Source organism: Eisenbergiella sp. OF01-20 (genome assembly GCF_003478085.1).
Taxonomy (GTDB): Bacteria; Bacillota; Clostridia; order Lachnospirales; family Lachnospiraceae; genus Eisenbergiella.
This window is the reverse complement of sequence record NZ_QUES01000014.1, coordinates 1-57,671: the sequence shown is the minus strand read 5'-3', so window position 1 is coordinate 57,671 and position 57,671 is coordinate 1. Positions and strand designations below refer to the sequence as shown.

At 50.4% G+C, this 57,671-nt stretch carries 48 protein-coding genes (1 of these 48 running past the window's edge); 36 read left to right on the top strand and 12 right to left on the bottom strand.

Features of this window, described 5'->3' with window-relative positions; genetic code table 11:
* The 8 genes from DXA36_RS16805 to DXA36_RS16775 form a co-directional block, all read left to right on the top strand.
* A protein-coding gene (locus DXA36_RS16805) for an iron-containing alcohol dehydrogenase family protein (protein WP_118680646.1) crosses the window boundary here: on the top strand, positions 1-1,054 show its 3' portion. It extends 104 nt beyond the left edge of the window; the window shows 1,054 of its 1,158 coding nt (coding positions 105-1,158); its start codon lies beyond the left edge, outside the window; its stop codon occupies positions 1,052-1,054.
* Positions 1,055-1,209: 155 nt separating this feature from the next.
* Positions 1,210-2,883: an alkaline phosphatase gene (locus DXA36_RS16800; protein ID WP_243114677.1), complete on the top strand. Its 1,674-nt coding sequence runs from the start codon at positions 1,210-1,212 to the stop codon at positions 2,881-2,883.
* A complete protein-coding gene (locus DXA36_RS16795) occupies positions 2,883-4,046 on the top strand; it encodes a YibE/F family protein (RefSeq protein ID WP_118680645.1) in 1,164 nt (387 codons plus the stop codon). Before DXA36_RS16800 ends, DXA36_RS16795 begins: the two co-directional genes overlap by 1 nt.
* 73 nt (positions 4,047-4,119) lie before the next feature.
* Entirely contained in the window at positions 4,120-5,046 is a 927-nt protein-coding gene (pyrF, locus tag DXA36_RS16790) for an orotidine-5'-phosphate decarboxylase (RefSeq protein WP_118680644.1), read from the top strand.
* A gap of 136 nt (positions 5,047-5,182) precedes the next feature.
* Positions 5,183-5,857 carry an orotate phosphoribosyltransferase gene (pyrE, locus tag DXA36_RS16785; RefSeq protein WP_118680643.1) on the top strand — a complete coding sequence of 225 codons (675 nt, stop codon included), beginning with the start codon at positions 5,183-5,185 and terminating at the stop codon, positions 5,855-5,857.
* A 10-nt stretch (positions 5,858-5,867) separates the two neighbouring features.
* On the top strand, positions 5,868-6,020 hold the full coding sequence (locus DXA36_RS32980) for a hypothetical protein (RefSeq protein WP_182479119.1): 153 nt from the start codon (positions 5,868-5,870) through the stop codon (positions 6,018-6,020).
* Positions 6,021-6,077: 57 nt separating this feature from the next.
* Positions 6,078-6,395, top strand: coding sequence for a DUF6142 family protein (locus tag DXA36_RS16780; protein ID WP_118680642.1), 318 nt, complete (start codon positions 6,078-6,080; stop codon positions 6,393-6,395).
* Positions 6,392-8,473 (top strand): aminopeptidase, encoded by a 2,082-nt coding sequence (locus DXA36_RS16775; protein WP_118680641.1) that lies wholly within the window; start codon positions 6,392-6,394, stop codon positions 8,471-8,473. Before DXA36_RS16780 ends, DXA36_RS16775 begins: the two co-directional genes overlap by 4 nt.
* Before the next feature lie 108 nt (positions 8,474-8,581).
* Here the strand turns inward: DXA36_RS16775 and DXA36_RS16770 are convergent, their stop codons facing one another.
* Together DXA36_RS16770 and DXA36_RS16765 are read right to left on the bottom strand one after the other, a co-directional pair.
* On the bottom strand, positions 8,582-10,957 hold the full coding sequence (locus DXA36_RS16770; protein WP_118680640.1) for a M56 family metallopeptidase: 2,376 nt from the start codon (positions 10,955-10,957) through the stop codon (positions 8,582-8,584).
* Positions 10,950-11,327: a BlaI/MecI/CopY family transcriptional regulator gene (locus DXA36_RS16765; RefSeq protein ID WP_118680639.1), complete on the bottom strand. Its 378-nt coding sequence runs from the start codon at positions 11,325-11,327 to the stop codon at positions 10,950-10,952. The genes DXA36_RS16770 and DXA36_RS16765 overlap by 8 nt, the downstream gene beginning before the upstream one ends.
* Positions 11,328-11,502: 175 nt before the next feature.
* Between DXA36_RS16765 and DXA36_RS16760 the strand changes: the two genes are divergently transcribed.
* Both DXA36_RS16760 and DXA36_RS16755 read left to right on the top strand, forming a co-directional pair.
* On the top strand, positions 11,503-12,354 hold the full coding sequence (locus DXA36_RS16760) for an AraC family transcriptional regulator (RefSeq protein WP_118680734.1): 852 nt from the start codon (positions 11,503-11,505) through the stop codon (positions 12,352-12,354).
* Between the two features lie 144 nt (positions 12,355-12,498).
* A complete protein-coding gene (locus DXA36_RS16755; protein WP_118680638.1) occupies positions 12,499-13,710 on the top strand; it encodes a Gfo/Idh/MocA family protein in 1,212 nt (403 codons plus the stop codon).
* Positions 13,711-13,730: 20 nt separating this feature from the next.
* Here the strand turns inward: DXA36_RS16755 and DXA36_RS16750 are convergent, their stop codons facing one another.
* A complete protein-coding gene (locus DXA36_RS16750) occupies positions 13,731-14,810 on the bottom strand; it encodes a M24 family metallopeptidase (RefSeq protein WP_118680637.1) in 1,080 nt (359 codons plus the stop codon).
* 223 nt (positions 14,811-15,033) lie between these two features.
* Between DXA36_RS16750 and DXA36_RS16745 the strand changes: the two genes are divergently transcribed.
* Positions 15,034-16,296: an HAD-IIIA family hydrolase gene (locus DXA36_RS16745; RefSeq protein ID WP_182479118.1), complete on the top strand. Its 1,263-nt coding sequence runs from the start codon at positions 15,034-15,036 to the stop codon at positions 16,294-16,296.
* Complete coding sequence (locus tag DXA36_RS16740) at positions 16,283-16,672, top strand: hypothetical protein (RefSeq protein ID WP_118680635.1); 390 nt, start codon at positions 16,283-16,285, stop codon at positions 16,670-16,672. The genes DXA36_RS16745 and DXA36_RS16740 overlap by 14 nt, the downstream gene beginning before the upstream one ends.
* 168 nt (positions 16,673-16,840) lie before the next feature.
* Here the strand turns inward: DXA36_RS16740 and DXA36_RS16735 are convergent, their stop codons facing one another.
* The 4 genes from DXA36_RS16735 to DXA36_RS16720 form a co-directional block, all read right to left on the bottom strand.
* Positions 16,841-18,667, bottom strand: coding sequence for an ABC transporter ATP-binding protein (locus DXA36_RS16735; protein WP_118680634.1), 1,827 nt, complete (start codon positions 18,665-18,667; stop codon positions 16,841-16,843).
* Between the two features lies 1 nt (position 18,668).
* The gene (locus tag DXA36_RS16730; RefSeq protein ID WP_118680633.1) at positions 18,669-20,405 is read right to left on the bottom strand and encodes an ABC transporter ATP-binding protein; all 1,737 of its coding nucleotides are present in this window, start codon (positions 20,403-20,405) and stop codon (positions 18,669-18,671) included.
* Between the two features lie 361 nt (positions 20,406-20,766).
* A complete protein-coding gene (locus DXA36_RS16725; RefSeq protein WP_330425048.1) occupies positions 20,767-21,657 on the bottom strand; it encodes a hypothetical protein in 891 nt (296 codons plus the stop codon).
* A 394-nt stretch (positions 21,658-22,051) separates the two neighbouring features.
* Positions 22,052-22,903: an AraC family transcriptional regulator gene (locus DXA36_RS16720; protein ID WP_118680631.1), complete on the bottom strand. Its 852-nt coding sequence runs from the start codon at positions 22,901-22,903 to the stop codon at positions 22,052-22,054.
* A 481-nt stretch (positions 22,904-23,384) separates the two neighbouring features.
* On the opposite strand from DXA36_RS16720, the gene purE reads away from it, so the two are divergent.
* From purE to mgrA, 15 genes are all read left to right on the top strand, one after another.
* On the top strand, positions 23,385-23,891 hold the full coding sequence (gene purE / locus DXA36_RS16710) for a 5-(carboxyamino)imidazole ribonucleotide mutase (RefSeq protein ID WP_118680629.1): 507 nt from the start codon (positions 23,385-23,387) through the stop codon (positions 23,889-23,891).
* 157 nt (positions 23,892-24,048) lie between these two features.
* On the top strand, positions 24,049-25,074 hold the full coding sequence (gene purM, locus DXA36_RS16705) for a phosphoribosylformylglycinamidine cyclo-ligase (protein WP_118680628.1): 1,026 nt from the start codon (positions 24,049-24,051) through the stop codon (positions 25,072-25,074).
* Positions 25,068-25,691, top strand: coding sequence for a phosphoribosylglycinamide formyltransferase (gene purN, locus DXA36_RS16700; RefSeq protein ID WP_118680627.1), 624 nt, complete (start codon positions 25,068-25,070; stop codon positions 25,689-25,691). Before purM ends, purN begins: the two co-directional genes overlap by 7 nt.
* Entirely contained in the window at positions 25,688-26,962 is a 1,275-nt protein-coding gene (gene purD, locus DXA36_RS16695; protein WP_118680626.1) for a phosphoribosylamine--glycine ligase, read from the top strand. The genes purN and purD overlap by 4 nt, the downstream gene beginning before the upstream one ends.
* 26 nt (positions 26,963-26,988) lie before the next feature.
* Positions 26,989-28,197 carry an SH3 domain-containing protein gene (locus DXA36_RS16690; protein ID WP_118680625.1) on the top strand — a complete coding sequence of 403 codons (1,209 nt, stop codon included), beginning with the start codon at positions 26,989-26,991 and terminating at the stop codon, positions 28,195-28,197.
* Between the two features lie 239 nt (positions 28,198-28,436).
* A complete protein-coding gene (locus DXA36_RS16685; protein ID WP_118680733.1) occupies positions 28,437-28,814 on the top strand; it encodes a GntR family transcriptional regulator in 378 nt (125 codons plus the stop codon).
* Positions 28,814-31,255, top strand: coding sequence for an ATP-dependent Clp protease ATP-binding subunit (locus tag DXA36_RS16680; protein ID WP_118680624.1), 2,442 nt, complete (start codon positions 28,814-28,816; stop codon positions 31,253-31,255). Before DXA36_RS16685 ends, DXA36_RS16680 begins: the two co-directional genes overlap by 1 nt.
* A 76-nt stretch (positions 31,256-31,331) precedes the next feature.
* Positions 31,332-31,742, top strand: a complete 411-nt coding sequence (locus tag DXA36_RS16675) for an endosialidase (protein WP_118680623.1) — start codon at positions 31,332-31,334, stop codon at positions 31,740-31,742.
* Positions 31,743-31,811: 69 nt separating this feature from the next.
* Positions 31,812-33,191 carry a DNA repair protein RadA gene (radA, locus tag DXA36_RS16670; protein WP_118680622.1) on the top strand — a complete coding sequence of 460 codons (1,380 nt, stop codon included), beginning with the start codon at positions 31,812-31,814 and terminating at the stop codon, positions 33,189-33,191.
* Between the two features lie 201 nt (positions 33,192-33,392).
* Positions 33,393-34,604: a BMP family lipoprotein gene (locus DXA36_RS16665; protein ID WP_118680621.1), complete on the top strand. Its 1,212-nt coding sequence runs from the start codon at positions 33,393-33,395 to the stop codon at positions 34,602-34,604.
* 233 nt (positions 34,605-34,837) lie between these two features.
* The gene (locus tag DXA36_RS16660) at positions 34,838-36,373 is read left to right on the top strand and encodes an ABC transporter ATP-binding protein (RefSeq protein WP_118680732.1); all 1,536 of its coding nucleotides are present in this window, start codon (positions 34,838-34,840) and stop codon (positions 36,371-36,373) included.
* Positions 36,366-37,502, top strand: a complete 1,137-nt coding sequence (locus tag DXA36_RS16655; protein WP_118680620.1) for an ABC transporter permease — start codon at positions 36,366-36,368, stop codon at positions 37,500-37,502. The genes DXA36_RS16660 and DXA36_RS16655 overlap by 8 nt, the downstream gene beginning before the upstream one ends.
* Positions 37,499-38,458 (top strand): ABC transporter permease, encoded by a 960-nt coding sequence (locus tag DXA36_RS16650; RefSeq protein WP_118680619.1) that lies wholly within the window; start codon positions 37,499-37,501, stop codon positions 38,456-38,458. The genes DXA36_RS16655 and DXA36_RS16650 overlap by 4 nt, the downstream gene beginning before the upstream one ends.
* A gap of 156 nt (positions 38,459-38,614) precedes the next feature.
* A complete protein-coding gene (locus tag DXA36_RS16645; RefSeq protein WP_182479117.1) occupies positions 38,615-40,063 on the top strand; it encodes a Sapep family Mn(2+)-dependent dipeptidase in 1,449 nt (482 codons plus the stop codon).
* Between the two features lie 12 nt (positions 40,064-40,075).
* On the top strand, positions 40,076-41,068 hold the full coding sequence (gene mgrA / locus DXA36_RS16640) for an L-glyceraldehyde 3-phosphate reductase (RefSeq protein WP_118680617.1): 993 nt from the start codon (positions 40,076-40,078) through the stop codon (positions 41,066-41,068).
* 159 nt (positions 41,069-41,227) lie between these two features.
* On the opposite strand, the gene DXA36_RS16635 is transcribed toward mgrA, so the two are convergent.
* Entirely contained in the window at positions 41,228-41,608 is a 381-nt protein-coding gene (locus DXA36_RS16635; RefSeq protein WP_118680616.1) for a hypothetical protein, read from the bottom strand.
* Between the two features lie 316 nt (positions 41,609-41,924).
* Between DXA36_RS16635 and DXA36_RS16625 the strand changes: the two genes are divergently transcribed.
* Positions 41,925-42,998: a LacI family DNA-binding transcriptional regulator gene (locus DXA36_RS16625; RefSeq protein ID WP_118680614.1), complete on the top strand. Its 1,074-nt coding sequence runs from the start codon at positions 41,925-41,927 to the stop codon at positions 42,996-42,998.
* A 666-nt stretch (positions 42,999-43,664) separates the two neighbouring features.
* Here the strand turns inward: DXA36_RS16625 and DXA36_RS16615 are convergent.
* The 3 genes from DXA36_RS16615 to DXA36_RS16605 all read right to left on the bottom strand — a co-directional run bounded on the left by DXA36_RS16615 (position 43,665) and on the right by DXA36_RS16605 (position 45,522).
* Complete coding sequence (locus DXA36_RS16615) at positions 43,665-44,495, bottom strand: Mrp/NBP35 family ATP-binding protein (protein WP_118680612.1); 831 nt, start codon at positions 44,493-44,495, stop codon at positions 43,665-43,667.
* A 148-nt stretch (positions 44,496-44,643) separates the two neighbouring features.
* Complete coding sequence (locus DXA36_RS16610) at positions 44,644-45,024, bottom strand: desulfoferrodoxin family protein (RefSeq protein WP_118680611.1); 381 nt, start codon at positions 45,022-45,024, stop codon at positions 44,644-44,646.
* 114 nt (positions 45,025-45,138) lie between these two features.
* Positions 45,139-45,522, bottom strand: a complete 384-nt coding sequence (locus DXA36_RS16605) for a DUF134 domain-containing protein (protein WP_118680610.1) — start codon at positions 45,520-45,522, stop codon at positions 45,139-45,141.
* Positions 45,523-45,872: 350 nt separating this feature from the next.
* On the opposite strand from DXA36_RS16605, the gene DXA36_RS16600 reads away from it, so the two are divergent.
* The 3 genes from DXA36_RS16600 to DXA36_RS16590 all read left to right on the top strand — a co-directional run bounded on the left by DXA36_RS16600 (position 45,873) and on the right by DXA36_RS16590 (position 49,287).
* Positions 45,873-46,658 carry a nucleotidyltransferase domain-containing protein gene (locus tag DXA36_RS16600; protein ID WP_118680609.1) on the top strand — a complete coding sequence of 262 codons (786 nt, stop codon included), beginning with the start codon at positions 45,873-45,875 and terminating at the stop codon, positions 46,656-46,658.
* 322 nt (positions 46,659-46,980) lie between these two features.
* A complete protein-coding gene (locus DXA36_RS16595; protein WP_118680731.1) occupies positions 46,981-48,267 on the top strand; it encodes a glycoside hydrolase family 125 protein in 1,287 nt (428 codons plus the stop codon).
* A gap of 27 nt (positions 48,268-48,294) precedes the next feature.
* Positions 48,295-49,287: a PHP domain-containing protein gene (locus tag DXA36_RS16590; RefSeq protein WP_118680608.1), complete on the top strand. Its 993-nt coding sequence runs from the start codon at positions 48,295-48,297 to the stop codon at positions 49,285-49,287.
* A gap of 174 nt (positions 49,288-49,461) precedes the next feature.
* Here the strand turns inward: DXA36_RS16590 and DXA36_RS16585 are convergent, their stop codons facing one another.
* Positions 49,462-50,925 (bottom strand): sulfatase-like hydrolase/transferase, encoded by a 1,464-nt coding sequence (locus DXA36_RS16585; protein ID WP_118680607.1) that lies wholly within the window; start codon positions 50,923-50,925, stop codon positions 49,462-49,464.
* Between the two features lie 476 nt (positions 50,926-51,401).
* Between DXA36_RS16585 and DXA36_RS16575 the strand changes: the two genes are divergently transcribed.
* The 5 genes from DXA36_RS16575 to DXA36_RS16555 all read left to right on the top strand — a co-directional run bounded on the left by DXA36_RS16575 (position 51,402) and on the right by DXA36_RS16555 (position 57,612).
* A complete protein-coding gene (locus tag DXA36_RS16575; RefSeq protein ID WP_118680605.1) occupies positions 51,402-52,346 on the top strand; it encodes an ABC transporter permease in 945 nt (314 codons plus the stop codon).
* Between the two features lie 11 nt (positions 52,347-52,357).
* The gene (locus DXA36_RS16570) at positions 52,358-53,302 is read left to right on the top strand and encodes a carbohydrate ABC transporter permease (RefSeq protein WP_118680604.1); all 945 of its coding nucleotides are present in this window, start codon (positions 52,358-52,360) and stop codon (positions 53,300-53,302) included.
* 74 nt (positions 53,303-53,376) lie between these two features.
* Positions 53,377-54,912: an ABC transporter substrate-binding protein gene (locus DXA36_RS16565; RefSeq protein WP_118680603.1), complete on the top strand. Its 1,536-nt coding sequence runs from the start codon at positions 53,377-53,379 to the stop codon at positions 54,910-54,912.
* Between the two features lie 134 nt (positions 54,913-55,046).
* Positions 55,047-56,879: a histidine kinase gene (locus DXA36_RS16560; RefSeq protein ID WP_182479116.1), complete on the top strand. Its 1,833-nt coding sequence runs from the start codon at positions 55,047-55,049 to the stop codon at positions 56,877-56,879.
* Positions 56,854-57,612: a response regulator transcription factor gene (locus DXA36_RS16555; RefSeq protein WP_118680601.1), complete on the top strand. Its 759-nt coding sequence runs from the start codon at positions 56,854-56,856 to the stop codon at positions 57,610-57,612. The genes DXA36_RS16560 and DXA36_RS16555 overlap by 26 nt, the downstream gene beginning before the upstream one ends.
* The last annotated feature ends 59 nt before the right edge of the window (positions 57,613-57,671 follow it).

Genomic DNA, 57,671 nt, shown 5'->3' with positions numbered 1-57,671 from the left:
AAAGCATTCCTCCCGGATAAACGGTTCTCTGGAGGATGTTACGAAAGCGCTGGAAAGGGAAAATATCCCTTATATGGTGTATGATGAGATTGAAGAAAACCCATCGGTGGAAACGGTGATGAAAGCCGCTTCTTTGGGAATAACAGAGGGTACGGATTTCGTAATCGGTGTGGGTGGCGGTTCTCCTATGGATGCCTCCAAAGCGATTGCGCTGATGATAGCCAACCCGGAGCATGATGAAAGGCTGTTATATACAAGGACGCAGGTTTCCCCCGACGGTCCCGTATATCCTGCATTACCGGTGGCGGAAATACCCACTACCGCCGGAACCGGTTCAGAGGTGACCCCGTATGCGATCCTGACTAGAAATGTTCTTCCGGATATTGTTCTTACCACGATTCCGGAGGCGGACGCACAGGCCGCCTTTTCCCATCTGGAAAAGAAAACCAAACAGAGTATCAGCCATTCTGTTTTTCCGGCCCTGGCCCTTGTAGATGTTTCCTATCTGCAGACAGCGTCCCGCAGCGGCTGTATCAATACCGCCGTGGATACCCTGGCGCATCTGATAGAGAGCCATCTGAACGCCAACAGTACGGAATACAGCCGGATTTACAGCGAAATGGGGCTGCGTACCTGGGCAAGGATCAAAGATAAGCTTCTTCGCTATGAAATCGGGGAAGAGGAGCGCCAGGCCCTCATGCGTGCCTGTACGCTGGGAGGCATGGCGATTGCCCATACGGGGACCAGCCTGCCCCACGGCCTGAGCTATCCTGTTACCTGTGAAATGGGCCTTCCTCATGGAAAAGCGGTGGGGATATTCCTTCCCGGCTTTATCCGCAATTACGGCAATCAGGAAGAGGCCATGAAGGTGCTCTCCCTTCTTGACTTCGGTGGGGAACAGACCTTTTCCGAGTATATCAGGCAGCTTCTGGGTGAGGTGTCCATTGCGGAGGATTTGTGGGAGCGGACAATGGATGAGCTTCTTGCGAATCCCGCCAAGCTGAAGAATTATCCGTTTATGATAGACAAGGAAAAGCTGCAGCGGTTCCGTTAGAGCGGCGGCTTTCATTTTACATTATTTTTGCGCGACTCTGTCAATGAATTTAAGTTTTCTCCTTTATAATAAGCTTGTCAGGCATGATTCAGCCGGATGCGTTCCGGGGAAGGAAATGCCTGCATACTACATAGTAAGAAGGAGATTATGAAAAGGTGAGAAAGAAAATTGTATCCGTATTCTTAGCAGGAATGATGCTTGCGGCGGCCCTTGCCGGCTGCGCAGACACAGGGACCAGGCCGGAGACTTCCGCGCAGGCGGCAGAAAGCCAGGCAGAGGAAAGCCGGACCGAACAGGAGGTGTCGGAAGAAAGCCGGACGTCCGCAGAAGGCCGGGGCGGGGAAACAGCCGGGACCGACGTGCCGAAATATGTATTTTTATTTATCGGAGACGGAATGAGCTATCCCCAGGTACAGCTGACCAATTATTATCTCAGCGCCTCCCAGGGAGAAACGGCGGGGACCGTGACAGTGGACGGCGAAGAAAAAGCGGTCCTGAGCAGCAAAAACAACCTGACGATGATGAACTTCCCGGTGGCCGGATCCGCACAGACCTATGACAGCACCTCTTTTGCCCCGGATTCCGCATCTACGGCCACCTCTATTGCCACCGGACGGAAAACCTGGAGCGGCAGCATTAATGTGAGCGAGGATTTCACACAGACTTATGAAACCATTGCTGAAAAGCTGAAGGCCCAGAAGGATATGAAAATAGGTATCCTTTCCACCGTTAACTTAAATCATGCCACACCGGCCGCTTTCTATGCCCATCAGGCCTCCAGAAGCAGCTATTATGATATCGGCCTGGAGCTGATCGACAGCGGCTTTGATTATTTTGCAGGCGGCGGCCTGCTTCAGACGACAGGAAAAGAAGAGGATAAGAAAGACCTTTATGCCCTGGCGGAGGAAGCCGGTATCAAAGTGGTGAAAACCCAGGCAGAAGCACAGGCGCTTACGGCAGCGGACGGCAGGGCCATTGTGATTGACGAGCATCTTGCGGACAGCAGCGCCATGGCGTATGAACTGGACAGGGCAGCGGATGAATGGGCGCTGGCAGATTATGTGGAAAAAGGAATTGAGGTGCTGGATAACGAAAAAGGCTTCTTCATGATGGTGGAAGGCGGAAAAATCGACTGGGCGTGTCATGCCAATGATGCGGCATCTACCATAACCGATACCATTGCCCTTGACAACGCGGTGGAAAAAGCGGTGGAATTCTATAACGAGCATCCGGAAGAAACCCTGATTATCGTAACAGGAGACCATGAAACAGGAGGTCTGACCATCGGTTTTGCAGGTACGGATTATGATACCTTCCTGAAAAATTTTGAAAACCAGAAAATTTCCTATGCAAAATATGATTCCGATTATGTATCCGCTTACAAGGAAAAGAAAACGGATTTTGACACGGTAATGGAGGACGTGACGGAACTGTTCGGCCTTCAGGCGCCTGCTGGAGCGGAAAGGGAAGCCACACAGCAGAAAGACAGCGCGGATCAGCATCCGGAATCCGACAATAACGGCGCCCTTGTTATGACAGAGTATGAATACAGCCAGCTCAAGTCCGCTTATGAGACTACCATGTCCCGAACCGGGGAAGAGGAGGAGTTTGCCCAGGATGAATATATCCGTTATGGAAGCTACGAGCCTCTTACGGTAACAATCACCCATATCCTGAACAACAAGAGCGGCATTAACTTTGGCTCCTATGCCCATACCGGCCTTCCTGTGGAAGTGCTTGTGCAGGGCGCCGGTGCGGAACGCTTTGAAGGTTATTATGACAATACAGAAATTTACAACAGACTGGCCGCCCTGTTAGGAGTGCAATAATGAAAATCATGTCTTTTCTAAAAAGGCAGAATTCCGTATTCCTTACTACTGCAATCGGTCTGGTTCTCATCGGTATCCTCATATGCCTGCCCACAGGCTATGAGGATGCCCTTATTTATCAGGGAACGCAGCGGGCTGTCGGCAGGGTGGTGGAAACCAATAATTCTGCGATCATTACCTCCGGGCTGATTCAGTCCGGGGAACAAATCTGTGTACTGGAAATTGAAAACGGGTTGTTTCAGGGAAAAACGCTGGAAGGGGTGAATTTCCTCAGCGGTTCCCTGGAAAAGGATAAGATTTTTAAGGAGGGGGATCGGGCGCTGCTCACCATAAGCCATGAGGGAGATACGGTACGCTCGGTAGTTATTTCGGATCATTACCGCCTGGACAAGGAAGTGCTGCTGCTGGCGGTTTTTGCCGTATTCCTTGTTATTTTTGCCGGAAAAATAGGCTTTCAGGCTATTCTTTCCTTCCTTATAACGATATTGATGATCTGGAAAATCCTCGTTCCCTGCTATCTGAAAGGCTATTCGCCGGTATGGGTGGGGATCGGAATTACCGCGGTGCTCACCGCAGTCATTATCTTTTTCGTATACGGCCTGGATAAACGGACGCTGACCGCGGTGCTGGGTGCACTTTTAGGCGTAGCTACAACCTGTATCCTTGGAATCGTTTTTACCGATTTATTTAAAATCCACGGGGCCGTGATGGCAAGCTCCGAATCCCTTTTATACAGCGGCTACCAGGATTTGGATCTCACATCGATTTTTATGGCGAGCATTTTTATCGGGGCATCCGGAGCTATGATGGATCTGGCGGTGGATATTACCTCCGCTGTCTGGGAGGTGATTGGAAAAAAGCCGGATATCAGCCCAAAGGAAGCGGTAATTTCCGGACTGCATGTGGGCCGGGCAGCAATGGGCACCATGACAACCACTTTGCTTCTCGCCTATTCCGGCGGCTATATCTCCCTGCTGATGGTTTTCATGGCCCAGGGGACACCGGTTGACCACATCCTGAACTACAAATATGTGGCGGCAGAGGTTCTGGATACGGTAGTCGGCAGCTTCGGACTGGTTACCGTCGCCCCCTTTACCGCCCTTATGGCGGGGATGCTGCTCACCGGAAAAAAGGGGAAAAAGCGTACGCCGGATCAATCCTAATCTTGTGCCATCCCCATAAATATGTTACAATTTTCCTGCTGAACAGTAACACAAGAAGAAAGGAACGGATATCATGATTAACAAGCTGGTGGAAAAGATAAAGAAAACCAACGCCCCTATTGTGGTGGGACTGGATCCGATGATGAAATATATACCGGAGCATATCCAGAAACAGGCATTTGACGCTTACGGAGAAACCCTGAAGGGTGCCGGAGAGGCGCTTTGGCAGTACAACAAAGGGATTGTGGACGCGGTATATGACCTGATTCCTGCGGTGAAGCCTCAGATCGCCATGTATGAGCAGTTCGGAATCGAAGGCATGATCGCTTACCAGAAAACGGTGGATTACTGCAAAGAAAAGGGGCTGGTGGTAATCGGTGATATCAAGCGCGGGGATATCGGTTCCACATCCGAAGCCTATGCGGTGGGACATCTGGGCAAAGCAAAGGTGGGAAGCCACAGCTTTGAGGGCTTTGGCGAGGATTTTGCGACCGTGAACCCCTACCTTGGTTCCGATGGGGTAAAGCCTTTTATTCATGTGTGTAAGGAAGAGAAGAAAGGTATTTTTGTGCTGGTTAAGACCTCCAATCCCAGCAGCGGGGAGTTCCAGGACAGACTGATTGACGGAAGGCCGCTGTATGAGCTGGTTGGGGAAAAGGTAGCCCAGTGGGGTGAGGAAGCCATGGGAGAGGATTACAGCTATGTAGGAGCCGTTGTAGGGGCTACCTATCCTGAAATGGGGGCCGTTCTCCGGAAAATCATGCCCAAGGCTTATATTCTTGTACCGGGTTATGGAGCGCAGGGCGGAAAGGGTGCGGATCTGCTTCCTTTCTTTAATAAAGACGGGCTGGGTGCTATTGTGAATTCTTCAAGAGGAATCATTGCGGCTTACCAGCAGGAGAAATACGCGCATTTTACAGGGGCAAACTATGCGGATGCTTCCAGGCAGGCGGTGCTTGATATGATTGAGGATATCGGAACGGCACTGGGAACCATCTGATCGGTTACGGCACCCACTTGCGGCTGCTGATTGATAATGGGGAGGGAATGTGATAGAATGGTAACAGTTCAGACTTGCCTGAACTGTTACATGGAATAGAAAAATAAGCCCCAAAACAGTGAGGAGAATGTGGATTATGGAAAGCTACAAATCAGAATTTATCGATTTTATGATTGAAAGCGATGTCCTGAAATTCGGTGATTTTACTCTGAAGAGCGGAAGAAAATCGCCTTTTTTCATGAATGCCGGAGCCTATGTTACCGGTACGCAGCTGCGCAGGCTGGGAGAGTACTATGCGAAGGCCATCCACGATAAATATGGCCTTGATTTTGATATTCTTTTCGGGCCTGCCTATAAAGGCATTCCCTTGTCTGTGGCGGCAACCATAGCTTTCAGCGAGCTGTACGGGAAGGAAATCAGATATTGCTCGAACCGCAAGGAAGTAAAGGATCACGGCGATGCGGGGATCCTCCTGGGAAGCAGACTGAAGGACGGCGACAGGGTGGTAATTATAGAGGATGTGACGACCTCCGGCAAATCCATAGAAGAGACCTTTCCTATTATCAGGGCACAGGCGGATGTGACGATAAAAGGGCTGATGGTATCCCTGAACCGCTGTGAGAGGGGAAAAGGCGAGAAAAGCGCCCTTCAGGAGATTCAGGAGCTGTATGGTTTCCCCGCCAATGCTATCGTAAGCATGGAAGAAGTGGTGGAATACCTGTATAATAAACCTCATAACGGCAAGATTATTATTGACGATGCCATGAAAGCGTCAATAGATGCATATTATGCGCAGTATGGAGTGAAATAGGAGGAAGTCTATGGACGAGAAAATTTACAGGACCATGAAAGGGACCGGCGTAACAAACATTGTGCTGGGAATTGTCACCATGGTAACCGGAATTACCGGCGGGATTCTGTTAATCATCAGCGGTGCGAGGCTGCTGGCCGGAAAGTCCAGGATTATGTTCTGACGTTTAAAGGTGCCTTTTTTGAGGCACTTTTTGCTTTAAGGAAAAGGAGGGAATGGAATGGGACGTAAATATATATTTACGAATAAAAAGGAATCCAAAAAAGGGATTATGTCCGCAATTCTGGGGACTGTTTCCCTGCTTTCCCTGTTCCTGGCAGTGTATGGGACCTTTCAAAACCAGGGGGAAGCGCTGGTTAAGTACGGTATGGGCGCCTTGTTTGCCCTTCTTTTTGCATTGGCGGGTATAGTCCTGGGTATTCTGTCTAAAATGGAAGAGGATAAATTTTATGTATTCTCTTATCTGGGGATTCTGTTAAATATACTGGCGATTGCCGGAGTTGGTTTTATTTTATATGCAGGAGTATATGGATTATGATGGAAAACAAAGAAGAAAATATTCTGATGGAACGGTTTTCCCTGTGCCGGGAACGGATTTCCCAGGTGGGGGAGGAACTGCTTCCGGAAGCCGCATTCCGGGATTATTTTTACCGTACGGCAAAGCAGACGGAGCTGTTTATACAGGAATATCTGTATGTGGCGGAAGGTAAAACGGAAGAGGCGGGGATGAAAGAGCTGCAGGAGCGCAACCGCAGGCTTTATGCGGATATTTTTCCTGAAAATTACGGGAAAAGCTATGCCAACCCCGCTTTTGCGGCGGCGGCCCTTGGAAAGGAATTCGGGCAGGTTCTTTCGTTTCTGGCGGCGGAATTAAGAAGCCTGATCGCTTTTGCTTATGAGCAGGACGTGGAATCCATGGTAATACGGATGGAGCTGTTCCTGGAAGTATACCACGCCTTTGTGTTTGCGGCGGAGGAAAGAAAGGCTTTGCCGGAGTACGGGGAAATCAGGGACATGATCTACTGGTTTGCCAGTGATTATTCCGAAACCATGCTGGAAAAGAATATGCGGTCCACCTTTGACTGGAAGGAAGATTTTGCCCTTGCCATTATCATGGACAGTAATCTGAACGATTTACGCTATCTGTACCGGTTCGGTGAATATATCACGGAAAACGAGCTTCGTATGGCCGGTTATCTGAATACACTTTCCGAGGAAAAAATCGCATGGATGGCGGATACCTATACCGAAGGTTACCGCATTGGATTTGAGGTAACCGGGAAGGATATCCATAAGAAAAAATCCGTGAATATCCGTTATTTCCTCGGCTTTGAACGCGTGGTAAGGAAAGCGGTGGAGAATTTCCGTAACATGGGCCTGGAATCCGTTATCTACCGTGCGCCTTCCAGTTTTCTGGAAGGCCGGAAGCTGAGTAAAAACGGTTTCTATGGAGCGTTTGCCAACAAACAGTTTGATTATGACCATGAATACGATCAGGCCTTGTTTTATGATAAGAAATATGTGCATCACCGCCTGGAAAATTACCGGAATGCGCTGGAAAGCGTAAAGGAGCTGGCAGCCGTGCACGGAGGGCCTGCGGTCATTGAGGAATTCGGGGGCATTCCCTTTGAACCGGAAAACAAGGAGGAAAACCTGCGCCTGAATGAGGAGCAGCAGAAGCTGGCTGTGGAATTCCAGTCCTCTGCCGGCGCCCTGATGAATGAATATGTGAAAGGGGAAGAGCGGAGCTTTACGATCATTGCCTTCCCGGTACCTGAAATAGGGGATAATTTTGAGACTATTTTTGACGGCGTGCTTCGTATCAATACGCTGGATTATAAGCTTTACCAGGGAATCCAGCAGAAGATTATCGATACGCTGGATAAGGCGGAATACGTGCATATCAAAGGCTGCGGCGCCAACCGGACGGATCTGCGGATAGCGCTCCATAAGCTGGAAAACCCGGCGGAGGAAACCAATTTTGAGAATTGTGTGGCCGATGTGAATATCCCGGTGGGAGAAGTATTCACTTCACCTGTGCTGGCAGGAACAAACGGGGTGCTGCATGTATCCAGGGTATACCTGAACGGATTGAAGTATCTGAACCTGGAGATGGCATTTAAAGACGGTATGATTTCGGATTACAGCTGTACCAACTTTGATACGCCTGAGGAAAATAAGAAATTTATCAGGGAAAACGTGCTTCATCACCACGACACCCTGCCTATGGGCGAGTTTGCCATAGGGACCAATACCACGGCCTATGTTTTCTCACGTAAATATGATATCGGAGATAAGCTTCCCATTCTCATCGCGGAGAAAATGGGGCCGCATTTCGCGGTGGGGGATACCTGTTATTCCCATGAAGAGGATCTGGTAACCCGTAATCCCGATGGAAAGAGGCTGATAGCCAAAGAAAATGAAGTGTCCGCCCTGCGCGGGGAGGATATGTCCAAAGCCTATCTGAACTGCCATACGGATATCACCATCCCTTACGATGAACTGGGGGAGCTGACCGCAGTGGACGGCAGCGGAAAGGAATACCCGGTTATCCGCAGCGGAAGGTTTGTCCTGGAAGGCTGTGAGGAGCTGAACCGGGCATTTGACGAGGAATAAGGAATAAGGAAAGAAAAAGCGCTGGGGCGGGAGAAACCGGTAGGGACAGCAACCGGTTATCCCGTCTCAGCGCTTTTTTGTAACCGTACCGTTCAGCCTGAACGGCGGTTATTTTTTATCAATGGTTATGGAACCGCTTGCTGCGCTTACCGTTACCGAATGGAAGGGGGCGGTGCCATAGCGGGAGGAAACGGGACCATCTGCTTTTTTATAGTCGGGTACCGGGAAAAAGGTATGGATACTGCCGCTTCCCACGGAGGCGATAGTAACGTCCATTGCTGTATTTTCCGGGACGGATATCTGGATACTGCCGCTTCTGGTATCCATGGTAAGAGAGCCTGTGAGCACCAGGGTATCGGACCGGATATGGCCGCTGCCGCAGCTGAGGCTGCCGTTTCCTGTCAGTGACTGGATTTCCATGGATCCGCTGCCCGTGGATACCGTATAATCCTTTGCGGTAAGCTGTCCGGCCGAAACCGGGCCGGAAACGGTGGAAAGCTGCAGAGAACCGGATATGTTCAGGTTGTTCAGGGACAGATTGCCGCTCTGGTTTTCGGCGCTGGCAAGAGGGGCTGTGACATCCCCGGCAGTTACTTTTCCGGAGGAGTTGGCAATAGCACTGCCTTTTTGGGAGATGATGGTGTTGACGGTAAGCTTGCCGCTGGCGTTATCCAGGATACATTGTCCGCCGGAAAGAGAACCGGCCTGCGTGGATCCGGAATGGTTGATCAGGGAAAGGCGGTCTTTTGCGCTGACATCCATAAGCGTCATTTTACCGGAGGCGGTTTCAAAGGAGGCAGAAGCAGCCTGCAGGTTTGTAGTGCTTTTCAGGCTGCCGCTGCCGATTTCCACCTGCAGGGTTCCCGCAACCGCGGCGGGCACGTAAAGGTATATTTTAGGCTGCCATTTATTTGAAAAAAGTTTGCTCCAAGCCGGATTGTATTTGCCGGATTCCAGGGTGACCGTTCCTGCATCCTGCCGGAGGACTGCTATTTCATCCGCAGCATAAGTGAACGAATTATTGCCGTAGAACAGCATGGTCAGCGTATTGTCCGCTGATGGATATAGGGTTACCTCCTCATAAGAGAGCAGAAGCTTCAGATCCCGGATAGAAGAAAGGGAAACGGTCTCGGTTTTCAGAAGCGTAAATCCGTCCGGGGCGTCGGTGTCAGCATAGCTCCCCGCCGTTTTTCCGGAGGAGGGCGTCTGGGAGGAAAGGGGGATGGCGGCAGTGGTATGGGCGCCGGCGGCCGTATTCTGTTTGGGGGAAGGGACGGGCGTGGTATCGCCGGGCAGGGAAGCATCACCCGGCGCCGCATAGGCACCCAGATAAAAGGCACCGAAGCACAGCCCTGCAGTGAGAAGAGGAGTGATAATTTTTATAATTCCGCTTTTTTTCTTAGTCATTTTAATCGTAACCAGCCTTTCTTTTATAAATACCGCATTTTCACACAGGGACGCGGAGGCGGCGGAGGAAGGGGAGAGGGCACCCGGTTCCAGAGCGTCCAGCAGAGTAAGCCCGTAGGCCTTGCGTTCCTGCAGGGTCATGTCCCTGACTACCGCTTCGTCGCAGGAAAGCTCGCAGCAGCGTTCTACCTGACGGAGAAGGAGGTAAGAGAAGGGATTAAAAAAGTGGATGCATTTCACCAGTTGGAACAGCCATTTGTACCAGATATCTTTCCTTTTATAATGAGTCAGTTCGTGCAGAAATATATAGGAAAGATCGCCGGAGCGCTGCAGGGTATCCGCAGGAAGGACAATGGCCGGCCGCAGAAGGCCGGTGAGCATAGGGGATCCGGCATCCGGGCTGACGAGCAGCCTAGGAGGACGCCGGACGGCAAGCCGGGCGCAGGCGCTTTCATAACAGGAATTGATGACCGGTGAATCAACCGGAAATGCACGGCAGCAGACCTTTCTGAGAAATGTGCGGGAGGCAGCCGCCGTACGCAGGAAAAGAAAAACCGCCGTAACGAGCCAAAGTGTAGCTAAAACTGCCGGCAGAGAATCCGCGGTTCCGGCAGGAAAAGAGGATACAAAAGAAGGATCTCCGGTATCTGTCCGTACCTTGGAAACCCCTTCCTGGTCCGAATGATAGCGGCTGTTTTGTGCGGCGGCCGTATCCTGCGGGAAGGCATCCGGGAAAGCGGCGGCAGGCGCTTCCTCACGAACCGGAGAAGATGGGACTGCCGCCTGCCCATCAGCCTGTGGACTCGTATTACCGGCCTGTTCACCGGTCTGTAAATCTGTACTGCCGGACAGGGACTGTTCCTGCCCGGGCTGCCCGGAGCTGCGGATGACATGGTTTAGCAAACCCTGCTCCGGAGTGATAGGCAGAAGCATCCGAAGGGCAACTATGGCCCAGATATAATACATCCATGTGCCGGAAAACGCTTTGCCCAGCACCGGACGAGACACGGACAGCAGGATAACCAGAAAACTGCCGGACAGCGACAGGGAAAGAAGCAGGATAAGAAAATCAGTCATTCGTTTCCTCCTCCCAGAACTGCCGGAGCGTACGGATATCCTCGCGGCTGATTTTGTTATTTTCTACAAGCATGGAAACCAGCTGGCGGGAATCCCCGGAAAAAAATTTGTCGATCAGATGTTCGGTCTGCTCCAGGGTATATTCCTGTTCCGAAAGAGCGGCGGAATAATAGGAAACGGTTTGTTTATCCCGCAGCAGGGCGCCCTTTTTTACCAGCTTGCTCAGCATGGTATAGATGGTGGTGTCCTCCCAGCCGCACCGCTGCTTCAGGGTACGGACAATTTCCGTACTTGCGGCAGGCGCCTGCTTTTCCCATACTATTTTCATGATTTCCAGTTCGGCTTCACTGATTTTATTTTTCTTAATCATTATTCCTCCTGAATACTCTATGCTTATAGAGTATGAGGCTACTCTATCATTATAGAGTGAGTAAGTCAAGAGGGAAACGGAAAAAGCCGTGATTGCGGTCCGCGGTTTAAAATGCTAAGATGGCTGTAGCTGTAAATTGCTGTAAATAAGGAATTAGCAGGGATTGGAAACGGGCATGAAAAATAGTGTGACTTTAAAGGGCTGTGTAGTAGAAAAATGCATCCGGATTTCTTCATTGTTCAGTGCTTTCCGGCAGGTTTTCGGAAAAGATTATTATTTCAGCGGGGAAACCCATGATTTCTGGGAACTGGTCTGTGTGGTGGAGGGAGCTATCGGGGTTACGGCGGGTGAGGATGTTTTTCTTCTGGAAACCGGGCAGGCGGTTTTGCACCGGCCTATGGAATTCCACAGCTTTTGGTCGGAAAAGGATACCTGCCCGGATATTATCGTGGTGACGTTTGCGGGAGATATTATGCCGGCGATGAAGGAATGGCGTTTCCGGCCCGGAAAGAAAGACGTGGAAGAGCTTTGTGCTCTGTTATCCTGCCTGTCAAGGATTTTTCAGATCGAACAGAGAATCCTGGTAGAAAAGGTTCTACCGGGAAAAGAGGCGGAAGCCCATCTGTTTGTCAGCCGGCTTGAAAATATTCTTTTGGCGGCATGTACCAGAGAGGAAGAGGATTTTACCAGGATACGGTCGGCAGGAGCGGAGAATTACCGTACCGTGGTCCGGGTGCTGGAGGAGCATGTGGCGCAGCGGCTGACGGTTTCCGAGGTGGCCCGCATGTGCAGCATGAGTGAATCGGCCATAAAGAAAACCTTTACCCGGTATGCCGGCATCGGGATGATGGCATATTTTAACCAGATGAAAATACGCCGTGCCGTGAAGCTGATGGGGGAGGGGATGAGCGTGGGTCAGGCCGCGGCGGCAGTCGGTTTTACGGATCAGAATTATTTCAGCACGGTTTTCAAACGGACCACGGGGATGTCTCCCCGTGCCTATCTTTCCGGCAGGGAGTATACCTGAATTCAAAGATTTTGTCCCCCAAATCCTATAGAAATGTATTTTTGGATATGGTAAAAATAAGGTAACCAGGAAGGGACTGAACCGTTACAAAAAAGTAACGCGGCAGATACTTTGTATACATAGAATAGAGGGAGGACAAACCAGATGGAACAAGTAAAGGTAGGAATGATAGGGCTGGGAAACCGGGGATACGGGCTGCTGAAGGATGCCATCCTTAAAATGCCTTCGGTGAAGGTGACGGCGGTATGCGATGTTTATGCGGACCGCTTCGAAAATGCGGTGCGGCTGACACAGGAGGAGTGCGGGCATACACCCTTTGGTACGACGGATTACAGGGAACTTCTGGCGAGAGAGGATGTGGAGGCGGTAGTCATTTCCTGTGCGTGGGAAGGCCATATCCCTGTGGCGGTGGATGCTATGCGGGCAGGAAAAGCGGTTGGCATGGAAGTGGGCGGTGCATACAGCGTCAAGCAGTGCTGGGATCTGGTGGATGCCTATGAAGAGACGGGTACCCCGTTCATGTTCCTGGAGAACTGCTGTTACGGCAGAAGGGAGCTGATGGCCCTGAATATGGTAAAGCAGGGGCTGTTCGGTGAGATAATCCACTGCAGGGGCGGCTATATGCATGATCTGCGTGAGGAAGTGGGAACCGGACTGGAAAAACGCCATTACCGCCTGCGCAATTATAAATACAGGAACGCGGAAAATTACCCCACCCACGAACTGGGGCCTATAGCCAAGATCCTGCATATCAATCATGGGAACCGGATGCTGACCCTGACCTCCATGGCCTCCAGGGCGGAAGGCATGCATGCCTTTGCGAAGGAACGGTATCCGGAAAATGAAAATCTGGTCCGGGCTAAATTTGCCCAGGCTGATGTGGTAAATACCATTATTAAATGTGCGGGAGGCGAAACAATCCTTCTGACCCTGAATACCACGCTTCCCCGTTTTTACAGCAGGGATTTCACCGTCTGCGGGACGAAGGGCATGTACGAAGAAGAAAACGATACGGTTTTTCTGGACGGGAAATATACGGAAGAAGAGGAGTTTTCTTTCCGGAAATATTGGGGAAATGCGGAAGAATACGAGAAAGAATATGATCATCCAATCTGGAAGGATTTCCTGAATGACGGCGTACTCGGAGGACATGGAGGTATGGACTGGCTTGTGCTGCGCGCTTTCTTTGACAGTGTCCGGGAGAAAAAGCCATGTCCTGTAGATGTTTATGATGCGGCTTCCTGGATGTGCATCACGGCACTGTCGGAGGAGTCTATTGCCCTGGGCGGCCAGCCGGTGGCTGTCCCTGATTTTACCAATGGCATGTGGATGGACAGGGAGGAACCGGAGCTGTAAAAGCCCCGGCCCTTCCTTGTTTATCCGATGATTTTCCAGTGCTTATCCGCCTTATTAAGAACCTCGCAGCCATCCGCGGTTACGAGGACCAGATCCTCCACGCGCACGCCGAATTTCCCAGGAAGATAGACACCGGGTTCGATGGAAAAGGTCATACCTTCCTCCACTGCGGCAGTATTTGCCAGACTCACATCTCCTGGCTCATGATCCTGAAGGCCGATGGAATGGCCCAGCCGGTGAGTGAAATAGTCCCCATAACCCGCTTCTGTAAGGAGCTCCCGGGCCACCCTGTCCAGATCACAGAAGCGTACCCCGGGACGGATCAGGTTTTCCGCCTTTTCATTGGCCCTTCTCACCAGATCATGAATCGGGGCATAGTCCGGATCTTCCTTCTTACAGAAGAAGGTGCGGGTCATGTCGGAGCAATAGCTGTCCTTCCGGCAGCCCATGTCAATGACAATACAGTCCCCCTCCTTCAGTACGGTATCATCCGGTTCATGATGGGGATCCGCCGCGTTGGCACCAAAAGAAATGATGGTGTTAAAGCCTTCTTCACAGCCTTCCTCTTTATAGAGGGAACGGATATAATCCGCACATTCCTTTTCCGTCATACCTTCCTTCAGCCAGGCCGCCGCTTTTTCCATGCAGGCGTCATTGATGCGGGAGGACTCTCTCATCTTTTCTTTTTCATAATCATCTTTGATAGAACGTACACCATCCACACATGCGGATGCATTGACATAACGCACCCCGGGATTACGTTCCATCAAATCCAGCAGGAAACGGGCCGGCCAGCTTTTGTCTACGCCCATGTCCGAACCGGCGTCCACATGGGCTGCCACAATGCCGATACAGTCATCCGTATCCGACATCCATACTTTCCCGATATCGGTTTCCGGGATAACGAAAAGATTGTTCAGGAAAAAGACATGCTTTCCGTCCGTACGGATGTACAGGGCAAAAAGCCGCTCATAGGGTTCGATCCGCACACCGGTCAGATACCAGATGCTCAAAGGATCGCTTACTATCATCTGCGTCAGCCCCTTGTTCTCAAGCTGCCCGCATACCCGGCCAAGCCGGTCTGCATAAAGCTGGTTCATGCTTCTACCTCTCATTCCGCCATTCATTCGGCTGTAAAATCAAATTAGGGAATCCATAAAATCTATCTCTATTATAGGCAGGACGGAGGAAAAAGAAAATAGGCAGCTGTATTTATTTGACAGATATGCACGGAGCTACTAGAATAAAAGGGATATGGAGAACCGCGTTCCGGCAGCTGCCTGTGCTGGCAGTGAAAATCGGATCAAAACAGGAGGACAGCTTATGTTTCATGTTCCGGAGATGATTCTTTTTGATTATGGACAGACCCTGGCGGATGAGGGGGATTATGATCCGATAAGGGGTAACCGTGCTGTTCTGGAGATGGCAGTGAGCAACCCCCGCAAGATTACGCCGGAACAGCTTCAGGATGCTGCGGACGGACTGACAAAGGATATAGGGGAACTGTTCGGGGAGGAAAAGAGAAGCAATCCGGAAGGAGAATTTTCCTGCAGGGCATTTAACCGGTATTTGTATGAATATCTGGGAATCGAACTGCCCATGCCCTGGGAAGAGGTGGAACGGGTATTCTGGAAGGCGGCTGTGAAAGTAAGGAAGGCGGACGGAATAGAAAAGCTGCTGGCGTACCTTCATGATAGGGGGATCCGTACCGCTGTTCTCAGCAATATGATGAAGGATACCGGGACTCTTACCGAAAGGATTCATGAGCTTCTTCCGGATAACCACTTTTCTTTTATTATGGCGTCCAGTGATTATCTCTTCCGGAAGCCCCATCCCCGTATTTTTGAAATGGCCCGGGCCAAAGCGGGCCTTTCGGCTGATACGATCTGGTATTGCGGCGACAATCTTGTCTGCGATGTGAAAGGGGCCGCCGGAGTGGGGATGAAACCGGTATGGTATACCCCCTATGCGAAAAAGGGGCAGGAGGCACCCGAAGGAATCTCCTATATGACGATAAACCATTGGGAGGAATTCATTCAGCTTCTGGAGCTTTTCCGCGGGGACAAGGGCATATGCCTTACCGTGGACAAGGCGGATTATAATCCCGTGTGGAAGAAACGTAAGCGCGTCGCCGTGCGTGGTTTTATCCGGAAGGAAGGCCGCTATGCCATGATTCACAGCGGGAAATACGGAGAGTATAAATTCCCGGGAGGCGGAGCCAAACCCGGAGAGCAGCTGGAGGATACCCTTTTAAGAGAGGTACAGGAGGAGACCGGCCTGCGTGTGAAAAGAGAATCTATACGGTATGCCGGCAGAGTGAGGGAAACCAGACGGGGAATGGGAGAGGAAATCCTGGAAATGATTTCGTATTATTTTGCCTGTGAAACGGAAAAGGATACGGCAGACCGCTGCCTGGATGCCTATGAAAAGGAATATGAATATGAGCCGGCTTTTGTTACGCTGGAAGAAGCCATCCGCAATAACGAGAGGATAACGGACACCGGGAATATCCCGTGGATTGTCAGGGATACGCTTGTGATGAAAGCTCTCCTGCAAAAAGAAAGGGAAGGAAATGGGAAGGAATAAGAAAGGCATTCTTGCTTTGGCAGCAGTACTGCTGTGCGTGCTGGCCGCGGTTGCGTTCCTGGCAAGCAACGAAAAAAGTTCCCCTGTGGAAAAGCTGGAGGAAAGCATTGCCTGTTCGGACGGAACGCTGTCTTTTACCATCCCGGAAGCATATGACAGTTCCTGGTATTTGCAAATCAGCGGCCGGTTGGAAACGGGAAACGGCGGTATGAGTGTGCACTATCTGGAGGAACTAAGCCGGGAGGGCAGTTGGGAGAAAAATGTGACCTATTCGTTTCAAACGGAAGAGGGAAACTACAGTGAACTGCTTCTGTATGTGTCCACAGGAAAAGAAGAGGCGGATATTGATTTGCTTTCCTATCTTCCGAAAAAGTAGGGAGGCAGGCGGGTAAAACGGAAATTTTATTCGGATAAAAAACGCCGGCCGTGCGGAAAGTAAAGGGGACTTTCCGCACGGCCGGTTTTCATAACCGCAGGGCCGGACACCGGCGTATGGTATGACCGTCCGTTTCCGGATTACGGGAAATGACGAAAGGTAAGGACCTCAGGAAAAAGACGCTTCCGGGAAGTTATCCTGTGTCTGTGCTTTGTCATTCATAAAGCTGTATTGGGACATAAACAGGTTATGATATGGCCCTTTATTTACCAGAAGCTCTTCGTGGCTGCCGCTTTCCTGTATTTTGCCTTTATCCACATACAGGATACGGGTACAATTTTGTATGGTGGAAAGGCGGTGGGCGATAATAAAGGAAGTACGCCCTTTCAGCAGCTCGTTCAGCCCTTTTTGCAGGATGATTTCCGTTTCCGTATCAATGCTGGAGGTGGCTTCATCCAGTATCAGAATTTTAGGATCGGCCAGCAGGGCGCGGGCGAAGGAAATCAGCTGTCGCTGTCCGGCGGACAGACGGCTTCCTCTTTCGTTTACCTGCGTATGGTAGCCCTCCTCCATCTGCATGATGAAATCATGGGCACAAACGGTTTTGGCGGCTCTGACGACCTCTTCATCCGTGGCGGTACGGTTCCCGTAGCGGATATTATCCATGATGGTACCGGAAAAAATGAAGCTGTCCTGCATCATAACCCCCATCTGGGTCCGCAGAGAATGAAGCGTGACTTTGGAAATATCCGTGTCGTCGATACGTATGGTGCCGCCGCCGATGTTATAAAAACGGCTGAGCAGGTTGACGATAGTGGTTTTCCCTGCGCCGGTAGGGCCGACGATAGCAAAGGACTCACCCGGCATGGCGGTAAAACTCACATCATCCAGGGTTTTTATGCCTTCTTCATAGGAGAAGGATACATGGTCAAAAGTCACCTTGCCGGTAATCGGAGGCATTTCCACCGCATCGGGTGCATCCTTAACCGCAACAGGCTCATCGATGGTTTCAAAAATACGCTCCAGATAGGAAATAGCTGTCAGCAGGGAGTTATAAAAGTTAGCCAGGGTGGTGATAGGGGACCAGAACCGGCTGATATAACCGGTAAAGGCTACCAGCACACCAACGGAAGCGGTTCCTCCGTTCATAGCCATATCCACGATAGCCACATACAGAAAGGCAGTGGTTACGGCCGAAATTACGTCCACGGTAGGTCCCATCATGAAGTTAAAACGCACCGCACGCATCCAGGACTGACGGTATCCGTCGCTGAGATGGTTAAAAATACCGCTGTTTTCTTTTTCCCTTACAAAGGACTGGGTTACCCGGATACCGTTAATGCTCTCCGCAATATAGGCGTTCAGGTTGGACTGCTTATTACTCTGGATCTGCCATGCCCGGTGCTGCTTCTTCTTAATCAGGCTGGCAAAGATAGCCAGGACGGGAAGACCGCACATACACATCAGAGTCAGCTTCCCATTAATGGAAAGCATGAAAAAGATGATGAATATCAGGCTGCACAGGTCGGTTATGGTATTGAGGAGACCGTTGGATAGCAGGTCGCTTAAGTTATTGACATAGTTAACCACCCTTACCTGGATTTTGCCATGGGGCCTGTCGTCATAGTAGGAGAACGGAAGCTCCTGCAAATGGCAGAAGATATCAGTCCGCAGCTGGTGGATGACGGACTGGCCGACCCGGTTGGTGATTTTAATTTTGGCTTTCAGGGAAATGACCGAATACAGGATAATCAGCAGCGTATAAAGGCTGATGCGGATCAATCCCCGGATATCCCCTGCGGGAATGATATCATTCATGACGGTCATAAAAAAGCGGGGGATCAGCATGGTAAGCGCACTGGCGGAAAGCATGAGGAAGGCTGCCAGGAACATATCCTTCTTAAAAGGAAGGACATAATGGCCGAGACGTTTCAGCTGCCCCAGGTCAAAGTGGTCTTCCATGATCTCGTCGATATCGTATTTATTACGTGCCATATTAACGTCCCTCCTTTGCCGGTGTATGGTACTGATGCTCAAAGACCCTTGCGTAGTAGCCGTTGTTTTCAAGCAGCTCTTTATGGGTTCCCCGTTCCGCGATCCGTCCGTGATCCAGAACCAGAATCTGATCGGCATCCTTCAGGGAGGAAATACGGTAGGCGATGATGAAAATGGTGTGGTTGCCTTCCAGGTTTTTCAGCTGTTTCTGTATGTAGGTTTCCGTTTCCATATCCACAGCGGACGTGGTGTCATCCAGTATGAGGATAGACGGATCCTTCAGCAGGGCACGGGCCAGGGAGATACGCTGCTTCTGGCCGCCGGAAAGGCCGACGCCCCGTTCCCCCACGATGGTATCATAGCCTTCGGGCATAGCCTGGATGAAATGGTTGGCATCTGCCGCGATGGCGGCTTTTTTTACTTTGTCAAACGGACAGTCGGGCCGGGCATAGGCGATATTTCCTTCAATGGTATCGGAAAAGAGGAAAACGTCCTGCATAGCCATTCCGATGTTGTCACGCAGCTCATACAAATCCAGATCCTTAACGTTGACACCGTCCACAAGGACATCACCCTCCGTTGTATCGTAGAAACGGCACAGCAGATTCATGATGGTGGATTTGCCGGCTCCCGTGGGGCCGAGAATCCCTATTGTCTGGCCGGGCTTCACGGAAAAGCTCACATCCTGTATAATATCCTCGCCCTCCGCCTGGTAGGAAACATTCCTGAATTCGATGCTTCCTTTATAATGCTTTTTGGTAATGGCATTAACCGGCTTGCTGATATGAGGCTCCTCGGAAAAGGTGGTATGGATTTTTTCCACGGAGGTAACAAAACGCTGTACGTCATTTACAAACCAGCCAGCCATACGCAGGGGCATATTCAGCATCCAGAGGTAACCGTTAACGGTAACAAGGCTTCCCAGGGATAGTTCCCCCCGGATAGCCATGATGCCTCCGTAAAGCATGAGGACAACGGTAAGGATATTGGAGAAGAATTCAAAAATAGGAACATATTTGGACCAGATAGCGGCGCAGTCCAGCTCGGCAGTCTTATAGGCATCGTTTTCCGCTTCGAATTTTTCCGTTTCATAGTCTTCCTTGGCAAAAGCCTTAACCACCCGGTTGCCGCTGATATTTTCCTGGACAAAAGCGTTCAGGCTGGAAAAACGGGTACGGATGTTATGAAAGGCAGGTTTTACTTTTTTAAACTGGCAGACGGTCAGCACCACCGTAAAAGGCAGGATACACAGCATGCACAGCGCCAGCTTGGTATTGATTGTAAAAATCATTATCAGGGCAAAGCAAAAATACAGGATATTTTCAAAGATGGAAGATATGACATTAGCCACAAAGTGACGGATGGCATCCATATCACCCGTCTGGCGGCTCATAAGGTCACCGGTGCGGTTACGGTTATAGAAGGCAAAATCCTCCATTAAAAGCTTGCGGTACACCGCATCTCTCATTTTATAAAGTACACCCTGGGAACAGATTTCGAAATTGTAAGGAACCATGAAGCGGAGAACACTTCGTATTGCAGTTACCAGAAGCAGTATGAGTACCAGTACGGGAAGCTTGTCGTACTGTCCGCCGCTGATAACATCGTCTACGACCTTTCCGCTGACGATAGGATTAATGATGGCAAGCCCTGCCAGAAATGTTACGAGAAACAATCCCAGAAAGAGCCGCTTTCGGTAAGGCTTGATAAAGGAATAGAACCATTTCATTGGTGTCATTTGGATATCCCCTCCCGGATGATATAAAAATTTGGTAATTATTAAGTTCCTTTCTATATTAGGGGATTGGGAGGAAAATAAAATGTATAATCTTGTTTTGTTTTTGTATTATTTTGGTGCTGGGGGATATTGGGGTATGTGACAGACCACATACCCATGAACCTTGGTTCGTTGCAATCACGACGTTTCTAACCGGGTGATCCGCTGGCGGCGGCGGGGGGCTGATTTAGTACTTTCCGCTGACAAAGCCGTGAGGATTTGAGGATGGAAATGCTTCCCGGGTGTGTAAAATAAATCGGTAACAGGAAGTCTGCACCTGACGTACACCGCTTTGCCTGAAGCAGAATACATCCTATATTTGTCAAAGCCAATATTTCCGTACAATTTCCATGGCTTCATTCTCACTGATGCAAAACCGTTGTTTTATCTTTTCTGCAGTCTCTTCAAAGCTGACGCCCAGTTCCCGGCAGGTCTCGACGATTCCTTTTTCGATTCCTTTTTCGATTCCGTCCGCTACCAGCATTTCTCCTAATTTTGTCATTGCTATCATCTCCTTTATTCTGTTTAATTCCGTTTTGTTTAAAAATTTGTCTGCCAGGGTATACAAAACCGCCTGCATTTTTTCTAATTCCATTTCGGTTATTGTTTCCCTGGAATTTTGAAGGATAATCAGGCTTTTTCGTATGCGTTCTTCGATCCGCAGACGGCCTGACATCAGCGGCGTGAGCAGCAGTGAAACGAGATCTGCTTTTGCGGGTTTCAGCCCCTGCTCTGCGTTTTCTTTCAGACGCTTAAAAAGTTGATCCGCGTTTTTCCCCCTCAGCCGTACCGCCTTAACCTGGTAAACATTAATTCCTTCTTTCAGTATTGTTTTCGGGCGCTTTACCTTTGCGGAACAGATTACATAGGTGATCACTTCTGTGTGATGGATCCGGCTGGTAGCTGCCTCATACTCCCGGAATCGTTTCAGATCTTCGTTGGTAATGGAATCGCTTTCAAATTCCAGATGAATCCAGACGCCGTCCGTCCTTACGTAGTTAAAATCCTGATACATTTGCCGTGCTTCCAGCTTTACTGTCTCCGTAGGGGCAATATAACTGGCAATACCCTGGATGCCCAGCAGCGGCATCAATTCTTCGCCAAAATATTGGGCCGCTGTTTTCAGTGCCAAATCTTCATGGTGAATGGGGCTTTTGACGGCCGGGTTGTTTACTGTTTGTTCTTTACTTCCCTTTTTCGTGCGTTTTTTCACACAGCCTCCTGTTCTGTAAGCCATGTGTAAAATCCTGCCTTTCATATAATTATAACTGATAAAACGACACCGGACAACCGCATCTTACCTTTTTAATCTGTTATATTTTATAGTTCTTTTGTGTTTGGTCTATAGAATTTGTTTTCTGTAAACAGGGATTGAATCATTGTCCGATACGGACTGAGAATTTGAAATGGCAATTAAAAGAAAATGCTGATTGGTATGGCTTTTTGTGGCGGGCAGGAACTTACACATAGTTCCGGCAGCCGGTGTTTCTTTATTATAGCAGTTGCCGGGGGGACTGTAAATGTAGTATGGGAATTATTTCCGATTATTCTATGCCAGTACTCCATCCGGCCAGGATTTTTTGAAATCCTGGCCCTTCGGTCTGTTTCTAATTCTGTTTCTTCCTATATTTAGAGGGGGACTCCCCAAAGTGTTTTTTAAATAGTTTGCTGAAGTGGTAGGCATCGTCGTATCCCACGCACAGGGCAATGTCCTGGATGCTGGCATCCTTTTGTTTGTCAAGAAGAAGTCTGGCTTTTTCCATTCTCACCTTTATGAGGTGGTTGATGGGGGTGTCGCCGGTCTCGCTTTTAAATATTTTGGATATGTAAAAGGGGCTGAGGTACATGTTGCGGGCTATCTGGTCAAGGGATATTTTTTCGTTGTAATGGCAGTCCAGATAGTCGATGATTTGTTCGACTACGTATTTTTTGTTGGTGGATTCAAATTCATAGCCTTCTTCAATGCTTATGGGGGCAACAACCTGCTCGCGGTAGAGGAGGAGGATCATCTGGGTGACGTAGGCTTTTAGCATGAAGTAGCGTCCCGGCTGGCAGCTTGTGCTCTCTGTTTTGATGAGGGAGCAGAGGCGGGAGAGGGTGACAAATGTCTTTTCCCCGGGGCGGATGAGGCATTCGTGGCCGGGGAAGAGGATTTGGTTGGCCTCCATGTCGCGGATGTGGATGTCGGTAAAGGCTACGTAGAATTCTTCAAGGGGGGCATCGGGAGCGGCATAGGTGCAGTGGTGCTGGATGCCGGGGTTGATGAGGAGGACGTCGCCTTTTTTGACGGGATACCATTTTCCGTCCAGCATAAAATGACCCTCACCGGACAGGATCAGGGCGATTTCTATGAAGTCGTGGCTGTGGGGGCGTTCGGGTTCCTTTCGGGACAGCTGGCAGGTGAAGAGGAATGTTGGATTCAGGTCGTCGTAGGTGATGTCATATTGTATTTGGCACATGGTGGTGAATCAGCTCCTTGTGTTAGGGGTGGTGGAAGGGATGTCGGGGCATAAGGGAGGGGCGTAAAAAACGGAAGGACGTTGAACCCTGAAGGCCGCAGAACCCTGAAGGCCGCAGAACCCTGAAGCCCGCAGGGCTTCAGGGCTTGGGGCAGTCGCCCCAAGCCTCCCTAAAAGGAAAAGCAGCCTGGGAAGCAGGCGGCGGTGGGGCTGCCGTCTGTTTCCCATTCTGTTTTTCCTTTTAGGGAGGTTGCTGCTCGTTGGTAACAACATTATAATCCATTCTCTCTCAAAAAAGTATCCCTCTTGGGTGAAAAAATTGAAAAGTTGAATTTTTTATTAATTCGGGGTGGTTGATGTTGCATATCGGGAAAAAGTTTAGTACACTGTAGATTGAAATATTACCGGCTTGATTTTGTTGGGCTTTTGCTTGTTTGGCGGGGCTCAGGGTCAGGTCCATGAGGATAAAGGAGGAGAACCAATGGCACAGGTTGGTATTGTAATGGGAAGTGATTCCGATATGCCTGTTATGGCAAAGGCGGCGGATATTCTGGAGGAGCTGGGGATTTCTTATGAGATGAAGATTATTTCGGCCCACAGGGAACCGGATTTGTTCTTTGAATATGCGAAGAGCGCGGAAGCAAAGGGGTTCAAGGTAATCATAGCGGGTGCAGGTATGGCTGCGCATCTTCCGGGTATGTGTGCTGCAATTTTCCCTATGCCGGTTATTGGTATTCCTATGCATACGACTTCTCTTGGCGGAAGGGATTCCCTATATTCCATCGTTCAGATGCCCAGCGGGATTCCGGTAGCTACGGTGGCGATTAACGGAGGCGCGAATGCGGGGCTTCTTGCTGCAAAGATCCTTGCCACATCGGATGCCGTGCTTTTGGAGAAATTGAAGAATTATTCCCAGGGTCTTAAGGAGAGCGTGCAGAAGAAAGATGCGCATCTTCAGGAAGTTGGTTATAAGAATTACAGTAAGTAAACTTCCATGCCCGGTTTACCGGGTAACACCATGCATGGAAGCAGCCGTGCCGAATGGCATCAAAGCTGTGGAAGCGGAGCTTTTCCTATAAAGATAAAACGATGGAACCCGGAAGGTGCAGGATACCTGACGGGCTTCCTATATAACGGAGGATACGATGGATTATAAGAACGCTGGTGTAGATATTGAAGCAGGGTATAAATCGGTAGAACTTATGAAAAAATATGTGAAGGAGACCATGCGCCCCGAAGTGCTGGGCGGCCTTGGCGGATTTTCAGGGGCTTTTTCCCTGGAAAGCTTTCAGGGGATGGAAAAGCCTACTCTGGTTTCCGGAACGGACGGCGTGGGAACGAAGCTGAAGCTTGCGTTTCTGCTTGATAAGCATGATACGGTGGGAATCGACTGCGTGGCTATGTGTGTGAACGATATTGCCTGCGCGGGGGGTGAACCGCTGTTTTTCCTGGACTACATTGCATGCGGAAAGAACTATCCTGAGAAAATCGCCACGATTGTAAAAGGGGTGGCGGATGGCTGTAAGCAGGCGGGTGCTGCCCTGATTGGCGGCGAGACTGCGGAAATGCCCGGCTTTTATCCGGAAGAGGAATACGATCTGGCCGGTTTCGCCGTGGGCATTGTTGATGAAAAGAAGCTGATTACCGGAGAGAACCTGAAGCCGGGAGATGTACTTGTCGGTATGGCAAGCTCCGGGGTTCACAGCAACGGTTTTTCGTTGGTAAGAAAGGTTTTTGAAATGACAAAGGAATCCCTGGATACTTATTATGAGGAGCTGGGGACAACACTGGGCGAAGCGTTGATCGCCCCTACCAAGATTTATGTGAAGGCGCTGAAGGCTGTAAAAGCTGCAGGCGTTACCATTAAAGCCTGCAGCCATATTACGGGCGGCGGATTTTATGAGAATATTCCCCGTATGCTTCCGGAAGGTATGTGCGCGGTGGTTAAGAAGGACAGTTATGAGGTTCCTGCCATTTTCAGGCTTCTTGCCCAAAAAGGAAATATTGATGAGCAGATGATGTATAATACATATAATATGGGTATCGGCATGATCCTGGCTGTGGACTCTGCCCAGGCGGATGCCGCGGCGGCAGCGATCCGGGAAGCGGGAGAAACACCGGTAATCCTGGGGGAAGTGAAGGCCGGGGAAAAAGGAGTCGAGTTATGCTGAGAATTCTGGTATGTGTATCCGGCGGAGGCACCAATCTTCAGGCGGTTATCGATGCCATTGGGGATGGCCGCATAACCAACACGGAAATCGCAGGAGTTATCAGCAACAATAAAAATGCGTATGCGCTTACCAGAGCCAGACAGAGCGGAATAGAAGCCATCTGCCTGTCTCCCAAAGATTTCCCGGACAGGGCGGCGTTTAACCGGGCGTTTCTCGATAAAGTGGATTCCTGTCTGCCGGATTTGATTGTGCTCGCCGGTTTTCTGGTGACGATACCGGCGGCTATGATAGAGAAGTACCGGAACCGTATCATCAATATCCACCCGTCTTTAATCCCTTCCTTCTGCGGCGTCGGGTTTTATGGGCTGAAGGTTCATGAAGCGGTGCTTGCCAGAGGCGTGAAGGTGACGGGAGCCACCGTGCATTTTGTGGACGAAGGGACGGATACCGGGCCGATTCTCCTTCAGAAAAGCGTGGAGGTAAACGAGGATGATACCCCGGAGAGCCTGCAGCGGCGTGTTATGGAGGAAGCGGAATGGCAGCTCCTTCCCCGGGCGATCGATTTGATTGCCAACGGGAAAGTCAGCGTAACAGACGGAAAGGTGAGATACAAATGAAAATTCTGATTGTAGGCGGCGGCGGCCGGGAGCATGCCATTGCTGCGGCCGTGGCGAAAAGCCCGAAAGCAGATACCATATATTGTGCACCGGGAAATGCCGGGATTGCCCAGGTGGCAGAATGTGTACCCATAGGCGTGGATGAATTTGATAAAATAGCATCTTTTGCTAAAGAAAAAGAGGTGGATCTGGTCATCGTAGGGCCGGATGATCCTCTGGCGGCCGGGATAGTGGATGTCCTGGAGGCGGCGGGGCTGCGTGTGTTCGGCCCCAGGAAAAATGCGGCTATTCTGGAAGGAAGCAAAGCTTTTTCCAAGGATTTGATGAAAAAATATAACATCCCCACTGCGGCGTATGAAACCTTTGATGATGCCGAACAGGCGGCGGCCTATCTGGAACAGACGGAATATCCTGTTGTGCTCAAGGCGGACGGCCTTGCTTTAGGCAAAGGCGTCCTCATCTGCAATTCGAAGGACGAAGCGCTGGAAGGCATGAAAAGCATTATGCTGGATAAGCAGTTTGGTTCTGCGGGAAACCGTATGGTAGTGGAAGAATTTATGACCGGAAGGGAAGTGTCCGTACTTTCCTTTGTGGATGGTAAAACCATCCGCATTATGACATCCGCCCAGGACCATAAACGGGCCTGCGACGGAGATAAGGGTTTGAATACCGGCGGAATGGGAACTTTTTCCCCGTCCCCTTTTTATACGAAAGAAGTGGACGATTTCTGTAAACAATATATATACCAGCCCACTGTGGATGCCATGGCAAACGAAGGAAGAGCGTTCAAGGGAATTATTTTCTTCGGTTTGATGCTGACGGATAAAGGCCCCAGAGTACTGGAATATAATGCCAGATTCGGGGATCCGGAAGCGCAGGTGGTGCTTCCGCGGATGAAAAACGATATTGTGGATGTGATAGAAGCATGCATAGACGGTACCCTGGATAAAACGGAGCTTCAGTTTGAAGACAATGCGGCGGTATGCGTGGTGCTCGCTTCCCAGGGATATCCTGTGAAATATGACAAGGGGCTGGTCATCAGCGGTCTGGAGAAATTCCGGGATGCCGGCGGCTATTATTGCTTCCATGCCGGAACCAAATTTGACAGCCAGGGAAACATTGTGACAAACGGCGGCAGGGTCCTGGGGATTACAGCTACGGGAGACGATCTGAAAACAGCCAGGGCCAATGCATATGAAGCGGCCGGCTGGGTAGACTTTGCCAATAAGTATATGCGTACGGATATCGGTAAAGCTATAGATGAGGCGTAACCACAAAAGGTAAAGGGGTCAGGAACATGAACAGGATAAAAAAGATAAGTACAGGATTTTTGCTTCGGATGACGGCAGTTTTGGCAGCGATACTGTTTTGTGCTGCAGTTCCGGGGCAGACAGCTCTGACAGGCTATGCGGCAAATACGCTGGGAAGTCAGGGGAGCCAGGGAAACAGCAGTGAGGGGAATGAAGATGCAGGGGGAGCGGAAGACGCAGGAGGAGAATTGGATGATGAAGTGAATAATATCATCAATGAAAACGCTGCGGAAGGTATAAACGGATCCACGGCATCCAAAATCAAGATTATTGCTGCCAGTGCCCGTGTTCGTTCCGAAGCCTCAACCAGCTCCAGTGTAGTGGGAAGCCTCGCTTCCGGCGATGTTATGGATGTTACCGGGGAAACTACGGGAAGCGACGGAAAAGTCTGGTATCAGATAACAGGAGAAAAGGATGGGAAAGCGATTAACGGTTATGTCCGTGAGGATACGCTGGAGGTAACCGAAACCGCGCAGCCGGAGGCACCGGCCGAAGTTCCGGAGGAAACGCCTGCGGAAGAACCCTCGGATACGGCGCCGTCAACCAACGATTACGATGTGAGCTATGCGGATGACGGTATGGGAAATAATGACTGGTATTTAAATGATAATGTGAAAGGTACCAGATATAAAATTTCCGATCTGCTAGGTGCGGCCCAGACCAATGAAACCAATATTGACACCATGGAAAAGCAGACGGGCAGCCTCCGTCTTATCATCATCATTCTGGCAGTGATTATCGGGCTTCTGGTTATTGTGGTAACTGTCATGATCTTTAAGCTGAAAGCGGCGTACGAAGACGGCTATGACGAGTACGGCGATGAGGATGACGAAGACGAAGACGACGAAGATATGGATGACGACGACGAAGACGATGAGGACATGGACGACGAGGATGACGAAGACGACTATGTTCCCAGACGCAGCAGAAGAGGCGGCAGGGGAGGCCGGAACAATAAGAAGAAGCCGGCCCGGAGAAGCAGCAGATATTATGAAGAGGATGACGACGACGAAGACGACGAGGAAGAAGAGGATGAGGACGACAGGTACTCCCGTGAAGAAGAGTATGACGAACCTCCCAGAAGAAGTTCCCGTTCTACCGGAAAAGGCAGAAAATCCCAGAATTATAAGCCGCGAAATTTCCTTGATATAGACGATGACGACGATTTGGACTTTGAATTCCTTGATTTAAAATAAAAACCGGCTGTCGGTAGACAGCCTCAGAAAAACAAGAAAGCCGCTGGGGATGGACTGCAGCGGCTTTTTCCCATAATCTTTATTCAGCTACCAACCCTCTGCGTCCCATGACATCCGCCCGGTATCCTACAGGACGCAGAGGGTTGGCTGAATGGGAAAAGCGGTTGACAGGATGTGCTCACTGTTATACTATAAATATAACAAAAGAAACACAGAAAGAAGAGCGATGCGTATTGGATATGTTTATAGAGATTGATTTCAGCAGTGATGAGGCATTATATATTCAGCTGAGGAACCAGATTATTCTGGGGATCGCTACCAACCGTTTTCATGAGGGAGATGTGCTTCCCAGTGTGAGACAGCTTGCTGACACCATCGGCATTAATATGCATACGGTGAATAAGGCGTACACCGTGCTGAAGCAGGAAGGCTATGTAAAGGTAGACAGAAGAAAAGGCGCGGTAATCGCTGTTGACGAGGGAACCAAGCAGGCTTTGCTGGATGTCCGGGAGGAACTACGGGTTTTGCTGGCAAAGGCAAGCTGTAAGAATATTTCCCGGGAAGAAGTGCATGCTTTAATTGATGAAATCTATGAAGAATATGGAGGACTGGAATAATGCAGTCACAGTATACGGATAAGGCCAGAACGGCCCTTATACTGGCTGAGAAGGCCGCCAGGAAGCTGAAACAGAATTATGTGGGGACAGAGCATATTCTTTTGGGGCTTCTGGAGGAAGGTACCGGCGTTGCTGCCAGAGTGCTGATAGAGAACGGGGCCAATGAATTGGAAATCCGTGAAATGATTGAAGATTTGATTGCGCCTGTATCGGAGACGCCGGTAAAGGAACGGGACGGATATTCCCCCCGGGCCATGTCTATTCTGGAAGAGAGCCACAGACAGGCCGCCAGGTTCCGCTCCCCTCTCACCGGGACGGAGCATATTCTGCTTTCCCTCTTAAAAGAAGGGGAGAATGTGGCCGTAAGATTACTGAATACCTGCGGGCTTCAGCCGCAGAAGCTGTATATGGATACACTGGCGGCTATGGGACAGGAGCCCGGGCTGTACAAAGAGGATCTGATGAAAAAACAGAAAAAGAAGGGCGGAGCCCCTACCCTTGACCAGTACAGCCGGGATATGACCGCCCTGGCCAGAGACGGCAAGCTGGATCCGGTTATCGGCAGGGAAGAGGAAATCAGCCGCGTGATCCAAATCCTCAGCCGGAGGACGAAGAACAACCCCTGTCTGGTAGGAGAACCCGGCGTAGGCAAAACCGCTATTGTGGAAGGGCTTGCCGCCAGAATCGTAGCCGGCGAGGTACCCGATACCGTGAAGAATAAACGGGTGCTTATGCTGGATTTGTCAGGTATGATAGCAGGCAGTAAGTACCGCGGTGAATTTGAAGAGCGGATTAAGAAGGTTATCCGGGAAGTGACCGATGACGGCAATATCCTGCTGTTTCTGGACGAACTGCATACCCTTATCGGAGCGGGCGGGGCGGAAGGGGCGATAGATGCCTCCAATATTCTGAAGCCATCCCTGGCGAGAGGGGAGATTCAGCTGATCGGCGCCACTACGATTACCGAATACCGCAAATATATTGAAAAAGATGCCGCACTGGAGCGCCGGTTCCAGCCGGTGAATGTGGAAGAACCTACGGAAGAAGAGGCTGTCCGCATTCTGGAAGGGGTTACCCCCAGATATGAGGATCACCATAAAGTAAAAATCCTGCCGGAGGCCATAGAAGCCGCGGTGCGACTGTCAAGCCGTTATATAAACGACCGCAGGCTTCCGGATAAGGCGATAGATTTGATTGACGAAGCGGCATCCGCCGTGCGTCTGCAGCATATGGAACCCCCGGAAGAGCTGCGCAGGCTCAATGAAGAAGTGAAGGAGCTGGACCTGAAGATCGAAGGGGCCATCCGGATAGAAGCCTTTGCCCAGGCGGGAGAATGGAAGCGGGAGCAGGATGCCCTGCTGAAGAAGCTCAGCCAGAAAAAGGCACGGCTGGAAAAGAAAAATGCGGCCAGAAGGGAAGCGGTTACGGAAAATGACATCGCCGGTGTCGTGGCTATGTGGACTAAAATCCCCGTTAGCAAGCTGGAGGAGAAGGAAAGCGAGCGTCTGCTGAAGCTGGAAGGAATCCTGCACAAACGGGTTATCGGCCAGGAAGAGGCGGTAAGCGCTGTGGCACGGGCCATGCGCAGGGGGCGGGTCGGTCTCCAGGATCCCAGGCGCCCGATTGGATCCTTCCTCTTTCTGGGCCCTACCGGTGTGGGAAAGACAGAGCTGAGTAAGGCTCTTGCGGAAGCGATGTTCGGATCGGAAAACGCCCTGATCCGCATCGATATGTCGGAATATATGGAAGGGCATTCCGTTTCCAAGCTGATCGGATCCCCTCCGGGCTATGTGGGCTTTGACGACGGCGGCCAGCTTTCCGAAAAGGTGCGCAGGAACCCTTATTCCGTGGTGCTGTTTGACGAAGTGGAGAAGGCCCATCCGGATGTGTTCAACATCCTGCTCCAGGTTTTGGACGACGGCCATATCACGGATTCCAAAGGAAGAAAGGTGAGCTTTAAGAACACGGTGCTCATCATGACCTCCAATGCCGGCGCACAGCGTATCATCGATCCGAAAAACCTGGGTTTTTCAGCCCATACGGATGAAAAGAAGGACTATGAGAAAATGAAAGCCGGTGTGATGGAAGAGGTTAAGCGCCTGTTCAAGCCGGAATTCATAAACCGTATTGATGAGATCATGGTGTTCCATCCTTTGACAAAAGAAAATATGAAACAGATCATCACCCTTCTTTCCAGGGATTTGACGGATCGGTGCAGCAAACAACTGAATATCCATCTGACTATTACACCGGCTGCAAAAAGCTTTATTGTGGAGAAGCACTCGGATCTGAAAATGGGAGCACGTCCTTTGAAGAGAGCCATCCAGAATATGATAGAGGATGCGTTGGCGGAAGAAATCCTTGCACGGAGAATCCAGCCGGGAGATAATGTAACCGTAGGATGCAAGGAAGGGAAAATTACCTTTCAGGTAAAAAAATAATACGTATTATGAGAAATACCGTCGGAGACGGATGATAAACCAAAAGGACGAACCATATTTAAGGAGGACAAAAGAAATGGCAGTAGTAGAAGAGTTAATCCGTGCAGAGGCAGACGGCAGCATCAGTTTTGGAAACCATACCCTTGCGGAGAAAGCGAAGCTGGAGGATTTTTCCCATGAAGGCGATCTGTATAAGGTGAAAACCTACCAGACCATGACCAAGCTGGAGAAAAACGGTATGTTTGTCTATGAGTCCGTGCCGGGTACCAGCGTGCTGTCTTTTCTGGAGGGTGAGGACGGCGTAAGCTTTGTGGTGGAAGGGCAGGAGGATGCCCAGCTGACCATCGGCCTTCAGGACGATACGGAATATGACGTGCGGATTAACGGAGAGGATGCCGGCAGAATGTGCACGAACCTGGGAGGAAAGCTCAGTCTTTCCGTAGAACTGGCGGGAGCAGGAGAAGTGAAGGTAGACATCCATAAATAAGCACTGCTAATCGGAAGAAAGTTACAGGAGGACAGGGGTGCGGTATCAGCCGCACCCTTTTTTTGAAAAATGGCAAAAGCAAAATCAGGGACCGTATTCTATTGCCAGGAATGCGGTTTTGAATCGGCTAAGTGGATGGGACAGTGCCCCGGCTGCCATACATGGAACAGCTTTGTGGAAGAACCGGTGAGAAAAGCTTCATCCAAAGGAGGGGCGGGCGAACGCACCCAGGGACTTTCCTCCCAGGGAAAGAAGCCGTCCAGCCTGTCGGAAATCTCCATGGATAAGGAAGAGCGGATCCTGACGGGGATCGGGGAGCTGGACAGGGTTCTGGGAGGCGGTGTCGTACCCGGTTCCCTCGTTCTTGTGGGAGGAGATCCGGGCATAGGCAAGTCTACCCTTCTGCTGCAGATGTGCAGGCTTCTTGCGGAAGCAGGGAAGAAGGTTCTCTATATTTCCGGGGAAGAATCCCTGCGGCAGATCAAAATGAGGGCACAGCGTATCGGTGAATTCCGGGATACCCTGCAGCTGTTATGTGAAACAAATCTGGGGGATATCGAAGGGGCAATCGCCCGGGAACAGCCGGAAATTGTGATAATTGATTCCATACAGACCATGTACCAGGAGGAGGTTTCCGCAGCGCCGGGCAGTGTTTCCCAGGTCAGGGAATCCACAGGTATCCTCCTCAGGCTGGCGAAGGGGTACGGGATATCCATATTTATAGTGGGTCATGTTACCAAAGAGGGAACCGTGGCAGGCCCCAGGGTGCTGGAGCATATGGTGGATACGGTCCTGTATTTTGAAGGGGACAGACATGCCTCCTACCGTATCCTGCGGGGAGTGAAGAACCGTTTCGGTTCCACCAATGAAATCGGTGTGTTTGAAATGCGTCAGGAAGGCCTTTGTGAGGTGAAAAATCCGTCGGAATTCATGTTGAACGGAAAGCCCGAGGGCGCAAGCGGCTCCGTGGTGTCCTGCTCGATGGAGGGGACAAGGCCTATTCTGGTGGAAATACAGGCGCTGGTCTGTCAGAGCAATTTCGGCTTTCCCAGAAGACAGGCGGCGGGTACGGATTTCAACAGAGTGAACCTTTTAATGGCGGTTCTGGAGAAGCGGCTGGGGCTGCAGATTTCCGGCTGTGATGCCTATGTGAATATCGCAGGGGGGATGAAGGTACTCGAGCCGGCCGTTGATCTGGGTATTGTCATGGCGGTGATTTCCAGCTTTAAAAACCGCCCCATTGAAGAGCATATGATCGCGTTCGGGGAGGTGGGCTTAAGCGGAGAGGTCAGGGCGGTGAGCCAGGCGGCCATCCGTGTGGCGGAGGCAAAGAAGCTGGGATTTCAGTCCTGTGTCCTGCCTAAGGTATGCCTGGACAAGCTGCCCAAAACAGAAGGGATCCGCCTGATTGGCGTGCAGTCCGTAAAAGATGTTATGGATATTATTTAGACCCGATTGTACGAGTAACAACAAACAATTTGGCATTGTCAACCGGACGTGAAAATGCTATGATTAGTTTGTAATTATTTGCAATGTGGTTTTTACGACAGGTTTTTTGCCGGTAAACCGCATGCAGACAGGATGGAAGCGAAGCTTCTGTGGGATTTATGATGAAGGCCGTCTCGGACGGCGAAAAAGGAGGATTTTATTATGAAAAAAAGCATGTTAACGCTTGCTGTCGTGCTTGCCATGACGCTGACAGCCTGCGGCAGTACAGGCGGTGCCGCCACGGAAAGCAGTGCGGTTCCGGAGAGCAGTGCGGCGGAATCCGCAGCGGAAACTACGGAAGCATCATCTGAAGCGGCTGCGCAGACAACGGAAGCCGGAAACGATGAGTTGAAGATTGCCATTGTATCCAGCCCCTCCGGTGTGGATGACGGTTCTTTTAACGAGGATAATTATAACGGTATCCTTTCTTTTATCGGGAAACATCCTTCCTCTACGGTTACTCCGGTAAAGGAGCCCACAGGAGATACGGCTGCGGCGGTACAGGCGGTAGCGGATATCGTAGCCGATTATGATGTTATCGTATGCTGCGGTTTCCAGTTTGCAGGCATCACTCAGGTTGCACAGGACAACCCTGATGTTTCCTTCATTCTGGTGGATGCGTTCCCTGCCGACGCGGAAGGACAGGATACGGAAGTGGAAAATATCTATGCCATGCAGTTTAAAGAGCAGGAAAGCGGATTCTTTGCCGGTATGGCAGCTGCCCTGGAAACAAAGAGCAACAAGGTAGCCGTTGTTAACGGTATCGCTTATCCCTCTAACGTAAACTATCAGTACGGCTTTGAATGCGGTGTGAAATATGTCAATGAAACTGACGGAAAAGCAGTGGAAATCGTTGAGCTTCCTTCCTATGCGGGGACAGATGTAACCGGTGTTAATGTAGGCGGCAATTATATTGGTTCCTTCGCTGATGCGGCAACCGGTAAGGTGGTTGGGAATGCCCTTATCGACGAAGGCGTGGATATCATGTTCGTCGCTGCAGGCGATTCCGGAAACGGTGTGTTTACCGCAGCCAAGGAAGCAGAAGGTGTTTATGTCATCGGCTGTGACGTGGATCAGTATGATGACGGTGCAAACGGAGATGCCAACGTGATTCTCACCAGCGGCCTTAAGGTAATGAGCACCAACGTGGACAAGGCTCTGGAAACGATTGTGGATGGTTCCTTCGCCGGAGGTAATGTGACTCTGGGTGCGGATACCGATTCCACAGGTTATGTAAGCGCGGACGGCAGATGCCAGCTTTCTGCGGATACCATTACGAAAGTGGATGCGGCTTATGAAAAAGTAAAAGCAGGAGAAATCGTACCTGCTGCCAACTTCAACGGCATTACTCCTGATGACTTTAAGGCGGAGTAAGGAGCTGCAGCCGCAGTTTCTGTGAAAATAACGGATGACTCGCGCTCTGCGGGCCATCCTTATGTCCAACGGAAGGCGGGCCGGGGTTCCGGCCTGCCTTTTTGGTATATTTAGGGGATGCCAGCAAGAACCGGAGGCTGATGACATCCCCTAAATATATCATGGACGCAAACGCTTATCATGCATGGGAAAAACCAAACAGCCGTGGAAAGCGGCGGAATGAGAGGGAATGTATGTCGGATTATATTGTGGAAATGCGCCATATTACCAAGAGGTTCCCGGGCATTGTCGCCAATGACGATGTTACGATTCAGGTAAAGAAGGGAGAAATTTATGCCCTTCTCGGGGAAAACGGTGCCGGTAAATCTACGCTTATGAGCATGCTTTTCGGCATGTATGAGCCGGATGAAGGGGAGATTTATATCCGGGGGGAAAAGGTGAAGATCGCTTCCCCGAACCATGCCACCAGACTCAATATCGGTATGGTGCACCAGCATTTTAAGCTGGTGAGCAACTACACTGTCGCAGAGAATATTGTGATGGGCATGGAGCCGGTAAAAAAGGTGTTCGGGTTTCTTCCCGCCGTGGACAGAAAGAAAGCAAATGAGGACATCAGAGCGCTTTCCCTGAAGTACGGCCTGGAAGTGGAACCCACCGACGTGATTGAGAATATCAATGTTTCCACCCAGCAGAGGGTGGAAATCCTGAAGATGCTTTACCGGGAAGCGGAAATCCTCATCTTTGACGAACCCACCGCGGTGCTTACCCCCCAGGAAATAGAGTTCCTGCTGGAAATAATCAAAGGGCTGCGGGATAACGGCAAGACGATTATTCTCATTACCCATAAGCTGGAGGAGATTAAAAAGGTGGCGGACCGCTGTGCGATCCTCAACCGGGGCCGTCTTATCGATGTGCTGGATGTGAAGGAAACAAGCACAAAGAAAATGGCCAGCCTGATGGTAGGCCGGGAGGTCAGCTTCGAAACCCCGAAAAAAGCGCCTTCCTTCGGCAGGGAAATCCTCCGGGTGGAACATATGACCGTAGTAAACCAGGATCAGTTTGAGGTGGTGAAGGATGTGTCCTTTTCCGTAAGAGGCGGGGAAATATTTGCCATAGCTGGTGTGGCAGGGAACGGCCAGGTTGAACTGGCGGATGCAATTGCGGGCCTGCTGCCCATTCACAGGGGAAAGGTATGGCTGAACGGAAAGGATATTACGGAGATGTCTATCCGGCAGCGGAGCCTGGAGGGAATTTCCTATATTCCGGAGGACAGGCAGAACTACGGAGTGGTAATGGATTTCACCCTGTCGGAAAATCTGGGGCTGCGGAAGTTTTTCAGGGAGCCTTTTTCCAGAAAAGGTATTCTGAATAAAAAAGCCTTTGACAGCTACGCGGAAACCCTGATTGATAAATATGACATCCGAAGCGGACAGGGGAGCCGCACGGTAATCCGCTCCATGAGCGGCGGCAACCAGCAGAAGGCGATTATTGCCAGGGAAATCGAACAGGAATCGGATCTGATGATTTTTGTCCAGCCTACAAGAGGACTGGACATCGGGGCGATTGAGAATATCCGGAGACAGATGATCGGAGAGCGGGATAAGGGCAAGGCCATCCTTCTGATTTCCCTGGAACTGGATGAAATCATGGACTGTGCGGATACTATCGGCGTTATATATAACGGGCAGATGCAGAAACAGGCGGCTGCCAGTACGCTGACCACCAATGAGGTGGGAGAATTCATGATGGGGGTGAAGCGTCATGCATAAGAAACCATCCGTGTTTAAGAGAATAATAAGCCGGACTCTTGGCAATAAGAAAACCCAGAGCATAACCATTCCGCTTTTATGTGTGCTCATCGGCCTTATTGCGGGGGCGGCGGTCATCGCCTTGCTCGGCAAGAATCCGTTTTCCGCGTACTATAATCTCCTTCAGGGCTGCGGTCTGGCGCCGAAAGCATCCTATGCGGGCTATAAGAGCATCCTTACCGATTTTTTAAGTTTTCTCAATTACCTGACGCCGATGATTTTTGCGGCCCTTGCCGTGGCGGTTGCCATGCGGACCGGACTCTTTAACATCGGGGTATCGGGGCAGATGCTGGCGGCAGGGTTTCTTGCCTCCATTCTGGTGGGCTACAGCGGACTGCATGCCTTTGTGGCAAAACCGCTGGTGCTTCTGATCGGAATCACAGCCGGTGCTGTGGTGGGAGGGCTGATCGGTCTCCTGAAATATAAGTTCAACATCAATGAAGTGGTTTCGTCCATCATGCTGAATTATATTATCCAGTATGTGTGCAGCTTCTGCATAAACACGTTTTATGTGGATCCGGTTTCCCGGCAGTCCAGGGAAGTAGGCCAGGCGGCCAGGCTTACCCTGGCGAACAGGGTGGTGGGGAACCTGAAAATGGATATTCCCCTGGGATTTATCCTGGCGCTGGCGGCGGCAGCGGCAGTGAAGTTTCTGCTGGACAGGACGAAAATGGGATATGAAATGAAAGCGGTGGGTTTCTCCCGCAGCGCATCCCGTTATGCGGGGATCAATGTGGGGAAAAACATCGTGGTGACCATGCTCTTGTCCGGTGCACTGGCGGGGCTGGCAGGGGTTACTTATTACCTGGGATATTTCGCATCCATCCAGCCCAGAGTCTTAAGCAGCACCGGCTTTGACGCCATCGCGGTTTCCCTGCTGGGAAATAATAATCCGTTTGGGATCATTTTCTCCTCTTTCCTGATAACCATTGTGGATAAGGGAAGCACCTACATGAGCTCTGCGGCAGGAATCCAGGCGGAAATTGCCGATGTTATCACGGGAATTATCCTTCTGTTCTGTGCATGCTCCGCATTTATCAGATATCTGCTGACACGCAGGAAAGACGAGGAAGGGAGGAAGGATAAATGAATACGGTAATCATAGACGGACTGTCTTTCGCCCTGCCTTTGTTTATCATGGCCATAGGCGGTATTTACAGTGAAAAAAGCGGAATAACCAATCTGGCCATTGAAGGCCTGCAGGGTTTCGGTGCTTTTACAGGTGCATTGGCCGCCATACTTGTGGCGGACTGGTTTGCAGGGAATTCAGCCATGCCTTTCTATATTGCCATGTTGTTTGCCGTCATCGGAGGCACGCTGTTTTCCCTCATCCACGCGCTGCTGTGTATCCGGTTTAAGGCCAATATGGTAATCAGCGGCGTGGTAATCAATATTCTCGCCATGGCGCTGACCTCCTTTTTAACTAAACAGATTAATGCTACGGTTTTCGGAGCGGCTTCGGATAAGTTTGTGTTGGGCGTATCCAACCGGATCACGGTTCCCGGAATCTCCCGGATTCCTGTACTGGGAGCGGTATTTACCAACATGTATCCCTTTGAGATCGTGATAGTTGCCGTGTCCCTTGGCGCGTGGTTTGTTATGTATAAGACCCGTTTCGGCATGCACCTGCGTGCCTGCGGAGACAACCCCCATGCAGTGGATGCCGCGGGAATCAAGGTGGGTAAGGTACGTCTGGCGGCCGTTATGGTGTCCGGCGCTCTTTCCGGCCTGGGGGGCATCTGCTTCGCCTATTCCATTTCCGCCAATTTTTCCGGAAATATTTATGTGGGATACGGCTATCTGGCAATCGCCGCCATGATTTTCGGAAACTGGAAGATTCTCCCCACGCTGGGGGCCTGCCTTCTGTTCGGGTTTGCCCGTTCCGGCGGTTACCGCATTGTGCAGATTATGGAAATGCCCAGCAGCTATCAGGATCTGGTTATGATTCTTCCTTATTTGCTGACGCTTCTTCTTCTTGTGTTCTTTTCCAAGCATAATCGTGCGCCCCGCGCCCTGGGAGAGATTTATGACAAGGGCAGCCGGTAGGACACACGGCTGTCAGAAAGTTATTTTCAAACACATGCAAATCCATCCCGGTATATAAGATGATTGAATCTGCATAGTATTTGCCATAATCAGTTATAGAAAGTGCCTGAGAAAAAAACTATAATAGCATCAGAAAGGGTTATGGAGGAATGGAACATGGAAAAAGGATATGACGGCCATACCTGTGAAAGGGTGGGGCGGTGGTTTGAAGAACACAGGGAAGAGATGATTCGGGATATCATAAGGCTGGTACGGATCCCCAGCATTTCCGATCCATTGTCGGAGACAGGGCCTTTCGGAAAGGCCTGCCGCCTCGTTTTGGATGAAATGCTCGCTATAGGAAGGGAGTATGGATTTTATACGGAAAATAAGGAGTACTATGTGGGGACTATCGGCAGGCAGGTAAAGGACTGGAAGAATACCATAGGCCTGTGGAACCATCTGGATGTGGTGCCGTTGGGCGAAGGATGGGAATACGAGCCTTTTCAGCCGGTGGTAAAGGACGGCTATCTCATTGGCAGAGGGGCGCAGGATAACAAAGGGCCTGCTGTAGCCATGCTGTATGTGATGCGGTGCATACGGGATTTGGAGCTTGTGATGAAGCACGACATCTGCCTCTTTGTAGGCTGTGATGAAGAACGGGGAATGGCGGATCTGGAGTATTACGGGAGCCGCTATCCGTTCCCGGCCCTGTCCATGATCGCGGACTGCGGTTTCCCCGTGTGCTATGGGGAGAAAGGGATACTGGAAGGCTGGGCTGCTGCTGCGCATCCCTTCAGCGCGGATGTGGTTGATTTATACGGGGGAAGCGCCGGAAATATCATACCGGACCGGGCGGTTCTCGTACTCCGGGACCGGCCGGAACTGGAAGAGCAGATCGGACGGCTGCCGGAAAATCTCCGGGCGGAAAGAGAAGAGGGACTGATACGGATAACCGCCAGGGGAACAAGCCGTCACAGTGCGTTTCCGGAAGGAAGCGTGAATGCGGTGCATGAGCTGGCAAAGGGAGTGTGCGGCACAGGGCTTTTGAAGGAAGAGGATCGGCGGATTCTCCATTTCATCGAAAAAGCGACCTCGGATTATTATGGCGAAGGGATTGGCATTGCCTATGAAGATGAAGTATCGGGCAGGCTGACCTGTGCCGGGACGGTCCTGAAGCTTCAGGAGGGGAAGGCGGCCCTGCAGTTTAACATCCGCTATTCCATTTCCGCGGATCCGGTCCATATGGAGGCGGTGCTTTCCGGTTTTTGCCGTGCGGGCGGGTACCGCTGGGAGCTGATACGCAACTCGGCCCCCAATTATTTCCCGAAGGAAAGAAAAGAAGTGGCATGTCTGACCGCGCTGTTTAACGACATGACCGGTATGGATGCAAAACCTTACGTGATGGGCGGCGGAACCTATGCAAGAAAGCTTCCCAATGCCTTTGGATATGGGATCGGGGGAATGCCGGAGCGTGAGGACGACCGGGCTGGCAGCCTTTTTGCAAAAGGGCACGGAGGTGCGCATGAACCGGACGAAGGGCTGGATCTGCAGAAGCTGCTGGATGCGGCAAAGATCTATACAATGGCATTGCTTGCCCTGAATGATTGTGAACTGCAGGATTAAAGGAGGAGAAAAATGTATCAGGCACAGGAAAACCGATATGAAAACATGAAGTATTTCAGCTGCGGAAAGAGCGGGCTGAAGCTGCCTGCCGTTTCTTTGGGACTCTGGCATAACTTTGGCAGCAAGGATAATTTTGACAACATGAAGGAGCTTATCTTCACCGCGTTCGACAACGGGATTACGCATTTTGATCTGGCGAATAATTACGGGCCGGTTTATGGCAGCGCGGAGGATAACTTCGGAAGAATTATGGAGAGCGATATGCGGCCCTACCGGAACCAGATGGTTATCAGCACCAAGGCGGGCTATGATATGTGGCCCGGGCCTTACGGGGACGGGGGGAGCAGGAAGTATCTGATCTCCAGCCTGGACGAGAGCCTGAAAAGGATGAAACTGGACTATGTGGATATTTTCTATCACCACAGAATGGATCCGGAAACGCCTCTGGAAGAAACAATGCTTGCCCTGGACAGCATTGTAAAAAGCGGAAAAGCCCTGTATGTGGGAATTTCCAATTACACCGGGGAGGTTATGGAAAAGGCGGCTGCGATTCTTAAGGAATTAAAATGTCCGTTTATCATCAACCAGAACCGTTACTCCATCTTTGACCGCTCGATTGAAGAAAACGGCCTGAAGGCGGCTGCGGTCCAAAACGGCTGCGGTATTATTGCTTTCAGCCCGCTGGCGCAGGGGCTTCTGACGGACAAATATCTGCATGGGATCCCCGAGGACAGCAGAATCAAAAGGGACGGAAGATTCCTGAATGAGTCCGCGCTGACGGAAAAGACGCTGGGGCAGATCCGTGCCCTGAATGAGATTGCCGCAAACAGGGGGCAGAGTCTGGCACAGATGGCCCTGTCCTGGATATTGAAGGATGGTGAAGTGACGAGTGTTCTGATTGGGGCATCCAGACCTTCCCAGATAACGGAAAATATCGGTATTATCCGGAAACTGGATTTCACAGAAGAAGAATTGAAGGAAATAGACAGAATCTGCGGGCTGTAAGAGCAGTAAAAACCAAACTGCGGATTGCGGTCTGTCCCTATAAAAAATAAGAAAACACCGTCCGGCCGGTAGGAACGGTTCCTGTCACAGGGAACCGTACAGCGGCCAGGGCGGTGTTTTTTTGTTTATAAGAGCAGATGTCTTATAAGAATCGGATAATCACAGATCCGGAGTTCCCCCTGCGCCGGGAAAATAGACGGGCGGAATCACTCCGGGATAAGGACCGGGGGCAGTGCCCGGCATTCCTGAGTTGGGGTAAATACCAGGAAAAATCCAATCGGCACCGTTATCTGTGGCCCGATCCATTTCGGAATCCCGGTTTACCGGATTACAGCCGTCACCGGACATTACGGAACGGGTATCCATATCGGAGGCTTTGCCATCCTCTGCGATACGTACGCTGTCCTCTTGGCCGGCGTTATCCATATTATGAAGCGCTGTCAGATAGCCGTCGGTAAAGGCGGATTCCGGGGTGATACCGGGAACATTGGCGCTGGGAAATGAAAGTCCGTCATGATAAGGTCTGTTTTCTTCCTTCATGTCTTACTTCCTCTCTTTTCTTTTTGTTTTTGCTGGTCCGGCCTGCAGGCTCATAAAGCATAAAAAGGGCATGGAAAAGCAGCCGGTACAGACAGAACCGTTGTATTTTGCCAAACCTTGGGGCATTTTGCCGGATGTGGCAGAAATGGCTAACATGCACCTGCAAAGTTTGTTAATTAGTATACCTGTTAATGCTTGAAAATATTTAAAAATACGGTACAATTATATTATAAATAAAATTTATAAACGGAATAACCGCGCTGCCGCATCTGTGTTGGCGGCAGTGCCGGACATTCTGTAAAAAGAGGGGAAAACAGTGGCAATTAAATCCAAGGAACTGGCTAATCTGCTGGGGGTATCCACAGCAACCATGTCTCTGGTCCTGAATCATAAGCAGGGAATCAGTGATGAACTCCGCAGTTCACTTCTTTCCAGGATAAGGGAGATGGGCTATGGCTATATGATCAAGGAGACACCGGAGGCGGAACCGGGCGGCGGTGCGGCAGCCGCCAAGAACATTGCCTATATCATCCTGTCCGATCATCAGGAGGAAGGGGATGAGGGCGCTTTTTTCCCGCCGGTAATCGAAGGGGCGGAGAGGGAGGCCAGGCATCTGGGCTATCATTTTTCCATCATCCACATGTATGATGAAAAGGCGGGAAGGCTCCGTGACAGTATCGGGAAGGATCAGTATGCAGGGATGATCGTTTATGCCGATGTGATGAGCGCTGCGCTGAAAAAAGAACTGGACAGTACGGAAATTCCATATGTGATGCTGGATTGCTATGATCCGGATGTGAAGGCAAGTTCCGTTACGGTGAATAACCGGCAGGGAGTTTATGCCGCCGTGCGCTATCTTTTGGAAAAAGGGCACAGGGAAATCGGGTACGTCTCCTCGGGAACGCCGCGAAGCTCCCTTGTGGAGAGGAAGCGCTGCTTTTCCTACGCCTGTGAGGATCTGGGCGTGGAAATGCGCCCGGAATGGAATATCGTTACAGACAGCCTGGGGCAGAAGGCCCAGGATTATCTGGAAGGCCTGTGGAAGGGCGGTGTGAGGCCGCCGTCCGCTTTGCTGGTGGAAAATGACGTGCTGGCGCTTTCCGTATACCGTGCATTGAAAAGTGCCGGCTATACGGTGCCGGAGGATGTATCGGTAATCGGTTTTGACGGGCGCAGCATCTGCAGTATCATGGAACCCACTCTCACCACCATGCGCATTCCCCGCCGGCTGCTGGGAAGAACCCTGATCATGCTTCTTCACGGGAAAATAGACATGAGAAGCCGTTCCATGGAGGAAGTGGCGGTGCGTCTGGAGATGAATGCAGAACTGGTGGAAATGGCCAGCGTCCGGAAGTTGCCGGAGCCTTTGAAAGAAAAACGGGTGGATTAGCTGGTAAAACGTCGGTTTATATAAATTATTTTTATAATGTAACGGTTCAGACGCCCCTTCCAGGAATCTTTGCAGCAACGCCGCCCCAGGGAAATGCAGGGGAGGGGATGCCGCGGGACACAAAGGGGCGTCTAAACCTTTTTATAAAATTTATAAATAAAAAAATAATTTATAAATATATGTTGACAAATTTATAAATTTGTTGTATGATAAACCCAAGTTGAAAAGTCATCAACCCACAAAATTAGCTGGTACAGCTTCGGCTGTGCCAGCACCCCCCCTTAAAGCTTACAAGCTTATATCTCCGGTTCCATGCCGGTTTTTGATAACTGCTAAGTCAGGCATAAGAAACATGGAAAGAAGATAAAGACGTTTGTGCCAGAGCGTATGAGCGCCTTTTTACTCCCGGTCGGAAAGTCCCCCTTTCCGATCGGAAAGAGAAGGCTTCCGTGGAATGTTTTGCATTCCATAAGCAGGAGTGCCTGAAGAGGAGCCTTCACAAGCCGCGGCGGATACTGGCTGGTTACAGCCAGTCCCCCTCCCCTATTCCGCCGCGGCATTCCCCCCCTTTTTTTATTACTGATACATAAAATACGGCCGCCTCATTTATGAGGCGGCCGTATTTTATACCGGTCTGTTTCTTTTTCCTGTGTGCAAAGAGCAGATTCAGCTGCCCATATTTTCAATGGAAGAAGAGAGTTCTGACAGCCAGGGCGCATCCAGCGCTTCGATTTCACCCAGGTCGCAGGCAGCTGCTACCGCGGGATTGATGGGAAGTTTTGCAATCGCGGGGATGCCGTGTTTGGCGGCGATCTCTTCAATGTGGCTTTCTCCGAAAATACTGTGCCTGCTGTGGCAGTCGGGGCATTCATAATAGGACATGTTTTCCACGATGCCCAGTACGGGGATATTCATCATCTCCGCCATTTTCACGGCTTTTTCCACAATAACGGACACCAGCTCCTGGGGAGAGGTAACCACCACGATTCCTTTGAGGGGAAGTGACTGGAACACGGTAAGCGGCACATCCCCGGTTCCCGGAGGCATGTCCACAAACATATAATCCACATCCTCCCAGATCACTTCGCTCCAGAACTGGCTTACCGCTCCTGCGATTACAGGTCCGCGCCATAAGACAGGATCCGTATCGTTATCCAGGAGAAGATTGATGGACATAATATCAATTCCTCCGCGGGTTTTTACGGGGATCAGGCCCATTTCATTGGCATAGGCCTTTTCATGAAGCCCAAAGGCCTTCGGGATGGAGGGGCCGGTAATATCCGCGTCCATAATAGCGGTATGATATCCTTTTTTCTGCATGGAAGAAGCGAGGAGAGAGGTTACCAGGGATTTTCCCACACCGCCCTTACCGCTGACTACCGCAATGACATTTTTAATGCTGGACATTTCGTGAGGCTCCTGAAGAAAGCTTTTGGGATCCCGGTCGTTGCAGGATTCCTTGCATGAGGAGCAATTGTGACTGCAGTTTTCGCTCATTTGATTGATTCCTTTCCCATATAATTACTATTGTTATGATACCGGATCAAAAAAAGGCCGGGTATCGGTATCACCGGTTTTGACCAGCATAAAGCCCACAAAGCGGAAGCTTTGTGAGCTTTTGCTTAAAGAGATGAGTTACATGGTTTTACAGTTCTGTTTTCCATAAGCCGTGGAGATTGCAGTAAGCATATACGGCAACGGGTTTTGCACCGCCGGTATAAAAGGATGCTTCCGGCGCTTCTCCGGGGGCAAGGGATTGGCGGTAACCGCCGTTTTCCAGCTCCAGATAAATCCATTCAATATGATGTTCTTCCAGCATGGGATGAAGGGCGCTGCCAACCTGAACCTTTACCACTTCCCCTTCCGCCGTTACGGCGGGGACATGCTTTTCTGTGCTTGCTTCCACTGTGTTGGCCTTCAGTTCTTCCATTTTTTCACCGCAGCAGATAACAGGAACGCCTGCATCGTGAATCATTTCCACCTGGTTGCCGCAATGTCTGCAGATATAAAATTTTACTTTGCTCATAGTATTCTCTCCTTATTCTTCCGGTATTCCGGATACACAATTATAATGGTTTCGTAACTGTCTGGCAGTTACAGGGTTTCTTATTTTATTAATGCATCCCGTTGAGAAAAGATGTCATTTTTTTATTTCTTTTTCCTCTCCGGCAAAACGCTGGGGGCAGGCTTTCTTCCTCTTGCATTCACCGGCAGGACAACAGCCGTTTCCATCACACAGCCGGAAGGTCCCTCCCTTAATATGGAGCTGCTTTCCATTTACCAGGGAATCCGCCATCTTTTTCCGGGCTTCATTATATATCATCTGCACGGTGGAACGGGCGATGGACATTCTCTTGGCACATTCCTCCTGGGTACAGCCTGACAGATCAATCAGCCGGATACATTCATATTCGTCTATGGTCATGCAGATGCTTTCCTGTTCGCTGCAGCTTCTGGTAAGCGGCCCGAAGGTACATGACTTGGGCATGCAGCAGATATTCCGTTCCTTAGTAGGCCGGGGCATGTCATCACCTCACAATTCCAGTTTATGTAAATGGCATATGCTGTTTACATGTTCCATTATACACATTTGAAAAAAGTTGTCAATAGAAAATGATAATAATTATTATTTTTATTATAAGAAAAGTAACAGCCCAGACGGCCCTTTGTGCCCTGCAGCAACGCCGCCCCAGGGAAACGCAGGGGAGGAGAATGCCGCAGGGCACAAAGGGCCGTCTGAACTGTTAGTAAGAAAAATTGGTAAATTTGGGAAAGAGATATTGTAAGTGAGGTGGGTATCGTTTATAGTGGAAAGTGTGCAAATGGCGTCGGATAATGGACGGTTTAAAAGGAAATGGATAAGGAGAAGCTGCTATGTATCAGCATCATGAGGAGTCGTTGAAAATTTTGGAGGATATGTTCCGGGGGAGGGAGGAAGTGATTGCCCTTGTTTTCGGGGGATCGGTGGCTAAGGGGATGGAGAGGCCGGATTCGGATCTGGATGCCATGGTGATTGTTACGGATGCGTATTTTGATCAGTGTATGAAGGAAAACAGGACGGCGGAGTGTCTGCAGGGGTGTACATATGAAGGGGGATACTTTGATATTAAGTATATGACGAAGGGATTTCTGGAGCAGGCGGCGGTAAAAGGGAGTGAACCTACCAGGAATTCATTTGTGAAGTCCAGGGTGCTTTTTTCCAGGGATCCGGATATAGAAGGGCTTGTTGCGGCGATTCCGGTTTTTCAGGAGAAGGAAAGGGAGGAAAAGCTGCTTTCGTTCTACAGTGATCTGCAGCTGAATTATAATTATTTCTGGAAATGCTGTAAGCCGGACGGATATATGAAAATACGGACAGCCAGTGAAATTGTTTACGCCTTGTATCGTCTGATCCTGCAGGAAAAGCGGGTGCTGTTCCCCTGTAACCGAAGGCTGGAGGCGACCGTGGAAGGGCTTGCCGATAAGCCGGAGGGGATTGTGGAAAAATGCCGGGAATTCTGCGTGACCATGGATTCGGATCTGCTTGTGAAAATCGTGGAGAGCTATTATGCCTGGACATCCTATGATTATCCGAAAGATAACAATATCTGCTGTTCCCAGTACTGCCTGGACTTTGAAAAATGGTGGCTGTTCCCCAGGCCGCTGATTGCAGAGTGGTAGGGGGCGGTACAGGAGATGTAACAATATAGCTAACGATCCAGGCTTGTCTGAACGGTTACAAATATATTCTTTTTAGTAGGTAATATGAAGTTTGGGATATAGGATAAGGTATTTATTTATGGTATTATGGCGGTTGTAGATAAAAAAGTTTGGCGTCCCTCATCCCTGCTTCCCTGTGCGGCCTGCTGCCCTGGAAGGAACCTTGCAGGGCAGCAGGCCGCACAGGGAAGCAGGGCTGGGGGACGCCAAACTTTTTTATCTACAACCTAATGGCAACGGCAGAAACGAAAAGAAAACAGGATGTAGAAGAAGGAGGAGGCAAATAGAGAAAAAATTGCCTGAAATCTTGCAGAAGCTGATTAAAAAGGTGGAGGATTCTTTTCCGGGGGATCCGAAAATGGGGGAACTGTTCGTAAACTGTTTTACCAATACGCTGGATACTACGGTGAAAAGGCTTCCGGACGGGACGACGTACATAATTACCGGGGATATCCCGGCTATGTGGCTTCGGGACAGTGTGGCGCAGATCCGGCCTTATCTCATGGCGGCCGGCGAGGATGAAGAGATTGCGGACATGCTGGTGGGGCTTGTTAAGAAGCAGTTTTTTTATGTCAACCTGGATCCGTATGCCAATGCATTTAATCAGGAGGCCAACGGGAATTGCTGGGAGCATGACGAGACGGAGATGCTGCCGTGGATCTGGGAGAGGAAATACGAACTGGATTCTTTGTGCTATCCGATCCAGCTTTCCTATCTGGTGTGGAAGAATACGGGGCGCACCGATCAGTTTGATGAAACCTTTGTGAAAGGGGTCCGCAGGATTCTGGAGGTTTGGCGCACGGAGCAGCAGCATGAGGAAAAGTCACCCTATCATTTTGTGCGTAAGGGCTGTTATTATACAGATACGCTTTCCCGGGGAGGGAAAGGCGCCCTTGTCAAATCGGGTACAGGGCTGATCTGGTCGGGATTCCGGCCCAGCGACGATGCCTGTGTATATGGCTATCTGATCCCTTCCAATATGTTTGCCGTGGTGGTGCTGGGATATCTGGCGGAGATTGCGGAGAAGGTGCTGGGGGATCAGGCGCTTGCCGCCGAGGCGCTGGTTTTCCGGAAGGAAGTGAAGGATGCCATTGAGACGCTGGCAGTGGTGAAAAATGAGTATTACGGCAGGATATATGCGTATGAAACGGATGGATACGGGCAGTATCTGCTGATGGATGATGCCAATGTCCCCAGTCTGCTCGCCATGGAATATCTGGGCTATGACGGGGACAGAGAAGTGATGGAGAATACCCGCCGCTTTATCCTCAGCGAAGGGAATCCTTATTATTTTAAGGGGACGGCGGCAAGGGGAATCGGAAGTCCGCATGTGCCTCCCTATTATATCTGGCATATTGGCCTGGCTGTCCAGGGGATGACGGAGGACAGCCGGGAAGAGAAGCTGCGCATTCTGCAGCTTATGCGGGATACGGACGGCGGGACAGGGATGATGCATGAAGGGTTTCATGTGGACGATCCCACAAAATATACCAGGGAATGGTTTTCCTGGGCCAATGCGGTGTTCTGTGAACTCGTCCTGGATTACTGCGGTATCCGGGTGAAACGGTAACAAGGGAAAGGGAAAAGGAGAGGGAATATGGGAACGTATTATTTACTGCCGGAAGAGGGAAACTTTTATAAGGCGAATCTGCATTGCCATACGGTGATTTCCGATGGGGATCTGACGCCGGAGCAGGTGAAGGAAGCATATATGGAGCAGGGGTATTCCATCGTTGCGTTTACGGATCATAACAAATACTGCAAGCATGAGGAGCTGGATGAGGAAGGTTTTCTCAGCATTGCGGCATATGAAGCGAATATCGACCAGTTTGCCCCTCATAAGGACGCCTGGCCGGATCTGAAGGTATATCATTTTAATTTTTATGACAAATACCCGGAGAGAAGGGAGAGGGAAGAAAAGATCCCCATGCCGCTGCGCCGCTATAATGACATGGAATACATCAACGGCTATATCGATCAGATGAATGCGGAAGGGTTTCTTGCCTGTTATAACCATCCTTACTGGTCCCTGCAGACGTATGAGGATTATAAGGATTTAAGAGGGCTGTGGGGGATGGAGATTTATAACCATGGGTGTGAGCATGACGGCTTGTATGGTTTTAATCCCCAGTCTTATGACGAGATGCTGCGTACAGGACAGCGTATTTATACGGTGGCGACGGATGATAACCATAACAGGGAGCCTTTCGGTTCCCCGCTGTGTGATTCCTTCGGCGGTTTTATCATGGTAAAGGCCGGGAAGCTGGAATATCCGGCGGTGATGGAAGCGCTGGAAAAAGGGAATTTCTATTTTTCCATGGGGCCTGAAATCAGGGAAGCGTATATAAAGGATAACCGGCTGGTGGTGAAAACCTCTCCGGTGGAGAAGATTTTTGTGATCCAGCAAGGGCGGGACTGTTACAAGAAACTGGCGCCCATAGGGGAAACCATTACGGAGGCGGAGTTTGACCTGACGGGCAGGGAAGGGTATATCCGCGTGGAAATCCGGGATGGGAAGGGACTTTATGCAGGGACCAATGCGTACTGGATGGATAGATTGATGGCGGAACCGGCTGAAAAAGGGCAGTAAGGATATCTTGGGGCTGTGGATGTATCTATCATGCCGTCAGCCTGCAGGAAGTCCCGCAGAAATAGGGAAAAAGCTCCGTCTGTTCTCCGTAGGGGAGGACAGGCGGAGCTTTTTGTCCCTGTTGGGGAAGCAAATCCTGTGCAGCCGCTGCCGTTTACCCCGTTGCCTGTGGAATCAATGGAAGGTGTCAACGGAATAGTCATGGTAATGGAAACCGAACCATCGGCCGGGCATATCCCCGGGGAAACGGGGAGCGGGCGTGGTTTTGAACCGGCAGGAGGATCCTGCGCCGGAAGGAATTTCCTCCAGTACCTGGGGCGCGGTTTCTTTTACATGTGCCAGGAGAAGCGCAAAAAGCTCCTGTTTTTTCTCCTGCCATGCAGGATCGCCGGACAGATCCTTTTGTTCCATGGGATCCTCTTTCAGATTAAACAGAAGCAAATGGTCTCCGCAGGTGGTATAAACAAGCTTGATCCGGTTCTGCATCACGCAGAAATTGGTATGAAGGCTGTCCCCGTAAAAGATACGGTCCGCCGGAAGGGCGGCAGGATCCAGGAGGCTGTGCCCGGTGAGGCCATCCGGGAGGGGAATACCCGCCATTTCCAGGATGGTGGGGTAAATATCGGCGATTTCCGCCAGGCTGTCCACGGTAAGGTTATGGGGGATGCCCCTGCCCGCAGGAGGGACAAGGATCAGCGGCACATGGGCGGAGCCTTCAAAAAACAGGTTTTTCTGGGACATGTGATGATCCCCCAGCATTTCCCCGTGATCCGAAGTAAAAAGGATCCAGGTATTGCGGAACAAATCGTTTTCCCGTAAAGCGCCGAACAGGCGGCCCAGCTCATAATCGATCTGGGTGATGCAGGCATAATAGGCCCTGCGGGTGGCAGCGATCTGCTCCGGCCCGAACAGATGCATATTGGTATTTTCGTAGGCGCCTGCCAGGAAGCCCTGGGGCGCTTTCTCCAGCTCCCTGGACCAGTCCCCGTAAACAGGGGCGGGCATGGGGATATTTTCGTAGAGGGACCAGAAATCCCGGCAGGGGTCAAAGGGGGGATGGGGTTTGGTGAAGCTGGTCCAGAGGAAAAAGGGACGGGTGGTGTCCCTGGTTTCCAGAAAATCAATGGATTGATCGGTAATCCAGGTGGTGATGCTGTCCTTCACGTCAACGGTGGAAATAACGGGTTCCATTTCGCATTCGCCGATCCCGTGCACTTTGGGGCGTGCGTTTTCCGCCTTTTTGTCGTATTGACGCATGTAATCCAGGGGAAGGGTCATCTGCTCGAAGCCGTAGCAGGCGCGGGCGGGTTCAAAATGCATTTTACCCTTGGCACAGGTCTGGTAGCCGGCATCGGTGAGCAGGGCGGGAAGGGTGCGGCGGAGCCGGGTCTGTCTGCGCATCTGTGTTTCATGGGTGGCATTGGATACCACGCCGCTTTCGTAGCCGTGGCGGCCGGTCATGATGGTGGTGCGGGAAGGGACACAGATAGGGCAGCAGGCGTAGCAGCTGCAAAAGCTGGTTCCCATCGCAGCCATATAATTCAGGTGCGGTGTGAAAATGCTGGTGTTTCCCCAGGCGTTAATGGTGTCAAAACGCTGCTGGTCGGTGGTGATGAGCAGAATATTGTCCTGCGGCATAAGCAAGTCCTCCTCCGTATGGGTGAGTGCGGCCGGGCTGGGAACGGCGGCACCGTTCGTATTTATAATCAGTATAGATTTGGTAAAAAGGGTTGTCTATATCAAAAATGTTAGATGTGGTATTCAAAATGTTACACAAAAGGAAGATAAGGAAAACAGGGGATTATTTTGTGCTTGTTGTGCAATATGTATAAATGCAACTCACGTTTTTTTATTTTTGACATGATGTTTTTAGACTACTATATAAGAAATGTTAGATAGAAATAGCGAAATGCATAGTTTATAATTGAGTCATAAAGCGGTCGGAAAAGAGCAGAAGAAAGAAGCGTACGCATTCCGGCTGCAGCCCTCCGGCAGGCCGGCTGACGGAGGGGAAGCTGTCCGGTTTTGTCTTTGCAGGCCGGATGGACTAAAGGGACGGCAGACATTTTATCAGACCTTCAGTGCCGTTTACGTAAAAGAAAGGGAGGTTTAAAATGGCTGTAAAGGAAAATGGTATTAAAAAGAAAAAGCGCTGGACCCGTGATGATACGGAGCTTACCCTGCTGGCGCTTCCCACCACCATCTGGTATTTCCTGTTTGCATTCCTGCCCATGTTTGGTATTATCATTGCCTTTAAGAAATATCAGATCAGCGGAGGATTCCTGAACAGTATCATAACCAGTGACTGGATTGGCCTGGACAATTTCAAGTTCCTGTTTTCCGCAGGGGATATCTGGATTATCCTTCGTAACACCATTCTGTACAACATTGTATTTATCATACTGAATATTGTGGTTCCCGTGACGATGGCGCTGCTTATCGGTCAGCTGCATAATAAAAGGATGGCTAAAATTTACCAGACGGCGATGTTCATGCCTTATTTCCTGTCCTGGGTAGTTGTAACCGCACTGATTTGGGCGTTCCTGAGTTTTGACAAGGGGCTGCTTAACAGCCTGCTGGAATTCTTCGGACAGGATCCGCACCAGTGGTACATGGAACCCAAGCTGTGGCCGCCGTTTTTGGTATTCATGTATATGTGGAAGAATCTGGGTTACAGCATGGTAGTATATCTGGCTACCATCACAGGAATTGACAAGACCTATTATGAGGCCGCAGGAATTGACGGTGCCACGGTATGGCAGCAGATGCGTTATGTGACGCTGCCGCTTATGAAGACCGTAATTATCATGATGTTCATCATGGCGGTAGGACGTATTTTCTACTCCGATTTCGGTCTGTTCTATCAGGTGCCCCGTGATTCCAATTCCCTGTATAACGTTTCTTATACACTGGATGTATTCGTATTTAAGCAGCTGAAATCATCCACGACGGGAATGGCGTCTGCGGCTGCGTTCGTACAGTCGGTGGCCGGCTGTATTACTATCCTCACGGCAAATGCCGTGGTACGCAAGGTTGACCGCGACAGCGCGATGATTTAAGGAGGTGCGGGATGGCTGAAACAATAAAAAAGAAAAGAAAAAAGGAACCCGATGGATTTGACCGTTTTAACCGGGTATCCAATACGGCGAATGTTCTGCTGAATGTCATGTTTATCCTGATGGCGCTGGTGTGCATTATCCCGGTGCTTCTGGTAATCGCCATATCGCTTTCCGCGGAAGCTTCCATTACGGAATACGGCTATCATCTGATACCCAAGATTATTTCCTTTGAAGGATATGAGTATCTGGCCAAGCAGAGCACGCTGATCATACGGGCTCTGGGCATATCCCTCTTTGTTACCATCGTGGGGACCGTTCTGGGGATCCTCCTCACTACGCTGATGGGGTATGTGCTTTCCCGTCCGGGATATAAGCTGAACGGATTCCTGACTATGGTGGTGTTTATCCCTATGGTATTCAACGGCGGCCTGGTTTCCACGTATTTCATCACCTCACAGTTTTTGAACCTGAAGGATTCGGTGTGGGCTTTGATCCTGCCACTGGCGGTTTCTTCCTTCAATGTGGTCATATGCAGGACCTTTTTCAAGACCACGGTTCCCGAGGAACTGATTGAATCCGCAAAAATGGACGGGGCAAGGCAGTTTACCATATTTTTCAGGATTGTACTTCCCATATCCCTGCCGGTACTCGCCACAATCGGCCTGTTCCTCTGCTTTGCCTACTGGAATGACTGGTACCAGTCCATGCTCTATATCGACGATCAGAGGCTTTATTCTCTGCAGGCACTGCTGAACGCCATTATGACCAACGTCAACATGCTGGCCCAGAATGCGGCGGCTATGGGGGCAAGTATGGCGGATACGGTGGCGAATATGCCGAAGGAAGCGGCGCGTATGGCAATCGTAGTGGTAATCGTACTTCCCATTGCCTGTGCCTATCCTTTCTTCCAGAAATATTTCATATCAGGCCTTACCGTTGGTGCGGTTAAGGGCTGACAGGAATCTTAACAAGTTATCATGCCGGCAAACGGTTTGCCGGAAGATATATAAACAATTATAAGGAGGTTACTATGAAAAAGAATGTAGTGAAAAGACTTCTGGCTATCGGACTTTCCTGTGTGCTCGGCATGGGTATGTTAGCGGGCTGCGGTTCCAAGGAATCCGGCACAAGTACACCGGCTGGGGAAACGGGGGCTGCTGCTGCGACAGAATCCGGCGCGGCGGAGACAACGGCGGAAAGCGCGTCGGCCGATAAGGCCAGCGGCGATATCCCCACACTGATTTGGTGGACGGTAGGAGGAACCACGCCCAGCGATTACACGGATCGTCTGGCGGACATCAATGAATATCTGGTGGATAAGCTGGGTGTGAAGATTGATATTAAGGTAGCGGGCTGGGGCGATTACGATCAGAAGATGAACACCATTGTTAACTCCGGTGAATATTTTGATATGATGTTTACCAACAACACCAATTACAGCAAATTTGTAAATTTGGGAGCTTTTGAAAACATAACCGATATGGTGCAGACCAGCGCGCCGGAGCTGTACAGCTTCATTCCGGAAGCGCTGTGGAACGGTGTTAAAATCGGCGGAAACGTATATGCGGTTCCTTCCTACAAGGATTCCTCCGTTACCCAGTTCTGGTATTTTGACGACCAGTATGTACAGAAATATAATATCGACATTACTTCCATCAAGACCATGCAGGATCTGGACGCTGCGTTCCGCGCCATGAAGGAAGGGGAAGGAAAGAGCTTTTATCCTCTGCAGATGGCACAGGGAAGCCCGTTCAACGGTTTCTTTAATGAATATGACGGACTTACCGCAGGCCTTCAGCCCATGGGTGTTAAGATCGATGACGAGACCCGTACGGTGGTATGTACCCTTGAGCAGCCTGACATTATGGAAAACCTGAAGCTGATGCATCAGTGGTACATGGACGGCATCACCAATCCGGATGCCAACGTCCTTACCGAAGTTCCCAAGAAGCTTCCCTTCTCCTCCGCACAGGGATGGCCCAGCGCGGCAGCTACCTGGCAGACACTGAACGGTGTGGAGAAATACGATGTATTTAAGGTCTTTGGGCCTCTTTACTCCACAGAGACTATCCAGGGTTCCATGAATGCCATTTCCGTGAACTCCAAATACAAAGAAGAATGTCTGAAGGTTCTGGATCTGGTTAACAGCGATTCCACCTTCCGTGATATGCTGGCTTATGGTGTGGAAGGAAATACCTTCGAATATGTGAGCGACGGCGTTGTGAAGAAGCTGAGAGACGACTGGCCGCTGGCTGCTTATACACAGGGAACCTTCTTCAATATGTCCATTACCGAGGACGCAGATCCCCAGCAGTGGGAGCAGGTTAAGAAACAGAATGAAGAGGCCGCCTCTTCCGTATGTCTTGGTTTTGCACTGGATATCACCAACATCCAGAATGAAGTGGCAAACTGTCAGGCAGTCTGGGACAAATATAAATACGATATGCTGGTAGGCGCATCGGATCCGGAAACCACCGTTCCCAAATGTATTGAAGAATTAAAGAGTTCCGGCCTGGATACCATCCTTGAAGAGACACAGAAACAGATTAATGAGTTCTTTAAATAAAGTGAAATCGTGTACTTGCGGTGATCTTTAGAACCCAGCCTCCCGGCGTGAACTTTGGACTCCCAATGTTCACGTCAGGGGGCTTTTTCCTTGTTGGCGGATCCATTTACGGGTATAATGGGAGGGAAGGCAGAATGAATAACCGAACAGACGAAGGCCTGAAAAAGGAGCCCCCAATGAGAAAAAACAGCATATCTTTCCTGAAAATAAAGGTTTACAGGAGGAAATTCCTGGGAACCGCCATTGCTATCTTGCTTCTGTGCACTATTTGTTTTATCGGTGTATCCGCTTTTTTTACCACAATCTGGGCGGGCCAGCAGAGACAGGAGGCCCAGGATGCTTTTTCCATTGTTGAGAAAAAGATAGGAAATATTAAGGATCAGCTGAACGAATATATTGAAGGCTGTTATGCCGGCAGGACCATGATGCAGGATGCCATGGCACTGTTTACCTCCGGATCGGAGCCGGAATATCTGAAGAAAAGGCTGTATAACAGCCGTTCCACCACGGCACAGATCGCCTATATGCCCGGTGATATGAAAAAGCTGTTCATCAACAGCCGGATTCAGGTAAGAGGGGCCACCTTTGTATCGGAAAGCGGTATCAAGGCCGTGTGGCTGGACCGGTTATCGGGGGACATGCACGTGACATTCGGACTGGATCGGGAAGAGGATGCTCTGGATATTCCGGGCTTCGGGGATCTGATGCTGGCCTCCTATGAGATCCGCGATCCGGATTCCATCAGCCGGCAGCTGGGGCGCCTTACCTTCTGGGTGGATCGGGAGGATTTGTTCCGCGGATTGGACATTTCCGGAGCATGGGCGGTTATGCAGGAGGGAAAGCCGCTGCATGTGGATTATACCACAGAGAAGGAATGGAACTGGATCTGTGCCGCAGAAAAACTGGAGGAAAGCCAGGGGACTTTTTACGGGACCGGCTATGATCGGATATTTTATACGGTATTCCCGTCCAGCCAGTATGATTTTTCCTATATTTGTGTGATAAACAGCAGTATGCTCTGGAAGCTGAACCTTTCGGCGCTGATTGGGATAAGTTTTGTCCTGGTCATTCTGGCCATGGGGGCGGTCCTGGTTTCTTTTGTGGGAATCCGGAATGATGCCCGTTTCCTTTCCTCTATTATGCAGATGCTGGGGGCAATGGAAACCGGTGATTTTTCCGTGGCGAAAAAATTGGAAATCCATAAAGAACATAAAAATGAATATGGAAGAATAGCCATTGCATTAAAGGATGTGAGCCAGAAGCTGGAAGGCTATATTCGTACGGAATATGTGATGAAGCTGAAGCAGCAGGAAGCGGCCATGCGGGCGCTGAAGCATCAGATCAACCCCCATTTCCTTTATAATACGCTGGAAAGCATACGCTCCAAGGCGCTGATGTGGGGGGATGAGGAAACGGCGGAGGCCATCACCCAGCTGGGCAGCCTTTACCGGCGGATTGTCCACAGCCCGGATGTGATCACCATGCAGGAAGAGGTGGAGCTGCTGGAAATGTACCTGCGGATTATGTCTCTGCGGTTTGCCGGTAACTTTGTCTATCAGCTGGAAATCGAAAAAGGGCTGGAAAAGGTACATACGCCGGGTTTCTGGCTGCAGCCTCTGGCGGAAAACTTTTTTTCCCATGGGTTTGACAGAAATAATGAATTTAACCTTCTCATTTTGGACATCCGTTCGGAAGGGGGCGGGGTGAGAACACTCATGACGGACAATGGCCTGGGAATTGCCAGGGAACGGCTTGAGGCGATACGAAAACATATGCATGAGGGAAGCGATGATCCGGATGCGGATATCGGGCTTCGGAATGTATATATGAGACTGCAGTATTTTTACGGGGATGATTTCACGATGGAGATCGGAAATAATCCGGAAGGAGGGGCGCGGATTTCCGTCTATATTCCCACGCAGGCAGGCAAGGAGGAGACTGATGTACACGTTGTTGATAGTGGATGATGAGCCAAACATCCTGGAGGGAATCAAACGGCTTCTGGACTGGAAAAGCCTGGGAGTGGGCCGGATAGAGACTGCCCGCAGTTCTCTGGAGGTGATGTCGGGTATCCTTGACTGGAGGCCGGATATCTGTCTGATGGATGTCTGTATAGGCAATGATAAGGGTTATGAGGTGATTAACTGCCTGAATAACCTGGGGGTACGATCCAATTATGTGATGATGAGCGGTTATGATGAATTCAGCTACGCCTGCGAAGCCATCCGCTGCGGGGCGCTGGATTACCTGCTCAAGCCGGTGGAAAAAAAGAAGCTTCTGGAGGTGGTAAAAAAAATCGTGGTGGAGAAGCTTCACGGAACCATACCGGAGGAGGATGAGAAAAAGAATTGCGATCCTGTGCTGGATATGGATTACGATGCCATGTCCCCGCTGATACATAAAATTGTCATGATGGTGAGAGTGGAGTACGGAGGACATATTTCTTTGAAAAGCATTGCGGATAAATTCCGCATGAACTCCACCTATCTCGGCCAGATTTTTATCAAGGAGACAGGCATGAAATTTTCCGAATATCTGATGTGCTACAGGCTGTATGTGGCAAGGGAACGGATTCTGAATTCGGATGAAAAAATAGCCGTGATCGCGGCAGATGTGGGGTATTCCAACATGAATTATTTTTACCAGCATTTCCACGGCTATTACCACACCACGCCGTCGGATATGCGGGCCAGAAAATAAAATGACGCTGTTACCGGTTCCCTGTGCGGCTGCCTTTGCCGCCCCGTCCTGTGCCCCTC

What these genes read in the sequence shown, in the direction of transcription:
- DXA36_RS16795 (WP_118680645.1), top strand. Translation starts at nt 2,883, where the DNA reads ATGAAAATCATGTCTTTTCTAAAAAGGCAGAATTCCGTATTCCTTACT.
- pyrF (WP_118680644.1), top strand. Translation starts at nt 4,120, where the DNA reads ATGATTAACAAGCTGGTGGAAAAGATAAAGAAAACCAACGCCCCTATT.
- pyrE (WP_118680643.1), top strand. Translation starts at nt 5,183, where the DNA reads ATGGAAAGCTACAAATCAGAATTTATCGATTTTATGATTGAAAGCGAT.
- DXA36_RS32980 (WP_182479119.1), top strand. Translation starts at nt 5,868, where the DNA reads ATGGACGAGAAAATTTACAGGACCATGAAAGGGACCGGCGTAACAAAC.
- DXA36_RS16780 (WP_118680642.1), top strand. Translation starts at nt 6,078, where the DNA reads ATGGGACGTAAATATATATTTACGAATAAAAAGGAATCCAAAAAAGGG.
- DXA36_RS16775 (WP_118680641.1), top strand. Translation starts at nt 6,392, where the DNA reads ATGATGGAAAACAAAGAAGAAAATATTCTGATGGAACGGTTTTCCCTG.
- DXA36_RS16770 (WP_118680640.1), bottom strand. Translation starts at nt 10,957, where the DNA reads ATGACTGATTTTCTTATCCTGCTTCTTTCCCTGTCGCTGTCCGGCAGT.
- DXA36_RS16765 (WP_118680639.1), bottom strand. Translation starts at nt 11,327, where the DNA reads ATGATTAAGAAAAATAAAATCAGTGAAGCCGAACTGGAAATCATGAAA.
- DXA36_RS16760 (WP_118680734.1), top strand. Translation starts at nt 11,503, where the DNA reads ATGAAAAATAGTGTGACTTTAAAGGGCTGTGTAGTAGAAAAATGCATC.
- DXA36_RS16755 (WP_118680638.1), top strand. Translation starts at nt 12,499, where the DNA reads ATGGAACAAGTAAAGGTAGGAATGATAGGGCTGGGAAACCGGGGATAC.
- DXA36_RS16750 (WP_118680637.1), bottom strand. Translation starts at nt 14,810, where the DNA reads ATGAACCAGCTTTATGCAGACCGGCTTGGCCGGGTATGCGGGCAGCTT.
- DXA36_RS16745 (WP_182479118.1), top strand. Translation starts at nt 15,034, where the DNA reads ATGTTTCATGTTCCGGAGATGATTCTTTTTGATTATGGACAGACCCTG.
- DXA36_RS16740 (WP_118680635.1), top strand. Translation starts at nt 16,283, where the DNA reads ATGGGAAGGAATAAGAAAGGCATTCTTGCTTTGGCAGCAGTACTGCTG.
- DXA36_RS16735 (WP_118680634.1), bottom strand. Translation starts at nt 18,667, where the DNA reads ATGGCACGTAATAAATACGATATCGACGAGATCATGGAAGACCACTTT.
- DXA36_RS16730 (WP_118680633.1), bottom strand. Translation starts at nt 20,405, where the DNA reads ATGACACCAATGAAATGGTTCTATTCCTTTATCAAGCCTTACCGAAAG.
- DXA36_RS16720 (WP_118680631.1), bottom strand. Translation starts at nt 22,903, where the DNA reads ATGTGCCAAATACAATATGACATCACCTACGACGACCTGAATCCAACA.
- purE (WP_118680629.1), top strand. Translation starts at nt 23,385, where the DNA reads ATGGCACAGGTTGGTATTGTAATGGGAAGTGATTCCGATATGCCTGTT.
- purM (WP_118680628.1), top strand. Translation starts at nt 24,049, where the DNA reads ATGGATTATAAGAACGCTGGTGTAGATATTGAAGCAGGGTATAAATCG.
- purN (WP_118680627.1), top strand. Translation starts at nt 25,068, where the DNA reads ATGCTGAGAATTCTGGTATGTGTATCCGGCGGAGGCACCAATCTTCAG.
- purD (WP_118680626.1), top strand. Translation starts at nt 25,688, where the DNA reads ATGAAAATTCTGATTGTAGGCGGCGGCGGCCGGGAGCATGCCATTGCT.
- DXA36_RS16690 (WP_118680625.1), top strand. Translation starts at nt 26,989, where the DNA reads ATGAACAGGATAAAAAAGATAAGTACAGGATTTTTGCTTCGGATGACG.
- DXA36_RS16685 (WP_118680733.1), top strand. Translation starts at nt 28,437, where the DNA reads ATGTTTATAGAGATTGATTTCAGCAGTGATGAGGCATTATATATTCAG.
- DXA36_RS16680 (WP_118680624.1), top strand. Translation starts at nt 28,814, where the DNA reads ATGCAGTCACAGTATACGGATAAGGCCAGAACGGCCCTTATACTGGCT.
- DXA36_RS16675 (WP_118680623.1), top strand. Translation starts at nt 31,332, where the DNA reads ATGGCAGTAGTAGAAGAGTTAATCCGTGCAGAGGCAGACGGCAGCATC.
- radA (WP_118680622.1), top strand. Translation starts at nt 31,812, where the DNA reads ATGGCAAAAGCAAAATCAGGGACCGTATTCTATTGCCAGGAATGCGGT.
- DXA36_RS16665 (WP_118680621.1), top strand. Translation starts at nt 33,393, where the DNA reads ATGAAAAAAAGCATGTTAACGCTTGCTGTCGTGCTTGCCATGACGCTG.
- DXA36_RS16660 (WP_118680732.1), top strand. Translation starts at nt 34,838, where the DNA reads ATGTCGGATTATATTGTGGAAATGCGCCATATTACCAAGAGGTTCCCG.
- DXA36_RS16655 (WP_118680620.1), top strand. Translation starts at nt 36,366, where the DNA reads ATGCATAAGAAACCATCCGTGTTTAAGAGAATAATAAGCCGGACTCTT.
- DXA36_RS16650 (WP_118680619.1), top strand. Translation starts at nt 37,499, where the DNA reads ATGAATACGGTAATCATAGACGGACTGTCTTTCGCCCTGCCTTTGTTT.
- DXA36_RS16645 (WP_182479117.1), top strand. Translation starts at nt 38,615, where the DNA reads ATGGAAAAAGGATATGACGGCCATACCTGTGAAAGGGTGGGGCGGTGG.
- mgrA (WP_118680617.1), top strand. Translation starts at nt 40,076, where the DNA reads ATGTATCAGGCACAGGAAAACCGATATGAAAACATGAAGTATTTCAGC.
- DXA36_RS16635 (WP_118680616.1), bottom strand. Translation starts at nt 41,608, where the DNA reads ATGAAGGAAGAAAACAGACCTTATCATGACGGACTTTCATTTCCCAGC.
- DXA36_RS16615 (WP_118680612.1), bottom strand. Translation starts at nt 44,495, where the DNA reads ATGAGCGAAAACTGCAGTCACAATTGCTCCTCATGCAAGGAATCCTGC.
- DXA36_RS16610 (WP_118680611.1), bottom strand. Translation starts at nt 45,024, where the DNA reads ATGAGCAAAGTAAAATTTTATATCTGCAGACATTGCGGCAACCAGGTG.
- DXA36_RS16605 (WP_118680610.1), bottom strand. Translation starts at nt 45,522, where the DNA reads ATGCCCCGGCCTACTAAGGAACGGAATATCTGCTGCATGCCCAAGTCA.
- DXA36_RS16600 (WP_118680609.1), top strand. Translation starts at nt 45,873, where the DNA reads ATGTATCAGCATCATGAGGAGTCGTTGAAAATTTTGGAGGATATGTTC.
- DXA36_RS16590 (WP_118680608.1), top strand. Translation starts at nt 48,295, where the DNA reads ATGGGAACGTATTATTTACTGCCGGAAGAGGGAAACTTTTATAAGGCG.
- DXA36_RS16585 (WP_118680607.1), bottom strand. Translation starts at nt 50,925, where the DNA reads ATGCCGCAGGACAATATTCTGCTCATCACCACCGACCAGCAGCGTTTT.
- DXA36_RS16575 (WP_118680605.1), top strand. Translation starts at nt 51,402, where the DNA reads ATGGCTGTAAAGGAAAATGGTATTAAAAAGAAAAAGCGCTGGACCCGT.
- DXA36_RS16570 (WP_118680604.1), top strand. Translation starts at nt 52,358, where the DNA reads ATGGCTGAAACAATAAAAAAGAAAAGAAAAAAGGAACCCGATGGATTT.
- DXA36_RS16565 (WP_118680603.1), top strand. Translation starts at nt 53,377, where the DNA reads ATGAAAAAGAATGTAGTGAAAAGACTTCTGGCTATCGGACTTTCCTGT.
- DXA36_RS16560 (WP_182479116.1), top strand. Translation starts at nt 55,047, where the DNA reads ATGAATAACCGAACAGACGAAGGCCTGAAAAAGGAGCCCCCAATGAGA.
- DXA36_RS16555 (WP_118680601.1), top strand. Translation starts at nt 56,854, where the DNA reads ATGTACACGTTGTTGATAGTGGATGATGAGCCAAACATCCTGGAGGGA.